The organism is Amycolatopsis sp. NPDC051061 (assembly GCF_040682935.1).
In the GTDB taxonomy this organism is placed as follows: Bacteria; Actinomycetota; Actinomycetes; order Mycobacteriales; family Pseudonocardiaceae; genus Amycolatopsis.
In genome coordinates, this window is sequence record NZ_JBFBBZ010000016.1 from 113,116 (window position 1) to 168,716 (window position 55,601).

Annotated in this window: 55 protein-coding genes and 1 riboswitch (2 of these 56 only partly in view); of the genes, 18 read left to right on the plus strand and 37 right to left on the minus strand. The window is 71.2% G+C overall.

The window, feature by feature from the left end; all coding sequences use genetic code 11:
• The 9 genes from AB0N03_RS22880 to AB0N03_RS22920 all read right to left on the minus strand — a co-directional run.
• A protein-coding gene (locus AB0N03_RS22880) for a thiolase family protein (RefSeq protein ID WP_364375081.1) crosses the window boundary here: on the minus strand, window positions 1–144 show its beginning. 1,038 nt of this gene lie to the left of the window's left edge; only the first 144 of its 1,182 coding nucleotides appear in the window; the start codon lies at window positions 142–144; its stop codon lies off the left edge, out of view.
• Window positions 141–893 (minus strand): CoA-transferase subunit beta, encoded by a 753-nt coding sequence (locus AB0N03_RS22885; protein ID WP_364375084.1) that lies wholly within the window; start codon window positions 891–893, stop codon window positions 141–143. The genes AB0N03_RS22880 and AB0N03_RS22885 overlap by 4 nt, the downstream gene beginning before the upstream one ends.
• Complete coding sequence (locus AB0N03_RS22890; RefSeq protein WP_364375087.1) at window positions 890–1,027, minus strand: hypothetical protein; 138 nt, start codon at window positions 1,025–1,027, stop codon at window positions 890–892. Before AB0N03_RS22890 ends, AB0N03_RS22885 begins: the two co-directional genes overlap by 4 nt.
• Window positions 1,024–1,833: a CoA-transferase gene (locus AB0N03_RS22895; protein WP_364375090.1), complete on the minus strand. Its 810-nt coding sequence runs from the start codon at window positions 1,831–1,833 to the stop codon at window positions 1,024–1,026. Before AB0N03_RS22895 ends, AB0N03_RS22890 begins: the two co-directional genes overlap by 4 nt.
• 168 nt (window positions 1,834–2,001) lie before the next feature.
• Window positions 2,002–3,303 (minus strand): glycoside hydrolase family 27 protein, encoded by a 1,302-nt coding sequence (locus AB0N03_RS22900; RefSeq protein ID WP_364375093.1) that lies wholly within the window; start codon window positions 3,301–3,303, stop codon window positions 2,002–2,004.
• 22 nt (window positions 3,304–3,325) lie between these two features.
• The gene (locus AB0N03_RS22905; protein WP_364375096.1) at window positions 3,326–4,159 is read right to left on the minus strand and encodes a carbohydrate ABC transporter permease; all 834 of its coding nucleotides are present in this window, start codon (window positions 4,157–4,159) and stop codon (window positions 3,326–3,328) included.
• Window positions 4,159–5,112, minus strand: a complete 954-nt coding sequence (locus tag AB0N03_RS22910; RefSeq protein WP_364375099.1) for a sugar ABC transporter permease — start codon at window positions 5,110–5,112, stop codon at window positions 4,159–4,161. Before AB0N03_RS22910 ends, AB0N03_RS22905 begins: the two co-directional genes overlap by 1 nt.
• Window positions 5,109–6,374 (minus strand): sugar ABC transporter substrate-binding protein, encoded by a 1,266-nt coding sequence (locus AB0N03_RS22915; protein WP_364375101.1) that lies wholly within the window; start codon window positions 6,372–6,374, stop codon window positions 5,109–5,111. The genes AB0N03_RS22910 and AB0N03_RS22915 overlap by 4 nt, the downstream gene beginning before the upstream one ends.
• Before the next feature lie 20 nt (window positions 6,375–6,394).
• Window positions 6,395–7,585: an ROK family protein gene (locus AB0N03_RS22920; RefSeq protein ID WP_364375104.1), complete on the minus strand. Its 1,191-nt coding sequence runs from the start codon at window positions 7,583–7,585 to the stop codon at window positions 6,395–6,397.
• 76 nt (window positions 7,586–7,661) lie between these two features.
• On the opposite strand from AB0N03_RS22920, the gene AB0N03_RS22925 reads away from it, so the two are divergent.
• The 4 genes from AB0N03_RS22925 to AB0N03_RS22940 all read left to right on the plus strand — a co-directional run bounded on the left by AB0N03_RS22925 (window position 7,662) and on the right by AB0N03_RS22940 (window position 12,830).
• Window positions 7,662–9,749: an alpha-galactosidase gene (locus AB0N03_RS22925; protein WP_364375107.1), complete on the plus strand. Its 2,088-nt coding sequence runs from the start codon at window positions 7,662–7,664 to the stop codon at window positions 9,747–9,749.
• Between the two features lie 106 nt (window positions 9,750–9,855).
• Window positions 9,856–10,743 (plus strand): SGNH/GDSL hydrolase family protein, encoded by an 888-nt coding sequence (locus AB0N03_RS22930; protein WP_364375110.1) that lies wholly within the window; start codon window positions 9,856–9,858, stop codon window positions 10,741–10,743.
• Between the two features lie 30 nt (window positions 10,744–10,773).
• Window positions 10,774–11,712 (plus strand): D-glycerate dehydrogenase, encoded by a 939-nt coding sequence (locus AB0N03_RS22935; RefSeq protein WP_364375113.1) that lies wholly within the window; start codon window positions 10,774–10,776, stop codon window positions 11,710–11,712.
• On the plus strand, window positions 11,709–12,830 hold the full coding sequence (locus AB0N03_RS22940; protein ID WP_364375116.1) for a glycerate kinase: 1,122 nt from the start codon (window positions 11,709–11,711) through the stop codon (window positions 12,828–12,830). Before AB0N03_RS22935 ends, AB0N03_RS22940 begins: the two co-directional genes overlap by 4 nt.
• A 44-nt stretch (window positions 12,831–12,874) precedes the next feature.
• On the opposite strand, the gene AB0N03_RS22945 is transcribed toward AB0N03_RS22940, so the two are convergent.
• Both AB0N03_RS22945 and AB0N03_RS22950 read right to left on the minus strand, forming a co-directional pair.
• On the minus strand, window positions 12,875–13,168 hold the full coding sequence (locus AB0N03_RS22945; RefSeq protein ID WP_360674847.1) for an iron-sulfur cluster biosynthesis family protein: 294 nt from the start codon (window positions 13,166–13,168) through the stop codon (window positions 12,875–12,877).
• Window positions 13,169–13,251: 83 nt separating this feature from the next.
• Window positions 13,252–13,647, minus strand: a complete 396-nt coding sequence (locus AB0N03_RS22950) for a hypothetical protein (protein WP_364375120.1) — start codon at window positions 13,645–13,647, stop codon at window positions 13,252–13,254.
• 141 nt (window positions 13,648–13,788) lie between these two features.
• On the opposite strand from AB0N03_RS22950, the gene AB0N03_RS22955 reads away from it, so the two are divergent.
• The 4 genes from AB0N03_RS22955 to shbA all read left to right on the plus strand — a co-directional run bounded on the left by AB0N03_RS22955 (window position 13,789) and on the right by shbA (window position 16,136).
• Window positions 13,789–14,268, plus strand: coding sequence for a GtrA family protein (locus AB0N03_RS22955; protein ID WP_364375123.1), 480 nt, complete (start codon window positions 13,789–13,791; stop codon window positions 14,266–14,268).
• An 11-nt stretch (window positions 14,269–14,279) separates the two neighbouring features.
• Window positions 14,280–14,633 (plus strand): DUF202 domain-containing protein, encoded by a 354-nt coding sequence (locus AB0N03_RS22960; protein ID WP_364375126.1) that lies wholly within the window; start codon window positions 14,280–14,282, stop codon window positions 14,631–14,633.
• A 295-nt stretch (window positions 14,634–14,928) separates the two neighbouring features.
• The gene (locus AB0N03_RS22965) at window positions 14,929–15,225 is read left to right on the plus strand and encodes a DUF202 domain-containing protein (protein ID WP_364375128.1); all 297 of its coding nucleotides are present in this window, start codon (window positions 14,929–14,931) and stop codon (window positions 15,223–15,225) included.
• A 254-nt stretch (window positions 15,226–15,479) separates the two neighbouring features.
• The gene (gene shbA / locus AB0N03_RS22970) at window positions 15,480–16,136 is read left to right on the plus strand and encodes an RNA polymerase sigma factor ShbA (protein ID WP_364375131.1); all 657 of its coding nucleotides are present in this window, start codon (window positions 15,480–15,482) and stop codon (window positions 16,134–16,136) included.
• Between the two features lie 31 nt (window positions 16,137–16,167).
• Here the strand turns inward: shbA and AB0N03_RS22975 are convergent, their stop codons facing one another.
• The 3 genes from AB0N03_RS22975 to AB0N03_RS22985 are packed head-to-tail and all read right to left on the minus strand — an operon-like array spanning window position 16,168 to window position 18,346.
• Window positions 16,168–17,025: an amidohydrolase family protein gene (locus AB0N03_RS22975; RefSeq protein WP_364375134.1), complete on the minus strand. Its 858-nt coding sequence runs from the start codon at window positions 17,023–17,025 to the stop codon at window positions 16,168–16,170.
• Window positions 17,022–17,990 carry an aldo/keto reductase gene (locus AB0N03_RS22980; RefSeq protein ID WP_364375137.1) on the minus strand — a complete coding sequence of 323 codons (969 nt, stop codon included), beginning with the start codon at window positions 17,988–17,990 and terminating at the stop codon, window positions 17,022–17,024. The genes AB0N03_RS22975 and AB0N03_RS22980 overlap by 4 nt, the downstream gene beginning before the upstream one ends.
• A gap of 5 nt (window positions 17,991–17,995) precedes the next feature.
• A complete protein-coding gene (locus AB0N03_RS22985) occupies window positions 17,996–18,346 on the minus strand; it encodes an L-rhamnose mutarotase (RefSeq protein WP_364375140.1) in 351 nt (116 codons plus the stop codon).
• 81 nt (window positions 18,347–18,427) lie between these two features.
• Between AB0N03_RS22985 and AB0N03_RS22990 the strand changes: the two genes are divergently transcribed.
• Entirely contained in the window at window positions 18,428–19,159 is a 732-nt protein-coding gene (locus AB0N03_RS22990) for a FadR/GntR family transcriptional regulator (protein ID WP_364375143.1), read from the plus strand.
• A 45-nt stretch (window positions 19,160–19,204) separates the two neighbouring features.
• Here AB0N03_RS22990 and AB0N03_RS22995 read toward each other — a convergent pair whose 3' ends face one another.
• Genes AB0N03_RS22995 through AB0N03_RS23020 form a run of 6 tightly spaced genes read right to left on the minus strand, consistent with a single transcriptional unit; the run spans window position 19,205 to window position 25,719 of the window.
• Window positions 19,205–20,218, minus strand: a complete 1,014-nt coding sequence (locus AB0N03_RS22995; RefSeq protein WP_364375146.1) for an ABC transporter permease — start codon at window positions 20,216–20,218, stop codon at window positions 19,205–19,207.
• A complete protein-coding gene (locus tag AB0N03_RS23000) occupies window positions 20,215–21,738 on the minus strand; it encodes a sugar ABC transporter ATP-binding protein (protein ID WP_364375149.1) in 1,524 nt (507 codons plus the stop codon). The genes AB0N03_RS22995 and AB0N03_RS23000 overlap by 4 nt, the downstream gene beginning before the upstream one ends.
• Window positions 21,735–22,766, minus strand: a complete 1,032-nt coding sequence (locus AB0N03_RS23005) for a sugar ABC transporter substrate-binding protein (protein WP_364375349.1) — start codon at window positions 22,764–22,766, stop codon at window positions 21,735–21,737. The genes AB0N03_RS23000 and AB0N03_RS23005 overlap by 4 nt, the downstream gene beginning before the upstream one ends.
• Before the next feature lie 49 nt (window positions 22,767–22,815).
• Window positions 22,816–23,568: an SDR family oxidoreductase gene (locus AB0N03_RS23010; protein ID WP_364375152.1), complete on the minus strand. Its 753-nt coding sequence runs from the start codon at window positions 23,566–23,568 to the stop codon at window positions 22,816–22,818.
• The gene (locus tag AB0N03_RS23015) at window positions 23,561–24,865 is read right to left on the minus strand and encodes an enolase C-terminal domain-like protein (RefSeq protein ID WP_364375155.1); all 1,305 of its coding nucleotides are present in this window, start codon (window positions 24,863–24,865) and stop codon (window positions 23,561–23,563) included. The genes AB0N03_RS23010 and AB0N03_RS23015 overlap by 8 nt, the downstream gene beginning before the upstream one ends.
• A 2-nt stretch (window positions 24,866–24,867) precedes the next feature.
• Window positions 24,868–25,719, minus strand: a complete 852-nt coding sequence (locus tag AB0N03_RS23020) for a fumarylacetoacetate hydrolase family protein (protein ID WP_364375157.1) — start codon at window positions 25,717–25,719, stop codon at window positions 24,868–24,870.
• A 203-nt stretch (window positions 25,720–25,922) separates the two neighbouring features.
• Between AB0N03_RS23020 and AB0N03_RS23025 the strand changes: the two genes are divergently transcribed.
• Window positions 25,923–27,122 (plus strand): multidrug effflux MFS transporter, encoded by a 1,200-nt coding sequence (locus AB0N03_RS23025; protein WP_364375160.1) that lies wholly within the window; start codon window positions 25,923–25,925, stop codon window positions 27,120–27,122.
• On the opposite strand, the gene AB0N03_RS23030 is transcribed toward AB0N03_RS23025, so the two are convergent.
• Window positions 27,119–27,376, minus strand: coding sequence for a hypothetical protein (locus AB0N03_RS23030; protein WP_364375163.1), 258 nt, complete (start codon window positions 27,374–27,376; stop codon window positions 27,119–27,121). The genes AB0N03_RS23025 and AB0N03_RS23030 overlap by 4 nt on opposite strands.
• A 55-nt stretch (window positions 27,377–27,431) precedes the next feature.
• On the opposite strand from AB0N03_RS23030, the gene AB0N03_RS23035 reads away from it, so the two are divergent.
• Window positions 27,432–28,157 (plus strand): MerR family transcriptional regulator, encoded by a 726-nt coding sequence (locus AB0N03_RS23035; protein ID WP_364375166.1) that lies wholly within the window; start codon window positions 27,432–27,434, stop codon window positions 28,155–28,157.
• Here AB0N03_RS23035 and AB0N03_RS23040 read toward each other — a convergent pair.
• Entirely contained in the window at window positions 28,150–29,373 is a 1,224-nt protein-coding gene (locus AB0N03_RS23040) for an FAD-dependent oxidoreductase (protein ID WP_364375169.1), read from the minus strand. The two genes, AB0N03_RS23035 and AB0N03_RS23040, sit on opposite strands and share 8 nt — an antisense overlap.
• Window positions 29,374–29,577: 204 nt before the next feature.
• Between AB0N03_RS23040 and AB0N03_RS23045 the strand changes: the two genes are divergently transcribed.
• The 3 genes from AB0N03_RS23045 to AB0N03_RS23055 all read left to right on the plus strand — a co-directional run bounded on the left by AB0N03_RS23045 (window position 29,578) and on the right by AB0N03_RS23055 (window position 33,995).
• Window positions 29,578–29,781: a hypothetical protein gene (locus AB0N03_RS23045; protein ID WP_364375172.1), complete on the plus strand. Its 204-nt coding sequence runs from the start codon at window positions 29,578–29,580 to the stop codon at window positions 29,779–29,781.
• A 74-nt stretch (window positions 29,782–29,855) separates the two neighbouring features.
• Window positions 29,856–31,814 (plus strand): SDR family oxidoreductase, encoded by a 1,959-nt coding sequence (locus tag AB0N03_RS23050; RefSeq protein ID WP_364375174.1) that lies wholly within the window; start codon window positions 29,856–29,858, stop codon window positions 31,812–31,814.
• Between the two features lie 384 nt (window positions 31,815–32,198).
• Window positions 32,199–33,995: a hypothetical protein gene (locus AB0N03_RS23055; protein ID WP_364375177.1), complete on the plus strand. Its 1,797-nt coding sequence runs from the start codon at window positions 32,199–32,201 to the stop codon at window positions 33,993–33,995.
• Here AB0N03_RS23055 and AB0N03_RS23060 read toward each other — a convergent pair.
• Window positions 33,992–35,116 (minus strand): NAD(P)/FAD-dependent oxidoreductase, encoded by a 1,125-nt coding sequence (locus tag AB0N03_RS23060; protein ID WP_364375180.1) that lies wholly within the window; start codon window positions 35,114–35,116, stop codon window positions 33,992–33,994. The two genes, AB0N03_RS23055 and AB0N03_RS23060, sit on opposite strands and share 4 nt — an antisense overlap.
• 95 nt (window positions 35,117–35,211) lie before the next feature.
• Window positions 35,212–36,534, minus strand: a complete 1,323-nt coding sequence (locus AB0N03_RS23065; protein WP_364375183.1) for a PLP-dependent aminotransferase family protein — start codon at window positions 36,532–36,534, stop codon at window positions 35,212–35,214.
• Between the two features lie 68 nt (window positions 36,535–36,602).
• On the opposite strand from AB0N03_RS23065, the gene AB0N03_RS23070 reads away from it, so the two are divergent.
• Window positions 36,603–37,259 carry an O-methyltransferase gene (locus AB0N03_RS23070; protein ID WP_364375186.1) on the plus strand — a complete coding sequence of 219 codons (657 nt, stop codon included), beginning with the start codon at window positions 36,603–36,605 and terminating at the stop codon, window positions 37,257–37,259.
• Window position 37,260: 1 nt separating this feature from the next.
• Here AB0N03_RS23070 and AB0N03_RS23075 read toward each other — a convergent pair whose 3' ends face one another.
• Together AB0N03_RS23075 and AB0N03_RS23080 are read right to left on the minus strand one after the other, a co-directional pair.
• Window positions 37,261–39,099, minus strand: coding sequence for a transglycosylase domain-containing protein (locus AB0N03_RS23075; RefSeq protein WP_364375351.1), 1,839 nt, complete (start codon window positions 39,097–39,099; stop codon window positions 37,261–37,263).
• 427 nt (window positions 39,100–39,526) lie between these two features.
• A complete protein-coding gene (locus AB0N03_RS23080; protein ID WP_364375189.1) occupies window positions 39,527–40,252 on the minus strand; it encodes an FCD domain-containing protein in 726 nt (241 codons plus the stop codon).
• A gap of 189 nt (window positions 40,253–40,441) precedes the next feature.
• Between AB0N03_RS23080 and AB0N03_RS23085 the strand changes: the two genes are divergently transcribed.
• Window positions 40,442–40,624 (plus strand): hypothetical protein, encoded by a 183-nt coding sequence (locus AB0N03_RS23085; protein ID WP_364375192.1) that lies wholly within the window; start codon window positions 40,442–40,444, stop codon window positions 40,622–40,624.
• Window positions 40,625–40,662: 38 nt separating this feature from the next.
• On the opposite strand, the gene AB0N03_RS23090 is transcribed toward AB0N03_RS23085, so the two are convergent.
• The 7 genes from AB0N03_RS23090 to AB0N03_RS23120 all read right to left on the minus strand — a co-directional run bounded on the left by AB0N03_RS23090 (window position 40,663) and on the right by AB0N03_RS23120 (window position 50,349).
• A complete protein-coding gene (locus tag AB0N03_RS23090) occupies window positions 40,663–42,030 on the minus strand; it encodes an L-serine ammonia-lyase (RefSeq protein WP_364375195.1) in 1,368 nt (455 codons plus the stop codon).
• A gap of 14 nt (window positions 42,031–42,044) precedes the next feature.
• Window positions 42,045–43,046 carry a lipoyl synthase gene (lipA, locus tag AB0N03_RS23095; protein WP_364375198.1) on the minus strand — a complete coding sequence of 334 codons (1,002 nt, stop codon included), beginning with the start codon at window positions 43,044–43,046 and terminating at the stop codon, window positions 42,045–42,047.
• Complete coding sequence (gene glyA, locus AB0N03_RS23100) at window positions 43,043–44,317, minus strand: serine hydroxymethyltransferase (protein WP_364375200.1); 1,275 nt, start codon at window positions 44,315–44,317, stop codon at window positions 43,043–43,045. Before glyA ends, lipA begins: the two co-directional genes overlap by 4 nt.
• Window positions 44,317–44,694: a glycine cleavage system protein GcvH gene (gene gcvH / locus AB0N03_RS23105; RefSeq protein WP_364375203.1), complete on the minus strand. Its 378-nt coding sequence runs from the start codon at window positions 44,692–44,694 to the stop codon at window positions 44,317–44,319. The genes glyA and gcvH overlap by 1 nt, the downstream gene beginning before the upstream one ends.
• 14 nt (window positions 44,695–44,708) lie before the next feature.
• Window positions 44,709–45,809, minus strand: a complete 1,101-nt coding sequence (gene gcvT, locus AB0N03_RS23110; RefSeq protein ID WP_364375206.1) for a glycine cleavage system aminomethyltransferase GcvT — start codon at window positions 45,807–45,809, stop codon at window positions 44,709–44,711.
• Window positions 45,810–45,828: 19 nt separating this feature from the next.
• Window positions 45,829–48,717, minus strand: a complete 2,889-nt coding sequence (gene gcvP, locus AB0N03_RS23115; protein ID WP_364375209.1) for an aminomethyl-transferring glycine dehydrogenase — start codon at window positions 48,715–48,717, stop codon at window positions 45,829–45,831.
• A riboswitch (glycine riboswitch) is annotated at window positions 48,701–48,799 on the minus strand. (Overlaps the previous gene by 17 nt.)
• A 251-nt stretch (window positions 48,800–49,050) precedes the next feature.
• On the minus strand, window positions 49,051–50,349 hold the full coding sequence (locus AB0N03_RS23120; RefSeq protein WP_364375212.1) for a helix-turn-helix transcriptional regulator: 1,299 nt from the start codon (window positions 50,347–50,349) through the stop codon (window positions 49,051–49,053).
• Between the two features lie 72 nt (window positions 50,350–50,421).
• On the opposite strand from AB0N03_RS23120, the gene AB0N03_RS23125 reads away from it, so the two are divergent.
• Window positions 50,422–50,619, plus strand: a complete 198-nt coding sequence (locus tag AB0N03_RS23125) for a hypothetical protein (protein WP_364375215.1) — start codon at window positions 50,422–50,424, stop codon at window positions 50,617–50,619.
• Here the strand turns inward: AB0N03_RS23125 and AB0N03_RS23130 are convergent.
• The 4 genes from AB0N03_RS23130 to AB0N03_RS23145 are packed head-to-tail and all read right to left on the minus strand — an operon-like array spanning window position 50,616 to window position 54,784.
• Complete coding sequence (locus AB0N03_RS23130) at window positions 50,616–51,383, minus strand: 3-oxoacyl-ACP reductase (RefSeq protein ID WP_364375218.1); 768 nt, start codon at window positions 51,381–51,383, stop codon at window positions 50,616–50,618. The two genes, AB0N03_RS23125 and AB0N03_RS23130, sit on opposite strands and share 4 nt — an antisense overlap.
• On the minus strand, window positions 51,383–52,750 hold the full coding sequence (locus AB0N03_RS23135) for an aldehyde dehydrogenase family protein (protein WP_364375221.1): 1,368 nt from the start codon (window positions 52,748–52,750) through the stop codon (window positions 51,383–51,385). The genes AB0N03_RS23130 and AB0N03_RS23135 overlap by 1 nt, the downstream gene beginning before the upstream one ends.
• Complete coding sequence (locus tag AB0N03_RS23140; protein WP_364375224.1) at window positions 52,747–53,457, minus strand: gamma-glutamyl-gamma-aminobutyrate hydrolase family protein; 711 nt, start codon at window positions 53,455–53,457, stop codon at window positions 52,747–52,749. The genes AB0N03_RS23135 and AB0N03_RS23140 overlap by 4 nt, the downstream gene beginning before the upstream one ends.
• Entirely contained in the window at window positions 53,438–54,784 is a 1,347-nt protein-coding gene (locus AB0N03_RS23145) for a glutamine synthetase family protein (protein WP_364375354.1), read from the minus strand. Before AB0N03_RS23145 ends, AB0N03_RS23140 begins: the two co-directional genes overlap by 20 nt.
• 570 nt (window positions 54,785–55,354) lie before the next feature.
• On the opposite strand from AB0N03_RS23145, the gene AB0N03_RS23150 reads away from it, so the two are divergent.
• A protein-coding gene (locus AB0N03_RS23150) for a general stress protein (RefSeq protein WP_364375227.1) crosses the window boundary here: on the plus strand, window positions 55,355–55,601 show its start. It continues 278 nt past the right edge of the window; the window shows 247 of its 525 coding nt (coding positions 1–247); its start codon is at window positions 55,355–55,357; the stop codon falls past the right edge of the window.

Sequence of the window (55,601 nt, forward strand, 5' to 3'; positions counted from 1 at the left end):
CACTGTGGACGGATCGAGGTCGGTACGCCGCTGGAGGGCCTTGAGGACCCCGGCGGCCAGGTCGTCCGGGCGGACGCCGGCCAGTGCGCCGCCGTAGCGGCCGAACGGGGTGCGGATCGCGTCGAGGACGTAGACGTCGGTCATGCCTTCTCCAGCTCTCGGAGCACGGTCAGCTCCTGTTCGGTCGGGGCGGGGGTGACCTTGAGGTCGTCGGCGACCTTCAGTTTCCACCCCGTCGCCTTGATCGCCTGGTCCAGCTCCACGCCCGGGTGCAGCTCGGTGAGGGTCAGCTCGGCCGTCTCCGGGTCGGGGCGCATCAGGCCGAGATCGGTGACGACCAGCGTCGGGCCCTGGCCCGGGAGGCCGAGCTTTTCGCGGTCGCCCTTGCCGGAGCCGTGGCCGAACGAGGTCACGAAGTCGACCTTCTCCACGAAGGCGCGGGGGCTCTGGCGCAGCACGATGAACACCTCGCCGCACGACGCCGCGATCTCCGGGGCGCCGCCCGCGCCCGGGAGGCGGACCTTCGGGTCGTGGTAGTCCGAGCCGATCACCGTCGTGTTGATGTTGCCGAACTTGTCCAGCTGGGCGGCGCCGAGGAAGCCGACGTCGATGCGGCCCGGCTGGAGCCAGTAGTTGAACACCTCCGGGACGCTGACCACGGCGTCGGCGGTGTCGGCCAGTTCGCCGTCGCCGATCGACAGCGGGAGGCGGGACGGCTTGGCGCCCAGGCAGCCGGATTCGTAGATCAGCGTGAGGTTCGGGGCGTGCGCGCGGCGGGCGAGGTTCGCCGCCTTGCTCGGGAGGCCGATGCCGACGAAGCAGGACATGCCGTCACCGAGGGCGCGGGCCGCCGCGACGCTCATCATCTCGTCGGCGGTGTAGTCGGTGCTCATGCCGGGACCTCCGCGGTCTTGCGGGCGTTGCCGGTGGTGGAGTCGAGCGCGGTGCTGCGGACCCGGCCGGGGGCCGCCGCCCCGGGGAAGGAGGCGGCGACCGGCCCGGCAGGCGCGTGCCGGGGGCGCCTCATGCCTTCACCCCGGTCAGCTCGTTCAGCCACTTCGTGAACTCCTCGCGGTCACGGCCCACTTCGTCCCACGCCTGGTACGCCGAGTTGTCGCGCTCGTAGTACCCGGCCGCGTACGACGGCTTCGCGCCGCCCGGGACCTCGGCCACCGCCGTGACCACCCAGGCCGGGAGGATCACCGCGCCCACCCGGGGCTCCAGCTCGTCGACGATTTCCTCCACCGTCACCAGAGAGCGCTTCGCCGCCAGGACCGCTTCCTTCTGGACGCCGGTGATGCCCCACATCTGGACGTTGCCCTGACGGTCGGCGCGCTGGGCGTGGACGATCGTGACGTCCGGGTTCAGCGCCGGGACCGCCGTGAGCCGCTCGCCGGTGAACGGGCACGTGATCGGCTTGATCGTCTCGGTCTGCGCGGGCAGGTCCGTGCCCGTGTAGCCGCGCAGCACCGCGAACGGCAGGCCGGACGCGCCGGCGACGTACCGGTTCGCCATGCCCGCGTGACTGTGTTCCTCGATCTCCAGCGGCACCGGCCAGTCGTGCTGGACCGCGTCACGGAAGCGGTGCAGCGAGCCGACGCCGGGGTTGCCGCCCCACGAGAAGATCAGCTTGCTCGCGCAGCCCGCGCCGATCAGCTGGTCGTACACGATGTCGGGGGTCATCCGCACCAGCGTGAGACCCCGCCGGCCCTGCCGGATGATCTCCTGCCCGGCCGCGACCGGGATGAGGTGCGTGAAGCCCTCGAGCGCGACGGTGTCGCCGTCGTGCACCAGCCGGCCGACGGCCTCCTCCAGTGACAGCAGCTCTGCCATCTCACTCTCCCGCATTCGTTCGCATGACGCACACTCGTTCTGCAACCGAACATAGCACGACGCCCGGGGGTCCGACCAGACGTCTTCCACCCAATGGATGACGCAGGCACGACGAAGGGGACTTTCCTCGCGTGCGCAGCGAGAAAAGTCCCCCTTCGAGAGAAAACGTCAGCCGATCCGCACCAGGCGAGAGCCGTGCGGCGGCACTGAAGAAGCCGTCCACGAGCCCCGGAACCGCCCGAGGTCCTTTCGCGCGACGAGGTCACGCACCGAGCGCGCCCCGGCAAGGTCCACCGTGATGTCCGCGGGCGTGGAACCCAGGTTGTAGACGGCCGCGTACACCCGGCCGTCCGGCGCGCGCTTCGTCCACACCTGGTGGTCGCCGCCGGTCACCTGAGTCGCGTAAGTACCCGACTGGTCGACCGCGATGACCTCGGGGTTCGTCAGGATCGACACCGCGGAGGCGTCCAGGAAGTAGATGTCTCCGCCGACGTACAGCGGCGAGGACGCCATGGACCAGAACGTCATCACGCTCTGCCGCTCGACGTCGGAGATCCCGTCCTGGATGCCGGACCCCGTGTTGTTGCTGATCGGCATCGAATCCAGGTCCGGCCGGTACTGCGGACCGAAAAGACCCTGCCAGCCGGGCAGGTCCGCCCACCGCGCCTTCACCGAGCTGTCCCAGCTGGACACCGTGTCGCAGTAGCACTCCATGTCGGTGTCGACCCGGACGCCGTTGACGTACGGCGCCAGGGCCGGGCCGATGGACCGCGGCACCGGCCACGCGCTCGCGGTCAGCCACATCGGCCGCCGTGAGTGATCGATGGCGGCCGACCACGCCTTGAGGTCCGCGACGTTGTCCGCGGTCGTCCCGTCGACCTTGAGGAAGTCGACGCCCCAGGAAGCGAAGCGGGCCACGATCGAGTCGTAGTACTTCTGCGCGCACGGGTTCGTGAAGTCGACCTTCCAGTTCCCGCCCCAGCCGTTGGACGGCGTCAGCGGCCGGTACGCGATGTCCTGGGCGTGGCACGAGGTCCCGGCGATCGGCGCGTTCTTGTCGTAGACCTCCTTCTCGAGCCCGGTCACGGCATACAGACCGAGCTTCAGGCCGAGCCCGTGCACGGAGGAGGCCAAAGCCGGGATACCGGACGGAAAGCGGCCCGGATCAGGCGTCGGAATCCCGTTGACGTCGGTGTGGAACACCCACGACAGGTCCGCGTTCCAGCCCGAATCGATGTTGACGTAGGTGTAGCCCGCAGATTTGAGCTTCGACGCCATGGCCGAAGCCGCGTCGCGGATGTGCCCTTCGTTCAGCCACGAAGTGCCGTAACCCGCGCGAGTGGACGACTCGAGGCTCCAGCTGCTCCAGCCCATGAACGGCTTGACGAACGGCGTCCGCGCGTCGGCCGACGGCACCAAAAAGACGGAAATACCCAGGACAGCGAGGAAAACGGATAGGAAGCGCTTCAATGAACACTCCTCGGTAGGGGACCTACTCCTTGAGCCCGCTCGCCGCGATCCCGCTGACGATGAACCGCTGGGCGACCAGGAACATCGCGACCAGCGGCGCGATGGTGACCAGAGCACCGGCGAACAGCGCCGGCAGGTTGACCGACTGGGCGGTCAGGAACGTCGAGAGCGCGATCTGCGCGGTCCACGACGACGGGTCCTGCCCGATCACCAGCGGCCACAGGAACGCGTTCCAGCTTTCGATGAACATCAGCGCGCCGAGCGACGCGATCATGCTCCCCGAGTTCGGCAGCACGAGCCGCCGGTAGACGCCGAGGTAGCCGAGCCCGTCGAGCCGGCCCGCTTCCTCGAGTTCGACGGGGAACCGCAGGTAGAAGTTGCGGAACAGGATCACGGTGAACGCGCTGAACAGGTTCGGCGCGATGATCCCCCACTCCGTGTTGACCCCGCCCATCGAGCCGACGACGACGAACGTCGGCACGAACGTCACCGACTGCGGGATCATCAGCGTGACCAGCACGTACGTGAACACCGCGCGCCGCCCGGGCACGTTGATCCGGGCCAGTGCGTACCCGGCCATCGAACCGAACAGCGTGCCGACCGGCGCCGTGCTGATCGCGACCAGGAACGAGTTCCACAACGAGTGCGCCATCGGCACCGACGCGTCGGCGAACAGGTCGCCGAAGTTGACCCACGAGAGCGGGTCCGGCAGCCACGACCAGTCCGGCGAGGTGACCTGCTGCCGCGTCATCAGCGCGTTGCGCAGCATGATGTAGAAGGGCAGCAGGAAGATCACCGACAGCACCGTGGCGAGGACGTACTTCGGCGCTTTCCGAGGGGCGGCGAGGACGGCCATCAGTCCTTCTTCCCGAAGCCGACGAACCGGCCCTGCAGCAGGGTGATCACGACGATGAGCACGGTCAGCAGGAAGGCGCCCGCCGAGCCGACGCCGTAGTTCTGGTCGCCGAGCGCGGAGTCGTAGAGGTAGACCAGCGGCGGCTTCACCGGCGCCGTCGCGGTGCCCGAAAGCCCGGTGCCGAACAGGTTGTAGAACTCGTCGAAGGCCTGGAACGCGGCGATCAGGATCAGCAGCAGCACCGCCACCGACGTGTTCCGCAGCTGCGGCAGCGTGAGGTAGCGGAAGGCCTGCCACTTCGTCGTGCCGTCCAGCTCGCCGGCCTCGTAGAGCGACGGCGAGATCGCCTGCAGCCCGGCCAGGAACAGGATCATGTACAGCCCGACCTGCAGCCACAGCCGAAGCGTCACCACCGCGACCCAGTACACCGGCGGGCTCGTCTCCGACAGCCACGGCACCGGGTCGGCGCCGAACAGCCCGCCGAGGACGTTCGCGACGCCCGAAGGCAGGCCGTTGAACAGCGCCATCTTCCACACCAGCGCCGCGACGACGTACGACACCGCCGCGGGGATGAGGAAGATCGTCCGGAAGAACGCCTTGCCCCGCTTGATGCTGTTGATCAGCACCGCGAGGCCGAGCGACGCGACGAACGTGATCGGCACGATGAACACGGTGAAGAGCGCGATCGTCGACAGCGACGTCAGGAAGGCGTCGTCACCGAGCAGGAACGCGTAGTTGTCGAAGCCGATCCAGTGCCCGATGGAGATGGTGCCGCGGGCGTCGTTGAAGCTGAGCAGGAAGCTCCACGCGATCGCGACGTACTTGAACAGCCCCAGCCCGATCACCACGGGCCCGGTCAGCACGGCGAACGCGCCGATCGCCCGCCAGTCCCGGCGACGGCGACGCTTCTTCGCCGCCACCGTGACCGTCGGAGCCTCCATCAAGGCGGTCATGCCAGCTGCTTGTCGACTTCGGCCTGGGCCTTCTTCGCCGCGTCCCCGAGCTCGGCGGCCGGGTCCGCCCCGTTCGCGATCTTCGTCGCGGCTTGCAGGAACAGCGTCGCCGAGGCCTTGTTCCACAGCCCCGAGTAGGACTTGCCGTTCTGCTGCGAGATCGTCACGGCGTCCTTCGCCGCCCCGCTGGAGAACTCGGTCGTCTGCGCGGCGACCGGCTTGCGGGCCGGGATGTGGAAGCCGTACTTGACGCACCAGTCCTTCTGCAGGTCGGCGTTCTTGATCCACAGCCAGTCGATGAACTTCTTGACGGCATCCAAGTTCTGAGACTTCGCGTTCGCCAGCTGGTACCAGCCGCCGACGCGGGCGACCGGCTTGCCGGCGTCGCCGAACTTCGGCCACGCGACGACGCCGAAGTCGTCTCCGAGCGCCTTCTTGATGTCCGGCAGCGACCACAGGCCGCCCCACTGCATCGCCGTGGCGCTGTTGGCGAACGCGCCGGGGTCGGACCAGTCGGTCGGGTAGCCCTGGAGCAGGCCGCCGGTGTCGTGCAGCTGCTTGAGCCCGGCGATCGCGGCGACGGCCTCGGGCGAGGCGAAGGCGACCTTCTTGCCGCTGCTGTCGAAGAAGTCGCCGCCGGACGACCAGAGCAGCAGCGTCGCGGCCTCGCCGACGCCGTCGGTGCCGACGTAGAGGCCCTTCTGCTTGCCCGTGGTGAGCTTCCGGGTCGCGTCGAGCAGCTCGGCAAACGTCCGCGGCGGCTGCACGCCCGCGGCCTGCAGCGCGCTCTTGCGGTAGTACAGCATCATGACGTCGTCGATCATCTTGACGCCGTAGACCTTGCCGTCGACCGTCACCGTGTCCAGCGCGGCCGGGCTGAAGTCGGCTTTCGCCGGCGCGATGACGTCGTCGAGCGGCGCGAGCAGGCCGTTCTTGACGTTCTGGTACCGGAAGTCGCCGAGCTCGAACAGGTCGGGCGCCTGCGCGGTGAGCATCGCCGAGTTGAGCTTGGTCTCGTAGTCGCCGGCGATCCAGCTGACGTGGATCGCGATGTCCGGGTTGGCCTTGGTGAACTCCTGCGCGTAGCGCTGGACGGCCTGCTGCGTCCCGGATTCGCCGTACGCGTGGTACCACTGCTGCAACGTGACCTTCGCCCCCGTTGTGGCGCCCGCGTTCTTGTTCAGCGGGTCCGAGGTGCAGCCCGCGAGGGCCGCTCCCCCGGCGAACAGCACGGAACCGACCAGGAAGCTTCTACGGTTCATGGGGCTCACGGGACTTCTCCTTAAACGCTCTCGGCGACGAAAAGGCTTTGGATGGCGACGGCGGCCGCGCCCCGCGCCCACTCCTCGAACGGCAGCGGCCGGATCACCAGGCCGCACCGGGCGGCACTGCCGAACGCCTGGACCGCGAAGGTCCGGCGGATCTGGTCCTCGAACAGGTCGTAGGTGGCGACGCCTTCCCCCGAGACGACGACTCGTTCCGGGCCGAACAGGTTGACCAGCGCGGCCAGCCCCAGCCCGATCGCGTGCCCGGCGGCGGCGAACACCTCGCGCAACGGCTCGTCACCGCCGCGAGCCCGCGTCACGGCGTCGGCCATGGTCAACCCGGGTTCTCCCGTGATGAGCCGGGCCCGGGTCAGGATCGCCTCGGTGGACGCGATCGCCTCGACGCAGCCCCGGCCGCCGCAGTGGCACAGCGGGCCGCCGTCGGCGACCGGCACGTGCCCGATCTCGCCGGCGACGCCGTGCGCGCCGCGGACCAGCGCGCCGTCGACGACCAGCGCGCTGCCGATCCCGGTACCCACGGTGACCAGCGCGAACGACGACGCGCCGACGCCCTCGCCGAACCACTGCTCGGCCACGGTCAGCGCCTTGACGTCGTTCTCCAGCGTCACGGTCAGCCCGGTCGCGCCTTCCAGCAGGGACGCCAAGGGGACGTCCCGCCAGCCGAGGAACGGCGAGTACCGGACGACGCCGGACGCGCGGTCGACGTCGCCGGACACCGCGACGCCCAGGCAATAGGCGCGCTCGCGGAGGTTGCTGGTGCCGTCCGGGGTCGGGCCGGCCAGCAGCTCGCCGACCAGGTCGGCCAGCGCCCGGACGACGTGGCCGGTGTCGTGGCTCGTCAGCGCGTGGTGGGCGCTGGCGCGGACGTCGGCGCGCAGGTCGGTGACCACGCCGATCAGGTCGTCGCCGGTGATCTTGACGCCGACGAAGTATTCGCGGTCGGGGCGGATCGCGAGCGGGTTGGCGGGGCGCCCGGCGCCGGGGCCGGTCCGCCCTTCGGAGGCGAGCTCTTCGAGGTAGCCGGCTTCGATGAAGGGCCGGGCCGCCTTGGTGACCGCGGCCGACGACAGACCCGTGCGCCGGGCGACGTCGACGCGGGAAACCGGCCCCTCGGTCAGGACCGTGGTGAACACGGTCGCTGCCGCGGGACTGGTGATCGGCGCCCTTGCCGGTGCACTGCGAGGCATGGCCGGAAGGGTAGGCAGGATTAATTAACTTCGTCAAGAATTTATTTTTCGGCTGGTCATGCCTACGCTCGGGATCATGTCGCTCGTCGAACACGACCCCGCGCACCGGCTCTGGCTGCTGCGCACCCCCGAGAGCTCGTACGCCTTCCGGCTCGACGCCGACGACCGGCCGCGGCACGTCCACTGGGGTCCGCCCCTGACGCTCTCCCAGGCCACGCAGGTCGCCGCGCGCCGCAACCCGGCCGACAGCAGCTTCGACGAGCCGGGTGACGAGCGACAGGAACTGCCGGCCGAAGGGGGCGCCTTCTTCGGCGTCGCGGCACTGGCCGTGCGGTACGAGGACGGGACGTCGGCGCTCGAGTGGCGGTACGCCGGGCACACCAGCACCGAGGACTCCCTGGTCGTGCGCCTCGCGGACCGGCATTTCCCGCTGGAGCTTTCGCTGCACTACCGCCTCCGCGGCGACGTCGTCGAGCGCTGGACGTCGTTGCGCAACACCGGCGAAGCTCCGATTTCCCTGCTGCGCACGGATTCCGCGTCCTGGACGCTCCCCCGGCGCGATGGCGCGCGGCTCACCCGGACGTCCGGCGCGTGGAGCGCCGAGTACGGCGTGCTGCGCGAAGTGTTGCCGGTCGGCGAAACCACGCTCACCAGCCGTCGGGGGGTGTCCAGCCACCAGGTCAACCCGTGGGTGATGCTCGACGCGGGCGACGCGACCGAGACGTCCGGCGAGGTGTGGTCGACCGCGCTGGCGTGGAGCGGGAGCTGGCGGATCACCGTCGAACACACGCACACCGGCCGCGTCACGTGGACCGGCGGGTTCGGCCACGAGCACGTCACCTGGCGGCTGCCACGCGGCGAAACCTGGGAGACGCCGGTGTTCGCCGGGCTCTACGCGGCCGACGGCTTCGGCGGCACGAGCCGGCGGTGGCACGCCTACGTCCGCGAGTTCGTCCAGCCGCACCCCGAGGAACTGCGGCCGATCGTCTACAACTCCTGGGAGGCCACCGGCTGGGACGTCGACGAGCGGACCGAAACCTCGCTGGCCGAGGCGGCCGCGAAGCTCGGCGCGGAACTGTTCGTCATGGACGACGGCTGGTTCGGCGCCCGCACCGGCGACACCGCCGGGCTCGGCGACTGGACCGCCAACGACCAGCGCTTCCCGGCCGGCTTGCGGCCCCTGGTCGACGCGGTGCACGCGCACGGGATGAAGTTCGGCCTGTGGGTCGAGCCGGAGATGGTCAACCCGGACAGCGACCTCTACCGCGCGCACCCGGACTGGGTGCTGCACATGGCGAACCGGTCACGGACCACGCTGCGGAACCAGCTCGTGCTGAACTTCGCGCGTCCCGACGTCGCGGACTGGGCGCACAAGTGGCTCGACCGGCTCGTGGGCGAGCACGGGATCGACTACCTCAAGTGGGACATGAACCGCGCGTTCACCGAGGCGGGCTGGCCGTCGGGCGACGATCCCGGACGGCTGTGGGTCGACCACGTCCGCGCGGTGTACGCGATCTTCGACCGGCTGCGGGCCGACCACCCGGGCCTGCGGATCCAGGGCTGCGCGGGCGGCGGCGGGCGCACCGACCTCGGGATCCTCGCGCGCACCGACGAGATCTGGGCGTCCGACAACACCGACGCGGCCGACCGGATCGCCATCCAGCACGGCTACGGCCAGCTCTACCCCGCCGGCACGATGTCGGCCTGGGTCACCGACAGCCCGAACCCGACCACCGGCCGCGAGGCGCCGCTGAGCTTCCGGTTCCACGTCGCGATGGCCGGGGTGCTCGGCCTGGGCGGCGACCTGCCGCGCTGGAGCGCCGCCGAACTCGACGAAGCGGCGTCGCTCGTCGCGCTGTACAAGGAAATCCGGCCGGTGGTGCAGCACGGGGAGCTCTACCGGCTGGCCGACCCGGCGAAGTCGGCACTGACGGCGGTGCAGTACGTGCTGGACGGCGAGGTGGTCGTGTTCTTCTGGCGGCGGCCGGCGGAGTTCGCGCGGCCGGTCACGCCGCCGCGACTGGCCGGGTTGGATCCGTCCTCGCGGTACCGCGACCGGGACGGCGTCGTGCACGACGGCGCGGTGCTGCTGAGCCACGGACTCGAGGTCGACCTGCCGGGGAGCGGGTACGCGAGCGCCGTCGTGCGGTTGACCAGGGTCTGATTACCCACGCCGATCGGCGTGACCGGGGCGGGTGACCTCGATTGACTTTCCACCGGCGGCGAGCTGAGTGTGAAAGTCCTTCACCACGCTCGCCAACGGAGGCAGCATGCGCAAGCGCCTGTCCGCTCTGCTCGTCGTGCCCGCGCTCGCCATGCTCGCCTTCGCCGCTCCGGCGTCGGCGAGTGCGGGCTACCACGAATACGTCGCCCTGGGTGACTCGTGGACCGCCGACGTCTTCGTCACCTTCCCGCCCACCACCGAGTTCACCCCGCTCGACTGCGCGCAGTCCACTTCGGACTACCCGCACGAGGTGGCGGGCGCGCTGGGCGTCGAGACCTTCCGCGACGCGAGCTGCGGCGGCGCCGCGACGCCCGACTTCACGCAGCCGCAGAAGCTGCCGCTGGGCGGGACGAACCCGCCGCAGTTCGACCGGCTCACGCCCACCACGGACCTGGTGACCGTCGGCATCGGCGGCAACGACATCGGGCTCGCCTCGGCCGTGACCAAGTGCCTCACCCTCCTGCCGGTGAGCACGTGCAAGGCCAAGTTCACCGCGGGCGGCGTCGACCAGCTGGAAAACGCTGTCGCGGCGTCCGAGCCGAAGGTCGCGAACGCGCTTCAGCAGATCCACGAGCGCTCGCCGCAGGCGCGGGTCCTGCTGGTGAACTACCTCGCCGGGCTGCCCGCGAGCGGGAAGGGGTGCTGGCCGGTGATCCCCATCGCCGACGGCGACGTCGCCTACCTGCAGGCCAAGTTCCTCCAGATGAACGCCATGCTCGCGCGGGTCGCCGCGGCCGACGACGCCGAACTCGTCGACACCTACACCCCGACCGTCGGGCACGACGCGTGCCAGGCGCCCACCGTGCGCTACGCCGAAGGCCTGATCCCGATCTCGACGAGCAACCCGCTGCTGCTCGCGTTCCCCTTCCACCCCAACGGCGCCGGGGCCGCGGCCCAGTCGGAGATCGTCCTGGACGCGGTTCGGCACGGCTGACTCGCCGGTGCCGTGAACTAGGCTGTCGGGGTGCCCAAGATCGCGGTGACCCGATGGATTCCCGACGACGCGGTGAAGGTCCTGGCCGAGGCGGGCGAGGTGGCCGTGTCCGACCTGGACCGGCCGCTCACCCCCGCGGAGCTGCACGAGTTCGTGGCCGGCGCGGACGCGGTGGTCGGCATGCTGCACGACCGGCTCGACGGCGCGCTGGCCGACGCCGCCGGGCCCGGGCTGAAGGTGGTCGCGAACGTCGCCGTCGGCTACGACAACGTCGACGTCCCCGCGCTGGCCGGACGCGGGATCGTCGTCACGAACACCCCGGGCGTGCTCACCGACGCCACCGCCGACCTCGCCTTCGGTCTGCTGCTGGCGCTCACGCGGCGGATCGGCGAGGGCGAACGGCTGCTGCGCTCGCGCACGCCGTGGTCGTTCCACCTCGGCTTCCTGCTCGGGTCGGGTTTGCAGGGCAAGACGCTCGGGATCGTCGGCTTCGGCCAGATCGGCCGCGCGATGGCGAAACGGGCCGAAGCGTTCGGGATGTCGATCGTCTACTCGGGACGGACGAACCGCGGTGACGGCTTCGTGTCGTTCGAGGAGCTGTTGGCGCGCTCGGACGTCGTTTCGCTGCACTGCCCGCTGACCCCCGAGACCCGGCACCTCATCGACGCGACCGCGTTGCGCGCCATGAAACCCGGCGCCTACCTGGTGAACACCACGCGCGGCCCGGTCGTCGACGAAGCCGCGCTGGCCGACGCCCTCGAAGCCGGGGAGATCGCGGGCGCCGCGCTGGACGTGTTCGAGAAGGAGCCCGAGGTCGAACCGCGGCTGCTCGGCCGCGACGACGTCGTGCTGAGCCCGCACCTCGGGTCCGCCACGGTCGAGACCCGCACCGCGATGGCCGTGCTGGCGGCCCGCAACGTCGCGGCGGTGCTCGCCGGGCGTCCCCCGCTGACGGAGGTGAAGCCGTGACCCGTGTCGTCATCGCGCCCGACAAGTTCAAGGGCAGTCTCACCGCGGTCGAGGCCGCGGAGGCCATCGCGCTCGGGGTGCGCGACGCGATGCCGGACGCCGAAATCGTCACCTGTCCCGTCGCCGACGGCGGCGAAGGCACCCTCGACGTCCTCGAAGCGGCGGGCGCGCGAATCGTCCGGCTGACGGTCCGCGGACCGCTCGAGGAGCCGGTCAAGGCTTCTTACGCGGTGCTGGACGGCACCGCCTACGTCGAATCGGCGCGCGCGTGCGGGATCGAGTTCGTCGAACCCAGCCCGGAAACCGCGCTGGGCGCGCACACCTGGGGCGTCGGGGAGCTGCTCGCGGACGCGCTGATGCACGGCGCTCGCCGGCTGGTCCTGACGGTCGGCGGCACAGCGAGCACCGACGGCGGCGCCGGGATGCTGGGCGCGCTCGGCGCCGGCGTGCTGGACGCGTTCGGCGCGCCGGTCGGCCTGGGCGGCGGCACGCTTTCGCGGGTGGCGTCGACCGAGCTGACACCGGCGCGAGAGCGCCTCGACGGCGTGCGCGTCGCGGTCGCCACCGACGTCACGAACCCGTTGCTGGGCCCGGAAGGCGCAGCCGCGGTGTTCGGGCCGCAGAAGGGCGCGGGGCCGTCGGAGGTGGCACTGCTCGACGAAGCGCTGGGCCGGTGGGCGCACGCGCTGCAGGTGGGTGGCGCTCCGGACGTCTCGCGGATCCCGGGCGCGGGTGCCGGCGGCGGGGTCGCCGCGGGCGCGATCGCTCTCGGTGGCGTCGTCGAATCCGGGTTCGACCTCATCGCGGGGCTGACGGGCGTCGACCAAGCCCTCGACGGCGCCGATCTCGTCATCACCGGTGAGGGTTCGCTCGACGAGCAGAGCCTGCACGGCAAGGCACCGGCCGGGATCGCGGACCGGGCGCGGGCGCGGGGCGTGCCGTTGCTGGCACTGGCGGGCCGGATCCAGCTCGATGCCGCCGGGCTGGCTCGGCTGGGAGTGGTGGGGAGCAGCGCGTTGACCGACCACGCGCCGTCCCTCGACCACGCGCGGGCGCACGCGGCGGAACTGCTGCGGGCGCGCGCCGCGGAACTCGTCCGCGAGTGGGCCGCCCGCTAGCGAACGGACCTTCCGCGCCAAGGCGAAAGGCCCGTCCGCCGCGGTCAGCTCGTGTGCTGGGGCAAGACGGCGAAGGCGACTCCGCCGGCTTCGTCCTCCTGGACGTCGAGCACCTTGTCGTCGAGCAACGCGGCGGCCTGCGGTTCCAGGAAGACCTTCGGGCCTTCTTCGACACCCAGCACGCTGTCGCCCTCCGCGGGTTCGGGGGCGACGGACAGCGCCAGCTGGGCGCTCTCGCCGTCCGCGTTCTGGACCGCCAGGCGGAGCCCGGCTTCGCCCTCCCCCTGGCTGGTCAGCGCGGTGATCGCCTCGGCGGCGGCTTCGGTCACGGTCAGCATCTTCGGCCTTCCCTTCGTCGCGGTCCGATGCACTGTGGTGCCCCACGCTAGGGGTGTCCGTTCGGGCGTGCAGTCTGAGCGGATCAGCCCTGCCGCGCCTCGCGGATGGCGTCCGCCACGGAGCCGCCCGCGTAGTCCGCTTGTTCGCGCGGATCAGGGTCGGCGTGGCGGTGCGGGATCTCGTCGTCCGGCGTCACCTGCTCGAAGTCCGCCGGCGCGTCCTCGACGGTCTCGTCGAGCTCGTCGGCCGGGGTCGCCGCGAGCGGACGCTCCGGGACCGGCTCCGGCTCGGTGTCCGGCACCTCTTCGGCGAGGCGCTGGTCCATCGGCTCGCCTTCGCGCGCTTCTCTGGGCGTGGTGCCGAAGCGGTCGGCGGCGCTCCAGTGTTCGGGCGGCTCGATGCCCTCTTCGAGGGGGTCCACGCGCAGCTCGTCCTCGTCCAGCGCTTCGCTGGGTTCCAAGCCTTCCGGTTCAGTCACTGGTCTCTCCCGGCAGTAGTCATCGCCGGAGACCTACCCGGCGCGTCGGGGGCTTCAAACCCGGGCGGTGTCATCGGGATCACATTTCTTCAACTGGTTTAACATATTCACAAGTTTGTGAACGCAGAGTAGGTTCGGATCATGGCCACCACCAGGTGCGCACCGGGACACCGGCTGCTCGCCACCGATCCGGAACGGCACCACGAGCTCGGCACGCATGCCGCGTGGTACGTCGTGGCCGGCGTCGTGACGACGGGCGTGCAAGCCGTTCTGTTCCTCCTGCTGCGCGACGAGCTCGGCTCCCAGGTGGCGAACCTGATCGCGATCGCGCTGACGACGATCGGGAACACCGAGTTCCACCGCCGCGTCACGTTCGCCGGGCGGCCCAGCAACGCCGGGAAGCGGCACCTGCAGGACCTGCTGACGTTCGCCTTCTACGCCGGGTACGGCTCGGCCGTGCTGGCGATCCTGGACGCCGTCGTCGACCGGCCGACGTCGTGGGAGGAGACCGGCACGCTGTTGCTGGCCAGCCTGGTCGGCGGGTTCGTGCGGTTCGCGGTGCTGCGCTGGTGGGTGTTCGCACACCGCGCCGAAGGGGCCACGGCCGCACACACCGGCTAGCGTCTGGAGGCGTGGCCTCGGACGACATCACGCCCCACGAGGGCGGCAGTGAACCGGATTACCGCTTCACCCTGGCCAACGAGCGGACGTTCCTCGCGTGGCTCCGCACGGCGCTGGGGTTGCTGGCCGGCGGGGTCGCGGTGCACCAGCTGGTGCCGGCCCCGGCGACGGCCGGCGCGGTGCTCGCCGGGTTGTGCGTGGTACTGGCGGCGGCGCTGGCCGCGACGGCCTATCCGCGGTGGCGGCGGGTCCAGATCGCGATGCGGGCCGGGGAGCCATTGCCGCGGAGCTTGATGATCGTGGCGCTGACGGGGGGCCTGCTGGCGCTGACCCTGGCGGCAGCGGTGTTCCTGGTGGTGTCGTGAGCGAAGCGGCCCAGTCGATCCGGACCGAGCGGATCACCCGGACCGCACGGGTTCGGACGGCGTCGGCCGGGAGGATCCGGCAACCCTTGAACCCCACCTTCGCCGGACCGAGCCCGCACACTCCGCGACGGACCGCACAGGCCGCTAGGCCGTCCGAGCACCCCCGCCAGACGTCTCCGGCAGCCGTTCAAGCCATTCGGCCCAACCCCGCCCGGCCCCCAGTCGTCGCCCGAATACCGCGCCTTCGCGATTATCGCGACGTCAGAAGTACCGTCATCACTCAGCGGGCCACCCCGTGACCACCCCCGATGGCGCCCAAGCCGAGCGCACCGGGCTCGCTTGGCGGCGGACCGCTCTCGCCTCCGCCGCCTGCACCGTACTTCTCCTGCACTCCGCCGCCCAGCGCCATTGGGGTGTCTCCCTGGTCCCCGTGCTGCTCGCCGCCGTCACATCCGCGCTGCTCGCAGCCGTGGCGACGCGGCGCGAACGGGCGTTGCGCACCGCCAGGCCGGTGGCGATGAGCTCCGCGCTGCCCGCGATCGCGTCGCTCGCCGTGACCATGACTGCCGCTTCCGTGGCCATCCTCCACTGACGGGTGAACTCGGCACATCCTGAAACAGATTAATCGCAATGTGCGGGGCCTGGTCGCGGGAACATCACGGTCACTGCTGCTAACGGGGTATTGGTCGTTGAAATCTGGACTGATTGGCCGGGAGGTGCTTACGATTACCCAGCGTCGCACGGAACGCAGGCAAGGCCGGGTCTCCCGGAGTATCTGCGATCACAACGTCACAGAGAGTTGATCCCCCGGCAGCGACGGTCGAGGGTCGGCCGGGGAGACGACTCATGACAGCACCGACGAGGACCAGTCAGCAATCCGACGGCAGCGATCGCGATTATCGCACTCTGGAGTCATCTCCGAGGCCGAGCGGACGGCTCACCAAGGAGGACCTCGACCCGCTCGTCAAGGACGCGGGCGAGGGCAATCCCGCCGCCATCCACAGCCTGCTCCAGATGATCGAGCCGGTCGTGGTGCGGTACTGCCGGGCGCGGATGGGCGGCCGCGACCTCTCCTACCTCTCGGCCGACGACGTCGCGCAGGAGGTCTGCCTCGCGGTGTTGAAGGCCCTTCCGGATTATCAGGACCGCGGCGGCTCCTTCCTCTACCTCGTCCACGCGATCGCGGCCAACAAGGTCGCCGACGCCTACCGGGCCGTCGCCCGCGACCGCTCCGAGCCCGTCCCCGAGCTCCCGGAGCGCCCGCTGGTCTCCGGCAACGAGCCCGAGACCCACGCGCTGCACCTCGACCTCGGCGCTCGTCTCGGCCGGCTGCTCGCCTCGCTGCCGCGCGTGCAGCAGGAGATCCTGACCCTGCGCATCGCGGTCGGCTTCTCGGCGCAGGAGACCGCCGAAGCGCTCGGCATCTCCGCGGGCAACGTGCGCGTGACGCAGCACCGCGCGCTGACCCGGCTGCGCGGCATGATCCACGACGACGAGTTCTGAGCCACCCCAGCGGCGGGCGGGGAAACCTCTTTTACCCCCTGGAAGAGGTCTCCCCGCCCGCATCCAAGCCGTAGACGCGGCGGGCGTTGTGCTCGAACACGCCCAGCCGCTCGGCGTCGGAAAGCCCGCCGGTCAGCGCGATCGCCGCGTCCAGGACCAGCTCGTAGGACGCCGCCAGCTCGCACACCGGCCAGTCCGATCCGAACACGACTCGCGACGGGCTGAACGCGTCGAGCACGTGGTCGACGTACCGGCGCAGGTGCCCGACCTCCCAGCCCGTCCAGTCCGCCTCCGTGACCAGGCCGGAGAGCTTGCACACGACGTTGTCCCGCGCGGCCAGCGCCGCCACCCCGGACGCCCAGGGCTCCCACTCCCCCGCCGCGATCGGCGGTTTCGCCGCGTGGTCCAGCACCAGCCGCAGCTCCGGCAGCCGCAACGCCAGTTCGGTGGCCGCGGGCAGCTGCGCCGGGCGCACCAGCAGGTCGTACGCCAGGCCCGCCGACGCCACCGTGCTCAGCCCGGCCACCACCGAGGGGCGCAGCAGCCAGTCGTCGTCGGGCTCGCTCTCGACCTGGTGCCGGATCCCGACCAGCGGACCCTCCTCGCGAAGGGCGGCCAGCCGGTCCACGAGGTCCGGGGCCGCCAGGTCCACCCAGCCGACGACGCCCGCGATGACCGGTTCCGCCGACGCCGTCGCGAGGAACTCCGAAGTCTCCTCGACCGACGACACCGTCTGGACCAGCACCGTCGCGTGGACGCCGGCCGCCTTGGTGACCGCGCGCAGGTCGTCCACCGGGTACGGCCGCCGGATCGGGTCGAGCGCCTCCCCCGCCATCCACGGGTACTCGCGCCGAGACGGGTCCCACAGGTGGTGGTGGGCGTCGATCATGAGACTCCTTCGGCGATGACGACGTCGGCGCGCAGCAGGCCCGCGTCGACCAGCTCGGTCCACAGCTCGGGCGGCACGACGGCCCGAGCGCGTCGCGCGTTGACGCTGACCTGCGAAGGATCATGCGCGCCGACGACGACCGACGCCACCGCGGGATGCGCCATCGGCAGCGCCAGCGCCGCTTCCGGCAGCTCGACGCCGTGCCGCGCGCAGACGGCCGCGATCCGCGCGGCCCGTTCGACCAGCTCCGGCGGGGCTTCGGCGTAGTCGTAGAGGCGGCCCGGCTCGGCGGTCGCCAGGATGCCGCCGTTGAACGCGCCGCCGGCCACGACGGTGACACCGCGGTCGAGGCAGAGCGGCAGCAGTTCGTCGAGCGCCGGCTGGTCGAGCAGCGTGTAGCGCCCCGCCACCAGCAGCACGTCGAGGTCGGTCCGGCGGACGAACTCGGTGAGCATCGGCGCCTGGTTCATCCCGGCGCCGAACGCGCCGATCACGCCCTGGTCCCGCAGCTCGCGCAACGCGGGGAAGGCGCCGCGCAGGGCTTCCTCGAAGTGGTCGTCGGGATCGTGGACGTAGACGATGTCGACGCGGTCGAGCCCCAGCCGCGTCAGGCTGTCCTCGAAGGAGCGCAGGACGCCGTCGCGGCTGAAGTCCCACCGGCGCTTGTACGCGGCCGGGACGGCGAAGCCCTGGTCGTCGTGCGCGCCCGCGCCGTCCGGATTGGGCTCCAGTACGCGGCCGACCTTCGTCGAGAGCACGTACTCGTCGCGCGGATACGACCTCAGGGCCGCGCCGAGGCGGGTCTCCGACAGGCCGAGGCCGTAGTGCGGCGCGGTGTCGAAGTACCGGACGCCCTCGTCCCACGCGCGGCGCACGGTCTCGGCCGCGGTCTCGTCGCTGATCGCGTGGTAGAGGTTGCCCAGCTGCGCGCAGCCGAGGCCCAGCGGGGACAGGGAGGGTTGCAACGCCGTCACTCCTTCACCGGCAGTTCCCAGACCAGCCCGATGCCGGTGTCGTCGCCGGAGTAGTCGTCTTCGACGGCCAGCAGCTCGGCCATCCGGGCCTGCCACGGGAGGTTCGCGGGGTGGTCCCGCAACGCCGCCCGCATCGCCGCGTAGTCGTCGACTTCGACGACGTGAAACAGGTCGAGTCCGTTACGCCAGATCCGCCAGGTGCGAACGCCGGCCTCCCGGAGAGCGACGTCCAGCTCGGGCGGGATGACCGCGTGGACGGACTCGTACTCGGCCTCCTTGCCCGGCTTCAGCCGAGTATGGAGCGCCACTCTTTTGGAGACACTGTGCGGTGCGGGTCCGTGGGTCATCACCACTCCTTCGCCGGGACATGGCACGCTGGGGAGGAACACCGAAACATCCGAGGTCTGTTGCAGGGAAGGGCGGACACGATGCCCGTCACCGATGTCGCGATCGACAAGATCAAGGACATGATCATCTCCGGCGAGCTGGCGCCGGGCGACCGGCTGCCGAAGGAGGCCGAGCTGGCCCAGCGGCTCGGGCTCTCGCGCAGCTCCCTGCGGGAGGCCGTCAAGGCGTTGTGCCTGATCCGGGTGCTCGACGTCCGCCAGGGCGACGGCACGTACGTCACCAGCCTCGAGCCGAACCTGCTGCTCGACGCGATGACGTTCGTGGTCGACTTCCACCGCGACGACACCGTGCTCGACTTCCTCGCCGTGCGGCGGATCCTCGAGCCGGCCGCGACCGCGCTGGCCGCGTTGCACATGAGCGACGACGACATCACCGAGCTGGGCCAGCTGCTCGGGGAGCTGGAGGACTCGCCGACCGTCGAGGCGCTGGTCGCCAACGACCTGCAGTTCCACCGCAAGATCGCCGACGGCTCCGGCAACCCCGTGCTCTGCTCGCTGCTCGACAGCCTCTCCGGGCCGACGGCGCGCGCCCGGATCTGGCGCGGCCTCACCCAGGAGGGCGCGGTCGCGAAGACCCGGGAGCAGCACTCGGCGATCTACGACGCGATCGCGGCGCGCGAGCCGGAACTGGCGCGCTCCTGGGCGACCGTGCACGTCGCGGGCGTGGAGCAGTGGCTGCGCAACGCCCTCGGCACCGCGGACGACCCGACAGTGCCCGACTCGGACGCCGAGCCGGCCGCGGAAGCCTCCTGACACGCTCTTTCTCCTCGCAGTGGTCCGACGATCACAGCGCGTGCGTCAGGTTTGGGGCTTTCCACCCGCGTACCGGGCGATGATCAGCGCGACCAGGATGATGGCGCCGTAGATCGCGCCCTGCCACTCCGCCGTCACGTGCGCGTAGTTGAGCAGGCTCGACACCGACGACAGCAGCAGGACGCCGGTGAGGGCACCGACCAGGGTGCCCTTGCCGCCGTCGAGCGAGACGCCGCCGATCACCGCGGCCGCGAACACCTGCAGGATCAGCCCGGAGCCCTGGTTCGCGCCCAGAGCGCCGACGTAGCCCGTGTACGCGAGCCCGCCGATCGCCGCGAGGATCCCGGCGACGACGAACACCGCCCACGCGATCCGGTCGACGCGGACACCGGCGGCTCGCGCGGCTTCGCGGTTGCCGCCGATCGCGTACAGCGCGCGGCCGACGCGGTGGTAGCGCAGCACCCAGCCGGCGACCGCGAACAGCACCGCGGCGAGCCAGACCGACATCGGCAGCCCGAGGAACGTCGTCGTCGCGAGGTCCGTGAACGAGTCGGGCAGGTTGAACAGCGTCTTGCCCTTGGTCGACCCGACCTGGACACCGCGCAGCACGGTCAGCATCGCCAGCGTCACGATGAAGGCGTTCAGCTTCAGCTTCACGATCAGGAAGCCGTTGACGAACCCGACGAGCGCGCCGCACAGCGGGATCACCAGCAGGCCGATCGCGGCGGGCAGCTCCATGCCGAAGCCGGCCGACGCCGCCGGGATGACCACCATCGCGCCGAGCGCGGGCGCCAGGCCCATCGTCGATTCGAGCGACAGGTCGAACTTCCCGGTGATCAGCACCAGCGACTCGCCGAGCACGACCAGCGACAGCGCCGCCGACGCGGTCAGGATGCTGACGATGTTGCTCCAGCCGACGAAGGTGTCGTCGACCAGGCCGCCGATGACGAACACCACGATGAGCGCGGGCAGCAGGGCGAGTTCACGCAGCCAGCCGGCTTTCCGGCGCCGTGGTGGCGCGGGCAGCTCCGTCTGCGGAGAGGTCATCACGTCGGTCACGAAAGCTCGACTCCTTCGATGTCGGCCACGAGGTCGCCGTCGGACCACCCGGCCTGGTGTTCGGCGACCACGGCCCCGGCGCGCAGCACCAGGACCCGGTCGCTCAGGCGCAGGTCGTCGAGCTCGTCGCTGACGATCAGCACCGCCTTGCCCTCGGCGCGCACCCGGTCGACGACCGCGAGCAGCGCCTCCTTCGACTTCACGTCCACCCCGGCGGTCGGGTTGATCAGCACGACCACCCGCGGGTCGCCGATCAGGGCCCGGGCCAGCACGACTTTCTGCTGGTTGCCGCCGGACAGGTCGGACACCGGCTGCTCGGCCCCCGCGGCCACGATGTCGTAGTCCCGCAAAGCCTGGGACGCCTTGGCGTGCCGGGCGGACGGTGACGCGATCCCGCCGCGGCCCAGCTTGCCCAGAATGGACAAGGTGGCGTTGTCGGCGATCGAGTGCTCCAGCACCAGGCCTTCGTGGTGCCGGTCGCGGGGCACGCACCCGATCCCCGCCCGCAGCGCCGCCGGGATGTCGCCCGGCCGCAGCGGCGAGCCGTCGACGCGGATCGTGCCCGCCGACGGCGTCCGCAGGCCGTAGACCGTCTCGGCGACCTGGTGCTTCCCGCTGGCGTTGCTGCCCGCGAACCCGACGACCTCGCCCCGGCGCAGCCGGAAGGAAACGTCGCGGAAGCCGTCGCCGGAGAGCCCGTCGACCGCCAGGATCTCCGCGGCGTCGGCTTCCAGTGACTCCCGGGAAGCGGCGTCGCGGACCGACAGGCCGCCGGGTTCGCCGGTCATCGCGTCGACCAGCTCGGCCCGGCCGACCTCCGACACCGGCGCGGTGAGCACGTGCTTCGCATCGCGCAGGACCGTGACGGCCTGGCAGACCTCGTACACCTCGTGCAGGTGGTGCGAGATGAACAGGAACGTCACCCCGCCCGCCTGCATCTGGCGCATCCGCTCGAAGAGCCGCTCGATGGCCTGGCTGTCCAGCTGCGCGGTCGGCTCGTCGAGGACGATGAACCGGGCGCCGTAGGACAGGGCGCGGGCGATCTCGACGAACTGCCGGTCCTCGACCGACAGCTCGCCGGCCGGGGTGTCGACGTCGACGTGCACGTCCCACGAGTCGAGCAGCTCGCGGGCCTTGCGCCGCAGCGACTTCCAGCCGATGGCGAACCCGCCGCCCGCCTGCCGGTTGAGGAACAGGTTCTCGGCGACCGTGAGCTGCGGGACGACCATCGCGTGCTGGTACACGCAGGCGACGCGCGCCTTCCAGTCGTCCTGCCTGGTCAGGGGCGGGGCCGGCGCGCCGCCGAACTCGACGTGCCCGGTGTCCGTCGCGGACAGCCCGGTGAGGATGGTGACGAGCGTCGACTTGCCGGCCCCGTTGCGCCCGACGAGCGCGTGCGACTCGCCGGGGTGCACGGTGAGACTGACGTCGTGCAGCGCCACGGTCGGGCCGTAGCGCTTTCCGACTCCTACGGCGCTGACCACCGGGACGGCGGATTCGCCGGCGGGCAGCGCGGTCACAGGTTGTTCCCCCAAAGGGCCTTGTCGTCCACGTTGGCCTTGGTGATGACGGGCGCGGGCAGCTGGTCCTCGAGGATGCCGGGGCTGATCTCGACGATGGTGCTGCCGTGGTCGGTCGGGCCCGGCTTGAACGTCTCGCCGGCCATGGCCTTCTTCAGCCAGTAGAGGCCGTACTTCGCGTAGGCGTCGGCCGGCTGCGACACCGTGGCGTCGAGTTCGCCGGCGCGGATCGCGGCCAGCTCCTGCGGGATGCCGTCGTTGGACACGAGCACGATGTGCTTCGGGTCGCCGACCGGGAAGGAGAGGTTCTTGCGCTTGAGCGCCTGCTGGGTCGGGGCGAGGTAGACGCCGCCGGCCTGCATGTAGACGCCCTTGATGTCCGGGTTCGCCGTCAGCATGCTGTCCAGGCCGGAAGACGCCTTGTCGGCCTTCCACTCGGCCGGGATGTCCAGCACCTGGATGCCGGGGTACTTCTGCGCCATGCAGGCCTTGAAGGCCTCCGAACGGTCGCGGCCGTTGACCGACGCGAGGTCACCCTGGATCTGGACGACCTTGCCGGACTTGACCTTCTCGCCGATCGCGTCGCAGGCCTTGGTGCCGTAGGCCTTGTTGTCGGCCCGCACCACCATCGCGACCTTGCCGCTCTCGGGAGCGACGTCGACCGCGACCACCGGCACGCCCTTGTTCTCGGCCTGCTTGAGCCCGGCGACGATGGCGGCCGAGTCGAGCGGCGTCACGACCAGGCCCTTGACGCCCTGGTTGAGGAAGGTGCCGATGTCGGTGATCAGCTTCGCCGGGTCGCTGTCCGCGTTGACGGTCGGGAGGACGTCGACGCCCTCGGACTTCGCCATCTGCGGCACGTAGTTGTTGTAGGCCTGCCAGAACGGCGAGGTCAGCAGCGGCAGCGTCGCCCCGACCTTGCCGCCGGCGCCGCCACCCGCACTGGGCGCGGCCACATTGTCCTTAGTGGACCCGCAGGCGGCCAGCACGAGGCCGCAGACAGCAGCCGTGGTGGCCACCTGGATCACCCTGTTACGCACCGCATCCTCCTTGATGACAGCGGAAATCAAGTCTTGGTTACTGCTGGACCGGGCCACGGGGGCGCAGGCCGTACATCCCACCGTCGACCGCGAGGGCGGTACCGGTGGTCGACGCGGACAGCGGGCTCGCCAGGTAGGCGATCGCGTTCGCGACCTCGTCGGCGGTGACCAGCCGGCCCATCGGCTGGCGCGCCGCGAGGGCCGCGCGTTCGGCCGCCGGGTCGTCGGCGGCGTCGAGCAGGCGGCCCACCCAGGGGGTGTCCGCCGTCCCGGGGCACACGCAGTTGACGCGGATCCGGTCCGGCAGGTGGTCGGTCGCCATGGCCAGGGTCAGCGAGAGCACCGCGCCCTTGGTGGTCGAGTAGAGCGCGCGGTTGGGCAGGCCGGCCCAGGCCGCGATCGAGCAGGTGTTCACGATCACCGCGGACGGCGAGTTCTTGAGGTGCGGCAGCGCGGCCCGCGCGAGCCGGACCATGCCGACGACGTTGACGTCGAACACGCGGTGCCACTCGTCGTCGTCGTTGGCCGTGACGTCGCCTTGCGCACCGATCCCGGCGTTGTTGACGAGGATGTCGAGGCGCCCGAAGCGTTCCACGACGGCGTCGATCGCCGACGTCACCTCGCCGTCCGAACTCACGTCGCAGCGGAAGCCGGCGAACGGCGTGCCCTCCGGCTTGAGGTCGAGGACCGCCACCTGCGCGCCGCGTTCGGCAAGCAGGGTGGCAGCGGCGAGGCCGATCCCCGAGGCGCCTCCGGTGACGGCGGCCACCAGGCCCTCGAATTCACTCACTTGCGGTCTCCGTCCACTCGGGACCGTCCGGGAAGCGGAACCGGCGCAACGTGGCGTCGTGCATGCGCGCGGAGAACCCGGGGGCGGTCGGGGCGAGGTACCGGCCGCGCTCGACGACGGCCGGGTCGGTGAAGTGCTCGTGCAGGTGGTCGACCCACTCGATGGAGCGGTCCGCGTCGGTGCCGGACACCGCCACGAAGTCGAACATCGAGAGGTGCCGGACGAGCTCGCAGAGCCCGACCCCGCCGGCGTGCGGGCACACCGGGACGCCGAACTTGGCGGCCAGCAGCAGGATCGCCAGGTTCTCGTTGAACCCGCCGACGCGGGCCGCGTCCAGCTGCAGCACCGAGATCGCGTTCGCCTGCAGCAGCTGCTTGAAGACCACCCGGTTCTGGACGTGCTCGCCGGTGGCGACGCGGATGGGGGCCAGCGCCTTCGCGATGGCCGCGTGGCCGAGGATGTCGTCCGGCGAGGTCGGTTCTTCGATCCAGTACGGGTCGTACGGCGCCAGCTCGGTCATCCAGTCGACCGCGGCCTGGACATCCCAGCGCTGGTTGGCGTCGACGGCGATCCGGATGCCGTCACCGACGGTCTCGCGGGCGAGCTTCATGCGGCGGACGTCGTCCTCGAGGTTGCCGCCGACCTTGAGCTTGATCATCTCGAAGCCGTCGGCGACGGCCTGTTCGGCCAGCCGGACCAGCTTCGCGTCGGCGTACCCGAGCCAGCCGGGCGACGTGCTGTAGGCGCGGTAGCCGTGCTCTTCGAGCTGCTTCGTCCGTTCGGCGCGGCCGGGTTCCGCGCGCCGCAGGATGTCCAGGGCTTCGGCCTCGGTGAGCGCGTCGCTCAGGTAGCGGAAGTCGACCAAGGACACGAGTTCCTCGGGCGTCATCCGCGCCGCGAACTGCCAGACCGGCAGCCTGGCGCGGCGCGCGGCGAGGTCCCAGGCGGCGTTGACCACCGCGCCGACGGCCATGTGCGCGACCCCCTTTTCCGGGCCCAGCCAGCGGAACTGCGAGTCGCCGACGAGCGTGCGCGACAGGTCGCCGAGCGCGGCCGCGTCCTCCGGGACGTCCCGGCCGACGACGTGCGGCGCGAGCGCGCGGATCGCGGCGGCCTGGACGTCGTTGCCGCGCCCGATGGTGAACGCGAGCCCGTAGCCGTCCGGGCCGCCGTCGGTGTGGAGGACGACGTAGGCGGCGGAGTAGTCCGGGTCGGGGTTCATGGCGTCCGAGCCGTCCAGCTCCCGCGACGTCGGGAACCGGACGTCGAGGACCTCCATGCCGATGATCTTCGCCATGCTCAGGCCTGCCTCGCGGTCTGGCGCTGCCGGCCGAGACCGTCGATCTCCAGCTCGATGACGTCGCCGTCGCGCAGGTAGGGCTTGGGATCCGGCTGCCCGAGCGCGACGCCCTCCGGGGTGCCGGTGTTGATCAGGTCGCCCGGCCGCAGCACCATGACCTGGCTGAGGTGGTGGATGATCTCGGCCACGGAGAAGATCATGTCCTTGGTGCTCGAATCCTGCTTCTTCTCGCCGTTGATCCACAGGCGGAGACCGAGGTCCTGCGGGTCCAGCACCTCGGCCGCGGGCACCAGCGCCGGGCCGAGCGGGTTGAAGTTCTCGCAGGACTTGCCCTTGTCCCACTGGGCGGTGCGGAACTGCAGCGCACGCTCGGAAACGTCGTTGGAGACGACGTAGCCGGCGACGTGCTCGAGGGCTTCGCCGACGTTGTCGAGGTAGCGCGCGGTCTTGCCGATGACGACGCCGAGCTCGACCTCCCAGTCGGTGCTGACCGACCCGCGCGGGATGAGGACGTCGTCGCCGGGGCCGACCACGACGTCCGGCGCCTTCATGAAGACAACGGGCTCGGTCGGCGGCGTCGCGCCGGTTTCTTCGGCGTGGCGGCGGTAGTTCATGCCGATGCAGACGACCTTGCCGGGCTGGGCGATGGGCGATCCGGCGCGCAGGCCGTCGACGTCCGCCTTCGGCAGTTCGCCGGCGGCGAGCGCGGCGGCCACGCGGGCGACGCCGCCGGTGGCGAGGAAACCGCCGTCGATGTCGGCGGTCAGGCCGCCCAGCTCGTAGGTCGTGCCGTCGTCGGCACGCACGAACGGACGCTCACTTCCCGGCTCCCCGAGACGCACAAGCTGCACGGATTTTCCCTTCACCCGCTCGACCAGACATCCGATGTATATCGCAGTCAGGGTCGTCGATCCAGAGCCGCCACGCAATCGACCGGAAATTGATCCGATCAGTACCGGTTCAGTGCTAGTTTGAGCACGGGGTGTCACGGCTCACAGCCGGAATAGCGCAGGTCACCGCGTCGCTGGTCGGAGTCAGGGACCCGAGGAGGCGCATGACCGGCACGGCGGAACGTACCGCGACGAGCAGGCGGGCGCAGCTGAAGTTCGTCCTCGTCCTCGGTGGTCTCTCGGCGTTCGGGCCACTGTCGATCGACATGTACCTGCCCGCGCTGCCGCGGATGGCCGAGGACCTCCACGCGGCGGACACGACGGTCCAGCTGACCCTCAGCGCGTTCATCGTCGGCCTGGCCCTAGGCCAGCTCGTGCTCGGACCGCTGTCCGACGCGCTGGGACGCCGTCGCCCGCTGCTGGTGGGCTTGGTGCTGTACGTCGTGGGTTCGGTGTTGTGCGCGGTGAGCCCCGACGCGTGGCTGCTGGTCGCGGCGCGCGGCGTGCAGTCCCTCGGCGCGGCGGCCGGCATCGTGATCGCCCGGGCCACGGTGCGCGACCTGTTCTCCGGCACCGCGATGACGAAGTTCTTCTCGACGCTGATGCTGGTGAGCGGGCTGGCCCCGATCCTGGCGCCGCTGATCGGCGGGCAGCTGCTGAACTGGACGTCGTGGCGCGGGGTGTTCGTGGTGCTGACGGCGTTCGGCGCGCTGCTGCTGGCCGTGGTGGTGTTCTTCTTCCCGGAGCCGTCTTCTTCGCGGTCGCCGGCGCGGCTCGGCCAGGTGATGCGGACCTACGGGCGGCTGGCCCTGGACCGTTCGTTCGCGGGGTATGCGCTGGCGTCCGGACTGCTGTTCGCGTCGATGTTCGCCTACATCTCGGGCTCGTCGTTCGCGTTGCAGGGGGTGTACGGGCTCAGCCCGCAGGCGTACAGCGTGGTGTTCGGCGTGAACGGCGTCGGGATCGTGCTGGCGGGCCAGCTCAACGGGCGGCTCGTGGGGCGGGTGTCCGAGCGGGCGCTGCTCCGGTCCGGGCTGCTGCTCGGGGTCTTCGGCGGGGCTTTCGTGTTGCTTTCCGCCTGGGCACGGCTGCCGTTGCCGGTGCTGCTGGTGGCGTTGTTCCTGCTGGTGTCGAGCATCGGTTTGGTCATGCCGAACGCCAGCTCGCTGGCGCTGGCATCGCACGCTCGGTCCGCGGGCGCGGCGTCGGCGTTGCTGGGGGTGCTGCAGTTCGTGGTGGGCGCGGTGGCGACGCCGCTGGTCGGGCTGGGCGGACCGGGGACCGCGGTGCCGATGGCCGCGACGATGGCCGGGTTCGCTTCGCTGGCCCTGATCGCGTTTCTGGTCCTGACGCGCCGCGCCTAGGGTTTCGCCAGCAGCCGTTCGAGTTCCTCGCCGGCACCGTCGTAGCCCGCGTCCGCGATGCGCTGCAGCTCCAGCAGGTCTTTCGCCGCGACCGCGCGCCGGGTGAGCAGGACCCCGGCGCGTTCGCAGCCTTCGTCCAGCAGCTCGCTCAGCTCCTCGACGTCCCCGCGGGCGTCCGCGAGGTCGGCGAGCCGGTCGAGCGCCGTTTCGTTGCCCTCGTCGGCCAGCGCGCGCAGGGTCTCGTAGTCCGCCATGCCGGCCATCCTGCAACCTTGCCCCAGGGGCAAGGTCAAGTGCGACGATGGCCGGGTGCTCACCATCGGACAGCTCGCCGGGTACGTCGGGGTGACGGCCAAGACGATCCGCGTCTACCACGCGAAGGGCCTCCTCCCGGAGCCGCCGCGCGACGCGTCCGGCTACCGGCGCTACAGCGCGGCCGACGCCGTCGAGCTGATCAAGATCCGCACGCTGGCCGAGGCCGGGGTACCCCTGGCGCGCATCCGCGAGCTTCGCTCCGGCGGCGGGCTCCGTTCCGCGCTCCAGCAGATCGACGACGACCTGTCCGCTCGGATCGACAGCCTCCGCGCCACCCGCGAACGGCTCCGGCAGCTGGCCGACGGCCGGCTGTCCGCGCTGCCCGCCGACGTCGTGGACCACCTGTCCGGCTTGGCCGCCCTGGGGTTCAGCGAGCGCTGGGTGGCGCTGCAGAACGACTTGTGGCTGCTGGTGTTCGCCACCGAGCCGTCGACGGCTCGGGCGTCTTTCCAGGACCAAGCCGCGATCCTGACCGATCCGGCGCTGCTGTCGGTAGTTCTCGAGTACGACCGGCTGCACGACGTGCCTCCGGACGACCGGCGCGTCGACGCGCTCGCCGAGAGGATCGTCTCGGCGACTCGCGACCGCTACGGGACGGATTTACCCGAGTACGACCGAGGTTCGGCGATCCCGGCGTTGGTGCAGGGAGCGGTGAACGCGTCGTCGCCGGCGTGGCGGCGGCTCGACACCTTGCTCCGGAAGCGGCTGGGCGTCAGCTGAGCGACGCCAGATCCGCCGTCTTGAGCTGCTCCGCCGTCACCTTCGCGCGCCCGTCCACGAGCGCTCCCAGCGCATCCCCGTCGTCCCACATGTTCACGTTCATCGCCGCCGACACCTCGCCGTCGCGCAGCCAGAACGCCGTGAACTCGCGGGACGCCAGGTCTCCCCGCACCACCAGCTCGTCCACCGCCGGGTCCGCCAGCCCCCGATACTCGCACCCCAGGTCGTACTGGTCCGTGAAGAAGTACGGCGATCGGAGGAAGGGCTCGTTCTCCCCCAGCAGGTTCTGCGCCACGTGCGCGCCCTGGTCCTTCGCGTTCGCCCAGTGCTCCACGCGGATCCGGCGCCCGTAGCGCGGGTGGAAGTGGGCCGCGATGTCACCCACCGCGTACACGTCCGGGGCCGCCGTGCGCAGGCCCGCGTCCACGCACACCCCGCCGTCGTCGGCCAGCTCCAGGCCCGCCGCGTGGGCCAGCTCCACCCGGGGTGCCGCGCCGACCGCGATCAGGACCACGTCCGCCGTCAGCTCTTCGCCGCCGGTCAGCCGGACGCCGCGGACGCCGTCCGGGCCGCCCGTGATCTCGGCGACCTGCTCGCCCAAGCGGTAGTGCACGCCGTTCGAGACGTGCAGGTCCCGGAACACCCCGCCGACCGTCTCGCCGACGACGTTCGCCAGGGGCACCGGAACCGGGTCCACGACCGTCACGTCGGCGTGGTGCGTGCGGGCCGCCGCGGCGGCTTCCGACCCGAGCCAGCCGGCGCCGACGATCACCACGCGCTCCGCCTCGGCGAACGCCGACCGCAGCTTGAGCGAGTCGTCGAGGCTGCGCAGCGTGTACAGCCCGGGCAGGTCGCCGCCGGGCACCGGGAGCGTGCGCGGGCGCGAACCGGTCGCCAGCACGAGCCGGTCGTAGCGGTGCTCGCCGCCCGCGTCGTCCAGCACCAGCCGCGCGCCCAGCTCGAGCCGGGTCGCCGTGACGCCGGGGCTGAACCGGATGTCGTGCTCCGCGTAGTACTTCTCTTCGTGCACCCAGTCGGGCTCGTCGGCGGTGCCGAGCAGCACGCCCTTCGACAACGGCGGCAGCTCGTACGGCCGGTGCGGGTCGGCGCCCATCAGCAGGACTTCGCCGGTGTAGCCGCGTTCGCGCACCGCGGCCGCGGCCGACGCGCCGCCCAGGCCCGCACCGACGATGACGATCTTCCGTGGCTCCGGCATCAGTGACCTCCACGTCGACGAGTCGGTGCGGACGGTACTCCCGAACGGCCCCCGCCACGACCGGGGGATACGCCGGAAATCCGCGAAGCGCAAGAGAAAACCCGCGAGTAGGCAGATCGGGTGAACCGGCGTCATAGCGCCTCCGCGCCCGGCTCCCACCCTCGCACGGAGCACGACCACGAGGATTAACGGAGGGCGGCGACCATGAGTCGGGGCGAATGGTCGGTGGGCTGCCGGGATCTGGCCGGCCGGCGCAGGGACGTGACGGTGTTCGTCAGTCAGGACAAGGTGGTGCTGGTCGCGCCGCCGGGCGAGGCCGCGGTACTCGGTCCGCTCGACGTCGGACGGCTGCGCGCCGCCCTGCGCGACGCCGTCGTCGCGACGGCGGACGAGACGGCCGACCCGTGAGCCGGAGACACTGACAACTACCGTTCCTACTTTTCAGTAGGTTAGAGTCGGCCCGACGACGGAAGGGACCGGCCATGACGACCTACTTCGTGACGGGCGCGACGGGCTTCATCGGGAAACGCCTGGTCGCCCGCCTGCTGCGGCGGCCGGAGACGTCCGCCGTGTACGCACTGGTCCGCGAGACCTCCCGTGAGCGGCTGTCGGCCGCGGACAAGCTGCACCCCGTGGTCGGCGACCTCGCCGAACCGCGGCTCGGCGTCGACCCCGCCGAGCTGGGGCACCTCGACCACGTCGTCCACCTCGCCGCGATCTACGACCTCACCGCCGGCGAGGACGCCAACCGGCGCGCCAACGTCGAGGGCACCCGGCACCTGCTCGCCTTCGCCGCCGCGGCCGGCGCGGGACTGGTGCACCACGTGTCTTCGATCGCCGTCGCGGGCGACCACGCCGGGCGGTTCACCGAGGCCGACTTCGACCTCGGCCAGCACTTCGGCTCGCCGTACCACGCGACGAAGTTCCAGGCCGAGAAGCTCGTCCGCGAGCAGTCCCTGCCCTTCCGCGTCTACCGCCCCTCGGCCGTCGTCGGCGACTCGCGCACCGGCGAGATGGACAAGGTCGACGGCCCGTACTACTTCCTCCCGGCCATCTCGCGGCTGGCGGCGCTGCCCGCGCGGCTCCCGCTCGCCGCCCCCGGCCTCGGCGCGACGAACCTGGTGCCCGTCGACTACGTCGTCGAGGCGATGGAGCACCTGATGCACCGGGACGCGCCGTCCGGGGCGACCTACCACCTGGCCGCCGCGCGGCCGCAATCGCTCAACTCCGTCTACAACGCCTTCGCGCGCGCCGCCGGTGGGCCGACGGTCCGGGCCGTGCTGCCGGCGCGGCCGTCCGAAGTGGTGCGACGCGTCGGCACCCGGCTGGCGCACGCCGCCGCGGCCGGCGTCGACCGCGTGCCCGGTGGCCGGGCCGCCCGCGCCGCCGTCCTGGAGGAGCTGGGCATCCCCTTGGACGTGCTGCCGCACCTCAGCACGGACGTCGTCTTCGACACCGCCCGCACGACGACCGCGTTGTTCGGCAGCGGCATCGAGCTGCCGGAGCTGCGGGACTACGCGGCGCCGCTCTACCGGTACTGGGCGGCCCACCTCGACCCCGACCGCGCCCGGCGTCAGCACGGCCTGGCCGGGCGGACGGTGCTGATCACCGGCGCGTCGTCGGGGATCGGCCGGGCGTCGGCGCTCGCCGTGGCGCGTAAGGGCGCGAAGGTGATCCTCGTGGCCCGTCGCGCTTCGGAGCTGGAAGAGGTGCGGGACGAGATCACCGCGGCCGGCGGCGTCGCGAGCGCGTACCCCTGCGACCTCACCGACGGCGACGCCGTCGACGCGCTGGTCAAGGACGTGCTCGGCGAGCACGACGCGATCGACATGCTGGTGAACAACGCCGGGCGGTCGATCCGGCGCTCGGTCACGCTGTCCACGGAACGCTTCCACGACTACGAGCGCACGATGGCCATCAACTACTTCGGGCCGGTGCGGCTGATCCTCGGCTTCCTGCCGTCGATGGCCGAACGGCGGTTCGGCCACGTCGTCAACGTGACGACCATGGGCCTGCAGACCGACACCCCGCGCTTCGCGGCCTACCTGGCGTCGAAGGCGGCGCTGGAGGAGTTCGGGCTGACGGCCGGGCGCGAGACGCTCTCGGACGGCGTCACGTTCACGTCCGTGCGGATGCCCCTGGTCCGGACGCCGATGATCGCGCCGACCGGCTACCGCGGCATCCCGTCGAGCAGCCCGGAGCGCGCGGCCGCGCTGGTGGTCAAGGCGCTGGAGGAGCGTCCGGAAATCCTCAGCCTGCCCGAAGGCCGGGCCGCCGAGCTGGCGACGCTCACCGCGCCGCGGCTCGCCCGGTTCGCCGCGCACCTCGCCTACCGGGCGGCGCCGGAGTCCGCGCCCGAGGCCCGCGGCCTGCCCCGCCGGCCCGCGCCGGCGGCGGTCGCGGCGGCGGTGACCCGCTTGTTCTGGCGCCGTCGTGCTTGATCTCCTCGAATTCCGCCGAAACCCTGGAACTCCGACGACGGTACTTCTACCCTCGCGCGAGTCCCGTACATCGGTACGGGCGTGAACTGGGGAGTTCGGAATGCCGGAAATCAGCAGCACTGGGGAACGATCCGCCGTGGCCGACGAAACGGCCGCCATCGGCACCGCCAGGACCACGGCCGGCTGAGCAAAGCGCCCCAAGGCGGCCTTGGGTGCGCTCAACGCACCGAAGGCCACCTTGGGTGCGTCCAACGCACCGAAGGCCACCTTGGGGCGCTCCTGCGTGCGGACCGGCCGGGCCCGGTGGTGCGGTCCGAGCCGGTGACCGGCCCGGCCGCTACCATCGCTTCCCGGGCGTGATCGGGGAGCGGAAGGCGGGCAGGCGTGGACGTGGCGAGTCCTGCGCGCGCCGCCGCGTCGCCGGAGCCCGAGCCTGACTCCTCGGATGCGGAACCCGCCCGGCCGCTGCTGCGCTGGGGCATCCACGTCGGCTGGGTCGTGCTGCTCGCCCTGGCCACCGAACTGCGTGTCGGGCGCTTCGGGTTCCACCCCTCCGACCAGGGTTTCATCCTCGCCCAAGCCTGGCGCGTCCTCCACGGCGAAGTCCCGCACGCCGACATCATCTCCGCCCGCCCGCTCGGGTCCGCGGTGCTGCACGTCGCCGACTACGCCCTCCCGATGCCGCTGTTCTTCGGGTCGAGCTTCCTCTCGATGATCGAGATCATCGTCGCCACCATCGCCTTCGCCACGCTCGTCACCCGCCGCCGGGTGCTCGCGTGGGGCCCGGGCATGACCGCGATGGTCGCGGCGGCGTCGCTGATCAACCTCAACGCCTTCCCGCTGATGGCCTGGCACACCGTCGACGGCATCGCGCTCACCGCGTGCGGCGCGTGGGCGCTCGATGCCGGCCTGCGCGGAGATCGCGCGCTCGCCCGGCGCGGCGGGCTGGTGCTGCTCGGCTGCGCCGTGTTCGTCAAGCAGAGCTTCGCGCTCGCCGCGGTGATCGGCGTCCTGTGGCTGCTGCTGCACCCGGCCACCCGCTCGGGGACGCGACGCGTGCTCCGGCTGCTCCTCGACCTCCTCGCGCTCGGCGCGCCCGGGCTGGCGTACGTCGCGTGGGTGAGCCTCGGCGGCGGCTTCGCCGAGATGGTCGAGCAGCTGACCGGCGGCGTGCCCGCGTACGGCGAACGGCTGCTCGGGCTCTGGCTCGAGGACCCCGAAGTCCTGACGCAGGCGCCGTTCCGCGAGCTGAGCTTCTTCGCCGCGATCGCCGTCGTGCTGCTGGCCGTCCGGCTGCCCGGCGACCGGCTCGGCGCGGCCGGACGGGCCGCGTCCTGGGTGCTCGTGCTCGCCGGTGCGGCGGCGGTCGTCTGGACGGTCGTCGACGGCCGGTTCACCGGCTCCTCGCGCTGGGCGGACGTGCTGTGGTGGATCGTCGCGGTCAGCGTGCCGGTCAACGCGGCCGTGCGGCGGCGGGTGCCGTGGGCCGGGCTGCTCGTGCTCGCCACCGGGTTCATGACCAGCCTGTCGTGGGGCAACGACACGCCGACGTTGCTCACCGGCACCCTCGCGCTGACGGCGTTGCTGCTGCTGAGCCACGTCGTCCCGCCGCGGCCGCGGCTGGCGCGGCGCTGGGTGACCGCGACGGCCGGCCTGACCGCGGTCGCCGTGTGCGGCTGGGTCGTCGTCGCGCGCCACGACCAGGCGGCCTACCTCGACCTCGGGCACGACCGGCTGACCGCGGACCTCGGGGACGTCAGCCCGGCGATGGCCGGCATCCGCACCAACCCCTCGACGTTCACCTACGTCCGGCAGATCCGCGAGTGCCTCGACCGCTTCCCGGCCGGGAAGACGGCGGTCCTGCCGGACAACGCGTTCGCCTACCCCGCGTTCCGCCTGCACAACCCGTTCCCGCTGGAGTGGCCGCTGCCGCTGGAGATCGTCGGCGACGCACCCCAGCGGATGCTCGCCGAAGCCGACGACCTGAACCGCGAGGGCGGCTACCTGGTGCTGTTCCAGACGGTGCCGACGCGGCTGCTGGCGACCGGCGGCCCGGTGCCGGCGGCGGTCCCGGCCGACACGCCGGTGTTCACCTACCTGGGCCTGGAAAAGGCGCTCCAGGACCGGCTCGCGGGCCGCGTGGTCACCTGCGGCAGCTTCGTCGGGAAGTACGCGCCTTAGCCCTGCTCGCCCCGGACCAGCTCGAGCAGGCTCTCCGGGACGTCGTCGCCGAACAGGCTCTCGAGGAGGACGGCGTCGTCGACGGGGGTCGCGCTGCGGACGAACATGGCCTCCTCGTAGGCGGCGATGGCGGCCTCGACGTCGCCGGGGTGCGCGGCGAGCGCCTGACCGAGCTCCGCGCCGTCGAGCATGGCCAGGTTCGCGCCTTCGCCGTTCGGGGCGGTGAGGTGCGCGGCGTCGCCGACGAGGGTCACGCCCGGCACGCGCGCCCACCGGATCCCGACCGGCAGCGTGTAGTGCGGGCGCAGGACCGGGCCGGTGTCGGCGTCGGTGATCAGCGCCGTGAGCTCCGGGGCCCAGCCGTCGAACTCCGCCGCGATCCGCGCGGCGGCCGCGGCCGGGTCGGTGAAGTCGATGGCGGCGAACCACTCCAGCGGCCGGGCGAGCGCCACGTAGGTGTGCACCGTGTCGCCGCTTTCCCGGTGGGCGTTGATCCCGTCGTCCGGCGAGCCGCCGTGCGCGACCATCGACCCGCCGCCGACCGCCGCCGCGGTGGCGGGGTGCTTCGCGACGGCGTCGAACAGGTAGGTCTCGACGAACGCCGTGCCCTCGTACTCCGGGGTGGCGCCGGTGAGCAGCGGCCGGACCTTCGACCAGGCGCCGTCGGCCCCGACCAGCAGGCTCGTGACGACCGTGCCGCCATCGGCGAAGGTCACTTCGTGGCAACCGTCATCGAGCGTGCGGACGCCCTCGACCTTGTGGTCCCACCGGACGGTGCCCTCCGGGAGGGAGTCGAGCAGCAGCTGCCGCAGCTCGCCGCGCTGCACCTCGGGACGGCCGCCGGTCCCGTCGTCGACCTTCTCGAACAGCAGGTTCCCGTCCCGGTCGAGGATCCGCATCGCCTGGCGGCCGTCCAGGACGAGACCGCGGAACTCGTCCGCCAGGCCGGCGGCTTCGACGGCGAGCTGCCCGTTGTAGTCGTGGATGTCGAGCATCCCGCCCTGCATGCGCGCCATCGGGGAGGACTCGGCCTCGTACACCGTGACGGGGATGCCGTGGACGTGCAGGACCCGGGCCAGGGTGAGGCCGCCGAGCCCGGCGCCGATGATCGTGACGTTCATGGATGCTCCTTCGGTTCGTTTCGCGACAACCGAAGAGTGACGCGGGCTTCTGGCGCGGGCCGCACACCGCGCTGGCACGCCGCTGGCACCCGCTGTCAGTCGGCCAGCAGGTCGTCCGGGCTGCCGTTCGCCAGCGCCGCCAGGACATCGAGGGCCGCGGCCAGCGTCGCCACCGGTGGGGCCGACACCGCGATGCGCACGGCGTTCGGCGCGTGCCCCGGCAGCACCGCGAACGCCGCCGCCGGGGACAGGGCGATCCCGCGCCGGGCCGCCGCCGCGACGAATGTCTCCGCCCGCCACTGCTCCGGCAGCTCCCACCAGCGGTGGTACGACGCGGCGTCGCCCCGCAATCCCGGCAGTTTCTCCTCCACCACCGATGCCCGTGCGGCGGCGTCACGGCGTTTCGCGGCCTCGACGTCGGCGAGGGTGCCGGTGACGATCCACTGCGTCGCCGCTTCGACGGCGAAGCGCGACGCGGCCCAGGCGCCCGACCGGACCGACGACGCCAGCCGCGCGGTCCAGGCCGGCGGTGCCACCAGGAATCCCGCCGTCAGGCCGGGTGCGACGCGCTTGGACAGGCTGTCGACGAAGACCGTCCGCTCCGGCGCGTACGCGGCGAAGGGCCGGACGTCGTCGCGCAGGAACGTGTAGATCCCGTCCTCGATGACGGGCAGGTCAAGCCGGGCGACGACGGCGGCCAGCTCTTCGCGGCGCCGCGCGGGCATGGTCGTGCCGAGTGGGTTGTGCAGGGTCGGCTGGACGTACAGCGCGCGCACCGGCCCGGCCGCGGCCAGGGCTTCCGGGACCAGGCCGTGCTCGTCGGTCTCGATCGGCACGAGTTCCACGCCGAGCCTGGCCGCGACGGCCTTCACGACGGGATAGGTGAGCGACTCGACCGCGAGCCGCTCCCCCACCGGCACGAACGCGGCGATGGCGGCCGCGATGGCCTGGCGGCCGTTGCCGGTGAACAGGATCGTCGCGGGGTCCGGGCGCCAGTCGCCGCGGGTGAGGAGGGTGGCCGCGGCTTCCCGGGCGGCCGGCGTGCCCGCGGCCCCGATCGGGTGCAGGGCCGCGGTCAGGACGTCTTCGCGCAGCAACGGTTCGAGCGCTTTCGCGAGCCGTGCGCTCTGGTCGGGCAGGACGGCGAAGTTGAGTTCGAGGTCGACGCGGGCGTCCCCGGGTTCGGCGAGCGCGGGTTCGGGCGGCGGCTTCGCGGCCCGCACGAACGTGCCGCGCCCGACCTCGCCGACGGCCAGGCCCCGGCGGACGAGCTCGCCGTAGACGCGGGCGGCGGTGGAGTTCGCGAGACCGCGTTGCCGCGCGAACCGGCGTTGGGGCGGAAGGCGATCGCCGGGACGGAGGCGGCCGGCCTCGATGTCGGCGGCGAGGGCGTCCGCGACGACGCGGTAGTCGTCCATGTCCACCTTCCCGCCTTCGATCGCTCCTGAGCATGATCCCAGCCCGCTAGATTGGCGGTGGAGGTGCCATGACCGACCAGACCTGGGCCGAAGTCGACGACTACCTCGCGGCGGCGCTGCTCTCCCCCGATCCGGTGCTCGACGACGCGCTCGCCGACTCGGCCGCCGCCGGGTTGCCGCGCATCGCCGTCGCGCCCAACCAGGGCAAGCTGCTGAACCTGCTGGCCCGCCAGGCCGGCGCCCGCTCGATCCTGGAGATCGGCACGCTCGGCGGGTACAGCACGATCTGGCTGGCCCGCGCGCTGCCGGCCGGCGGCAAGCTGGTGACCTGCGAATACGAGCCCAAGCACGCCGAAGTCGCGAAGGCCAACCTGGCGCGAGCGGGCTTCGGCGAGGACGTCGTCGACATCAAGGTCGGCGCCGCGCTCGACACGCTGCCGACGCTCATCGGTCCGTTCGACTTCATCTTCGTCGACGCGGACAAGAACAACTCCGGGAACTACGTGCGCGCCGCGCTGGAGCTTTCGCGGCCGGGCACGACGATCGTCGTCGACAACGTCGTCCGGCAGGGCCGCGTGACCGACGCGGCGAGCACCGACCCGGACGTCGGGGGCGTGCGGGAGATGTTCGACCTCCTCGCCACCGAGCCGCGGCTGGACGCGACCGCCGTCCAGACCGTGGGCGCCAAGGGGCACGACGGGTTCGTGCTCGCCTTGGTCCGCTGACTCAGCGCGGCGGCCGCTCCACCGGCGGCGGGGCCACGGCGATCTTCCGGGCCGGCCTGCCCTGGTGCGCCGCCGCCATGAACCCGCGCCAGATGTCGGCCGGGACGACGTCGCCGGTGAGCTTCGCGCCGTACGCGTCGACCAGCCGGCGGTCGTCGTCGGAGCCGATCCAAACCGCGGTCGCCAGCTGCGGGGTGTAGCCGACGGCCCAGGCGTCCTGGTTGTCCGGGCTGCTGCCGTGCTCGGCCTCGCCGGTGCGCAGCGCGGTTCCGCTGCCGTCGACCAGGGTGCCGGTGACGTCCCGGGCGACGCGGTGGCTTTCGTCTTCGTCGTCGTCGAACGCGGGACGCGTCGTGTCGGTGTGCTCCCAGATGACCGCGCCGCTCTCGTCGCGCACCTTGGCCACCAGGTGCGGGGTCGTGCGGAGGCCGTCGTTCGCGAAGGTCGCGTAGGCGCCGGCCAGGTCGAGCGGCCGCAGCGGGTACCGGCCGATCGCGATGCCCGGCCCGATGAGGAAGCCGTCCTTCTCCCGCATCGTCGGCGTGCCGTCGACGGTCTCGGGGATGCCGAGCTGCCGCGCGGCGTCGCTCAGCGCGTCCGGGCCGAGCTTCTTCGCCAGGGCGACGAACGGGCCGTCGGCGTGCGCCTGCATCGCCGTGCGCGGGGTGCACTTCGGGCCGCAGACGTCCGGGTACTTGAACTTCTCGCCGAGGAACTCCTGCTCCTCGGGCGCGGGGACCGGCACGTCCGGGCCGTAGCCGCGGCGCAGCGCGGCGGCGAGCGTGAACGGGTAGAACGCCGAGCCCGCCGCGTGCGGGGTGCTCGCGTAGTCGCGGACGCCCTGATCGCCGCCCTGGTAGACGCGGACGGCACCGGTCTTCGGGTCGACGGCGACCACCGCGCCGCGGAACTCCTTCGGCTCGGACTTCAGCCTGTCCTGCAACGCCTTCTTCGCGGCGTCCTGCATGCCGTGGTCCAGCGTGGTCTCGACGGTCATGTTGCCCTGCTGGAGCCGGCCGAGCGGGAAGCCGTCCTGTTCGAGCTCGGCGAGGACCTGCTGCTTGATGTGGAACTCGTCGTAGGTGACGCGGCCCGCGCGGGTCTCCGAGGGCGCTTGGATTTCGGTGCCGGGGTAAGCCATCGGTTCGCTCGGCTTCACGTAGCCGCGGGCCACGAGCTTGTCGTGCACGTACTGCCAGCGCCGCGCGGCGTGGGCGTCGCCGGACGCGGCCGGGTCGTGCACCGACGGCGACTGGATCATCCCGGCCAGGAAGGCCGCTTCGCTCCACGTCATCGAGTCGTCGAGCTTCTTGCCGAAGTAGGCGTTCATCGCGGCGGCCGGCCCGAAGGTGCCACGGCCGAAGGAGATGATGTTGACGTAGCTCTCGAAGATCTGTTCCTTGCTCTGTTCCTGGGTGATTTTCGTGGACAGGACGAGTTCGGCGAACTTGCGCCCGATCGTGGCGTCGTCGTCGCCGGTGGACTTCTTGATGTACTGCTGCGTGATGCCGGACCCGCCGCCGACGCCGGTCAGGAATGCGCGGCCAATGCCGGTCGGATCGAAGCCCTGGTTGTCCCAGAAGGTCGGGTCTTCGGTGGCGATGATGGCGTCGCGCAGCTTCGCGGGCACCTGCGAGTAGGGCACGAACGTCCGGTCGCCGTCGGCCGGGATGACCTTGAGCAGCGTCGAGCCGTCCGAGTACTTCAGGACGACGGTCTTGTCGAGCCCGGCGAGGACCTCTTGGGGGCTGCGGACGTCGAGCACGAGGTAGGCGACCCAGAAGGCGATCAGCGGGACACCGACCAGCAGCCCGAAGCTCCAGTACCCGATCCGCCGGATCCGCCGCCACCGCCGGCGGCGCGGGGTGTCCGGCTTTTCCGGCTTTTCCGGTTTTTCCTCGGGGTTTTCGTCGGGGTCTTCCTGGGTCGCCAATGTCACGAATGGATGACGGCCGAACGGGTGAGAAGGTTCTGTGGAGAACTAACGAGGTTGTTCGAATCCTGTCAAGACGGGGCCAGGCCGGTTTGCGGACGGTCGGGCTTCCGCGGGGGGTCGTTGGCCGGCCGCGGCTCCGGGGCGGGGCGTCATGAAAGGGTCGTTCATGACGTCACCAACCCCCCGTCAAACGTCGCGAATGACTCATTCGAGACCTCCGGCGCCCCCAATGACTCATTCGCGACACCCGACTCCGCGCGCGGCGGTGCTTTGCCGGAGCACTGGCGTCCAACGTGGTGAACGAGTCGTTCACCACGCCCGTTCGGCGGGGTCAGGCCAGGAACGCACGCAAGAGGGATGCCGTGCCTTCGATGTGCTCCGCCATGGCCTGGCGGGCCGCGGGGGCGTCGCCGGCCAGGATCGCGTCGACGATCGCCTCGTGCTGGGCGTTCGAGTGCTCGAGGTTGGGCGGGAGCAGCGGGATCCGGTCGAGCAGCTGGTTGACGCGGGTGCGAGCGTCGGCCATCGCCGTGGTCAGGGAGCCGGACGCCGTCACCTCCGCGATCGCGAGGTGCAGGCGGGAGTCCTTGCGGCGGTAGTCGTCGAGGTCCGCGCTCGCGGCTTCGGCGAGCGTGCCGGTGAGGTGCCGGCGGTCGGCGGGGCTGAGCGAGCGGGCGGCGGCCATCTCCGCGGCGCCCGTCTCGAGGACGTACCGGAGGCACAGCGCATCCTCGAACGCGACGGCGTCGACCTTGCCTTCGGGTGACCGTTCCGGCGGTCCGGGGAGGGTGTCGTTCACGAAAGTGCCGCCGTAGCGGCCCCGCCGTGACTCGACGTAACCGGCGTCGGAGAGGGCTCGGATGGCTTCGCGGAGCGTGACGCGGCTGACCCCGAGACGCTCGGCGAGTTCGCGCTCCGACGGCAGCCGTTCCCCCGCGCCGACCACGCCGAGGCGGATGGCCTGCAGCAGCCGCTCGACGGTCTCCTCGAAGGCGTTGCCCGCGCGGACCGGCCGGAACAGCGCTTCACCGGCATTCACCACCGAGGTCGGTTCCATCCCGCGAGTTTAGGCCGCGGCGCGGGGCCCATCCCCGCCGCGGCGCACCTTCGGAGTGGCCACGGACGGTCGCTGTCGGTGACAATGGTGTTCGCGGGCGGAAAAACCGGTGGAACCGGATGGCCACGGTCGGCGACGATGGAGCCACTGACACCGAACGACGCAGGGGGCGATCCGGTGCACTTTTTGATGGCCGAGGATCTGGTTCACGAGCGCGAGAACGAGCTGCGCCACGGCGTCCGCGACCGCCCACCGGGCCGCGCGACGCCGAGCCGCAGACCGGGAACGCGGCGACAGCAGCTCGGCTGGCACCTGGTCGAGGTGGGGTTGAAGCTGGCGGTGGAGCCGGAGGACGAGGCCGGCCGCACCTGACGCCGGCGCGGCACTTTCCCGTGAAAGCGCCGCCGACGTCAGCACTCGATGACGTTCACCGCCAGCCCACCGCGGGCCGTCTCCTTGTACTTCACGCTCATGTCCGCGCCCGTCTCGCGCATCGTCTTGATCGCCTTGTCCAGCGTCACCACGTGACTGCCGTCGCCGCGCATCGCCATCCGGGCCGCGTGGATCGCCTTCGATGCCCCCACCGCGTTGCGCTCGATGCACGGGATCTGGACCAGTCCGCCCACCGGGTCGCACGTCAGGCCCAGGTGGTGCTCCACGCCGATCTCCGCCGCGTTCTCCACCTGCGCCGGCGACCCGCCGAGCACCTCCGTCAGTCCCGCCGCCGCCATCGCCGAGGCCGAGCCGACCTCGCCCTGACAGCCGACCTCCGCACCCGAGATCGAGCCCGTCTGCTTGAGGATCGAGCCGATCGCGCCCGCCGTCAGCATGAACTTGACGATTCCGTCGTCCGTCGAGTGCCGGATGAACCGCTGGTAGTAGTGCAGGACCGCTGGGATGATGCCGGCCGCGCCGTTGGTCGGGGCCGTGACCACGCGCCCGCCCGCGGCGTTCTCCTCGTTCACCGCCAGCGCGTACAGGCTCACCCAGTCCATCGCGTACAGCGGGTCGTCCAAACCGTCCTCGGCGAGCAGCTTCTCGTGCAGCGCGCGAGCCCGCCGCGGCACCTTCAAACCGCCCGGCAGCACCCCTTCGTGCGTGCAGCCGTTGCGGACGCACTCCGCCATGACCGCCCAGATCGCCAGCAGCCCGTCCCTGACTTCGGAAGCGGTACGCCAAGACAGCTCGTTGGCCAGCATGATCTCGCTGATCGGCAAGCCCGTCGCGGCGCAGTGCCCGAGCAGGTCCGCGCCGGTGCGGAACGGGTACGGCACCGGCGTCGAGTCCTCGACGAACACCGCGTCCGTCTCGTACGACTCGTCGCGGACGAAACCGCCGCCGACCGAGTAGTACGTGCGCTCACGCAGCAGCGTGCCCGAAGCGTCGAACGCGCGGAACACCATGCCGTTCGGGTGCGCCGGCAAGGATTTGCGGCGGTGCATCGTGAGGTCGGCGTCCTCGTCGAACGCGATCTCGTGCGTACCGGCCAAGAGCAGCCTGCCGGACTCGCGGATCTCCGCGACGCGGACCGGCACCGTGTCGGTGTCGATCTCGTCGGGACGCTCACCCGAAAGCCCGAGCAGGACGGCTTTGTCGCTGCCGTGGCCGAACCCGGTCGCGCCGAGCGAGCCGAACAGCTCGGCCTGGACGCGGGACGTCCGCGCGAGGTCGTCGCCGAGTCCGTCCACAAAGGTCAGTGCCGCCCGCATCGGCCCGACGGTGTGGGAGCTCGACGGGCCGATGCCGATGGAAAACAGGTCGAAGACGCTGATCGCCATTGATCCGCCCCTTCCTATCGCGCCAGCAGGGAGCTGGCTTCTTGCGCGGCCGGGCCCTGGTCGGCGAGGTGCCGCAGGTTCTCCGGCAGCTCCTCCCCACGGTAGCCCTTGGTCTGCGCGTAGAGCCGTCCCGCGCGGTACGACGAGCGCACCAACGGCCCCGCCATCACACCCGCGAAGCCCATCGCCTCCGCAGCCTGAGAGTGCACGACGAACTCCTCCGGCTTCACCCACCGATCCACCGGGTGATGCCGCGACGACGGACGCAAGTACTGCGTGATCGTCAAAATCTCGCACCCCGCGTCCACCAGATCCTGCATCGCCGGAGCCACCTCCTCCGGCGTCTCACCCATACCCAGGATCAGGTTCGACTTCGTCACCAAACCCGCTTCACGAGCAGCAGTGATGACCTCCAGCGAACGCGCGTACCGGAACCCAGGACGGATCCGCTTGAAAATCCGCGGCACCGTCTCCACGTTGTGCGCCAACACCTCCGGCCGCGACCCGAACACCTCAGCCAACTGCGCAGGATCAGCGTTGAAGTCCGGGATCAGCAACTCGACACCCGTGCCGGGGTTCAAAGCGTGGATCTGGCGGACGGTCTCGGCGTAGAGCCAGGCACCGCCATCCTCAAGATCATCCCGCGCGACGCCGGTGACCGTCGAGTACCGCAGACCCATGGCCTGAACCGACTCCGCGACCTTGCGAGGCTCGGTCCGGTCGAGGGCAGCCGGTTTCCCGGTATCGATCTGACAGAAGTCACACCGACGGGTGCACTGATCCCCACCGATGAGGAACGTGGCCTCCCGGTCCTCCCAGCATTCATAGATGTTGGGACAACCCGCCTCTTCACACACGGTGTGCAGACCCTCGCGACGCACGAGACCCTTGAGCTCGGTGAACTCCGGCCCCATCCGCACCCGCGTCTTGATCCACGGCGGCTTCTTCTCGATCGGCGTCTCAGCGTTGCGCACTTCCAGACGCAGCAGCTTCCGGCCCTCGGGCAGCGCGCTCATCGGGACAGGCCCGCGTACAACGGGTGCTTCGCGGCCAGCGCCTCGACGCGGTCACGCAGCTTCGAGCGCAGAGCGTCGTCGAAGTCCGGCTTCAGAGCCTCGGCGATGACGTCGGCGACCTCGGCGAAGTCGTCCGCCTGGAAACCGCGGGTGGCGAGCGCCGGCGTGCCGATGCGCAGGCCCGAGGTGATCATCGGCGGGCGCGGGTCGAACGGGACGGCGTTGCGGTTGACCGTGATGCCGACCTCGTGCAGCCGGTCCTCGGCCTGCTGACCGTCCAGAGTGGACTGGACGAGGTCGACCAGCACCAGGTGGACGTCGGTGCCGCCGGTCAGCACGCGCACACCGGCGTCAGCGCAGTCCGACTGGGACAGCCGCGATGCCAGGATGCGCGAGCCTTCGAGGGTGCGCTCCTGACGCTCGCGAAACTCCTCGCTCGCGGCGATCTTCAGCGCGACGGCCTTGGCCGCGATGACGTGCTCGAGCGGCCCGCCCTGCTGCCCGGGGAACACCGCCGAGTTGATCTTCTTCGCCAGCTCCTGGCGGCACAGGATGAGACCGCCGCGCGGGCCGCCGAGGGTCTTGTGCGTGGTCGTGGTGACGATGTCGGCGTGCGGCACCGGCGACGGGTGCAGCCCGGTCGCGACCAGCCCGGCGAAGTGGGCCATGTCGACCATCAGGCGGGCGTCGACGAGGTCGGCGATCCGGCGGAACTCGGCGAAGTCGAGCTGACGCGGGTAGGCGGACCAGCCGGCGATGATCAGCTTCGGCTTGTGCTCGACGGCCAGGCGCTCGATCTCGGCGAGGTCGACGATGCCGGTCTCTTTGTCGACGTGGTAGGCGACGACGTTGTAGAGCTTGCCCGAGAAGTTGATCTTCATCCCGTGCGTCAAGTGGCCGCCGTGCGCCAGGTCGAGCCCGAGGATCGTGTCGCCCGGCTTGAGCACGGCGAACATCGCGGCCGCGTTGGCCTGCGCGCCCGAGTGCGGCTGGACGTTGGCGTGCTCGGCGCCGAACAGCGCCTTCGCGCGGTCGATGGCGAGCTGCTCGACGACGTCGACGTGCTCGCAGCCGCCGTAGTAGCGCCGGCCGGGGTAGCCCTCGGCGTACTTGTTGGTCAGCACCGAACCCTGCGCCTCGAGCACGCCCACCGGCGCGAAGTTCTCGGAGGCGATCATCTCCAGGGTGGACTGCTGGCGCGTCAGCTCGTCCGCGACCGCCGCGGCGACCTCGGGGTCGACGTCGGCGAGGTGAGCGTCGAAAGTCGTCATCAGTTCTCCTGGGTGAGCTGGGCGTACGCGGCGGCGTCGAGCAGCTCCGGGACGTCGCCCGTGAGCCGCACCTTGAGCAGCCAGCCTTCCGTGTACGGGTCGGAGTTGATGACCTCGGGGGTGTCCGAAGTGGCGCCGTTCACCTCGACGACCTCGCCGGACACGGGCGCGTACAGCTCGCTGACCGACTTGGTCGACTCGACCTCGCCGAACACCTCGCCCGCGGTCACGGTCGCGCCGGCGTCAGGCAGCTGGACGAACACGATGTCACCGAGCGACTCGGCGGCGAAGGCGGTGATGCCGACGGTGGCGACGCCGTCCTCGACGTTCAGCCACTCGTGTTCCTTGGTGTACTTCAGGTTCTCGGGAATGCTCACGGTTCAGGAGTCCTTTACGCGCGGGAGTAGAAGGGCAGGGCGACGACCTCGACGGGCTCGATCCTGCCCCGGATGTCGACGGACAGCTCGGTGCCGGGCTCGGCGTACGCCCGATCGACGTACGCCATGGCGATCGGGTAACCCAGCGTGGGCGACAGCGCGCCGCTGGTGACTTCGCCGATCACAGTGCTGTCCACGCCGTCGGCCAGCAGTTTGTAGCCGTGCCGCGGAGCACGACGGCCGGCTCCACGCAGGCCGACCCGCACGCGCGGGACGTCGGCCTTGGACCGCTCTTCCAGCGCCGCGCGGCCGACGAAGTCGCCCGGCTTCTCGAACTTGACCACCCGGCCGAGCCCCGCCTCGAACGGGCTCTGCTCGAGGGTGAGTTCGTTGCCGTACAACGGCATCCCGGCTTCCAGCCGCAGCGTGTCGCGACACGCCAGACCCGCGGGGACGAGCCCGTGCGACTCGCCCGCTTCCATGAGCAGACGCCAGACCGCCGGCGCCTCGTCGGCCGGAACGAACAGCTCGAAGCCGTCTTCGCCGGTGTAGCCGGTGCGGGCGAGCAGGACCTCGTGACCCTTCACGACCGCCGGGACGCTGGCGTAGTACTTGAGCGCGCCCAGGTCGGCGTCGGTGACGGCGCCCAGGATCGCGACGGCGTTCGGGCCCTGGACGGCGATCAGCGCGGTCGTCTCCGACCGGTCGTCGACCACCGCGTCGAAGCCCTCGACCCGCTCGGCCAGCGCGTCGGCGACGACCTTCGCGTTGCCCGCGTTCGCGACGACCAGGTAGTGCTCGTCGGCCAGCCGGTAGACGACCAGGTCGTCGAGCACGCCGCCGGAAGCGTCGCAGATCATCGTGTACCGCGCCCGGCCCGGCTTGACCCCGGTGAGGTTGCCGACCAGCGCGAAGTCCAGGACGTCCGCCGCCTGCTTGCCCGTGACGTGGATTTCGGCCATGTGCGAGAGGTCGAACAGCCCGGCCGCCTCGCGGACGGCCTTGTGCTCGGCCAGCTCGCTGGCGTAGCGGACCGGCATGGACCAGCCGGCGAAGTCGGTGAACAGCGCACCGAGTCCCTTGTGGACTCCGTGCAAGGAGGTCTCTTTCGACACTGTGGCATTCAAGACGGGCTCAGCCTTCGTAAGCGTTGAGGGGCGGGCAGGAGCACACGAGGTTGCGGTCACCGCGGGCGCCGTCGATGCGCCGCACCGGCGGCCAGTACTTGTTCTTGCGCGACACCCCGGCCGGGTACACGGCCAGCTCGCGGTCGTAGGGCTTGTCCCACTCCCCGACCAGCGTCTCCGCGGTGTGCGGCGCCCCGCGCAGCGGCGACTCCTCCGCGCTCCAACGGCCACTCGCCACTTCGTCGATCTCGGCGCGGATGGCGATCATCGCGGCGATGAACCGGTCGATCTCGCCCAGGTCCTCGGACTCGGTCGGCTCGACCATCAGCGTGCCCGCGACCGGGAACGACATCGTCGGCGCGTGGAAGCCGTAGTCGATGAGCCGCTTCGCGACGTCGTCGACCGTCACGCCGGTTTCCTTGGTGATCTGCCGCAGGTCGAGGATGCACTCGTGCGCGACCAGTCCGTCCTGCCCGGTGTAGAGCACCGGGTAGTGCGGGGCCAGTCGCGAGGCGACGTAGTTGGCCGCCAGCACGGCGACCTTCGTCGCGGCGGTCAGGCCGGGCGCGCCCATCATCCGGACGTAGGCCCAGGAGATCGGCAGGATCGACGCCGAGCCGTAGGGCGCGCCGCTGATCGGGCCGACGCCGGTCTCGGGGCCGGCCTGCTCCAGCAGCGGGTGGTTCGGCAGGAACGGCGCGAGGTGCGCGCGCACCGCGACCGGGCCGACGCCGGGACCGCCACCGCCGTGCGGGATGCAGAAGGTCTTGTGCAGGTTCAGGTGCGAGACGTCGCCGCCGAACTCGCCCGGCTTGGCCAGGCCGAGCAGGGCGTTGAGGTTCGCGCCGTCGACGTACACCTGGCCGCCGCCGCCGTGGACGATCTCGGCCAGCTCGTCGATGCCGTGCTCGTACACGCCGTGCGTGGACGGGTAGGTGACCATGATCGCGGCGAGCGTGTCGCGGTGTGCGTCCACCTTGGACCGTAGGTCGGCGAGGTCGACGTTGCCCTCGTCGGTGCACTTGACGACGACCACGCGCATCCCGGCGAGCACCGCGGACGCGGCGTTGGTGCCGTGAGCGGACGACGGGATCAGGCAGACGTCGCGGCCTTCGTCGCCGTTCGAGCGGTGGTACGCGCGGATCGCGAGGAGCCCGGCCAGCTCGCCCTGGCTGCCCGCGTTCGGCTGCAGCGACACCTGGTCGTAGCCGGTGACCTCGGCCAGCCACTCGGCCAGCTGCGACACCAGCGTGTGGTACCCCGCAGCGTCTTCGGCCGGCGCGAACGGGTGGATGCCGGCGAACTCGCGCCAGCTGATCGGCTCCATCTCGGTGGTGGCGTTGAGCTTCATCGTGCAGGAGCCGAGCGGGATCATGCCGCGGTCGAGCGCGTAGTCCTGGTCGGAGAGGCGCCGCAGGTAGCGCAGCATCGCCGTCTCGGAGCGGTGGGTGCCGAAGACCTCGTGGCCCATGAAGCCGCTCTCGCGGGCCAAGCCGTTCGGCAGCGCGACGCCGTCTTGGACGGCCTCTTCGACCCCGAAAGCCTTCAGCACCTTCGCGGCGATCGCCGGGGTGCTGACCTCGTCGAAGGCGACGCGCACGTGGTCGGCGTCGACGTGGCCGAGGTTGATCCCGGCCTCGCGAGCCGCCGCGTGGACGTCCGCGGCCTGGCCCGGGACGTGCGCGACGACGGTGTCGAAGAAGGACTCGTGCACGACCTCGACGCCGGTCTTGCGCAGGGCGCCGGCGAATCCCGCGGCGAGCCCGTGGACGCGCTGGGCGATCTTCTTCAGGCCGTCCGGACCGTGGTAGACGGCGTACATCGCGGCCAGCACGGCGGGCAGGACCTGCGCGGTGCAGATGTTGGACGTCGCCTTCTCGCGGCGGATGTGCTGCTCACGGGTCTGCAGCGCCAGCCGATAGGCCGGGTTGCCGTCGGCGTCGACCGAGACGCCGACCAGGCGCCCGGGCAGCGAGCGCTCGAGCCCGGCGCGGACGGACATGAACCCGGCGTGCGGGCCGCCGTAGCCGAGCGGGACGCCGAAGCGCTGCGTCGACCCGGCGGCGACGTCGGCGCCGAACTCGCCGGGCGCGGTGATCAGCGTCAGGGAGAGAAGGTCGGCAGCGACGGTGAACAGCGCGCCCGCGGCCTTCGCCGACTCGGAAATCGCGTGGTAGAAGCCGCGGCCGCGCAGCACACCGGACGCGCCCGGGTACTGGACGACAACGCCGAAGAAGTCCTCCGGCAGGCCGGTGAGCAGGTCGCGGACCTCGACCTCGATGCCCAGCGCCTCAACGCGGGTCCGCACGACGGCGATGGTCTGCGGCAGGCACTCGGCGTCGAGCACGACCTTGTTCGACTTGGACTTGGACGCGCGGCGCATCAGCGTGACGGCCTCGGCGACGGCGGTCGACTCGTCCAGCAGCGACGCGTTCGCGGTGGCCAGGCCGGTCAGGTCGGCGACCATCGTCTGGAAGTTGAGCAGGGCTTCGAGCCGGCCCTGGGAGATTTCCGGCTGGTACGGCGTGTACGCGGTGTACCAGGCCGGGTTCTCGAGGACGTTGCGGCGGATCACGCCGGGGGTGACGGTGTCGGAGTAGCCGAGGCCGATCATCTGCGTCATCGGCCGGTTGCGCGCGGCGAGGGCGCGCAGCTCCGCGGTGGCGTCCTCTTCGGACGCGGCCGGGGGAAGCCGCAGGTCACGGGTGGCGCGGATGGCGCTGGGGACGGCCGCGCCGACGAGGGCGTCCAAGCTGCCGTAACCGCACTCGGCCAGCATCTTCGCGCGTTCGGCCTCGGACGGGCCGATGTGGCGGGCGTCGAACTGCGTAGAGGTGATGGGGAGCTCCTCGGGCCTGGGCACACAGCGGTGCGCTGGGAACTCCCCCTCTGTCATGGCACCTGAGAGTTTCACCGTGTGCGACACGGCTTTCACCTTGGGTGAGGCGCGGGTGCGCCTGCTTTCCAGAGTGGCCTCGCGCGAAGCGGTAACAGGTACCTGAGAGATTCTGGGGAGTTTGCTCCTTCGGTGCCCCACCACTTTCGTGAGGGCTCTCCCGCCTCGGCTCTACGGCCCGATCTGCAGTTGTGGCGGCTACCGTACCTGCCGCGTCCGAGGTCCGTCTACTTCACACGGCCAACGCCACAGTGATCCTCGACCCGGCCCCGAGCGCGCCCCCGTACGTCATGAAAGAGTCGTTCACCGCGTCCGACGAGCTGAAAGAGTCGTTCATGACGTTCCGGCGACCCGGCGCACGACGCTCCCGGCCAGCGCCGGCGGCCGCCGGACCCGGCCCGACGGCAAAACCAGGCGTTTCAACGGACCGCCCAGCGGCACCGGCGGGTGGCCCGCCCCCAGCAGCACCTGCTCCACGATCTGCTCGGCCAACCACGCGACGGAGTCGTTGAGCCGGTCCAGCGAAGGACGGTCGCCGTCGAAGACGTCCTCGTCGTCGAGCGTCACCTCGAAGTACGCGCAGCCGGGCGGGACCCCGGCCGCGACCGCCTCCTCGATCGCGCGAGCCCCGGCCAAGGCGTCCGAGAAACCCACTTCGAGCAGCGGCTCGCGGTAAATACGCGCTGCCCGCTCGCGCATGCGGGGGCCGTAGCGGACCACGACCGGGAGCCGTCCGGTCAGGTCGGGCACGGCCAAGCCGTGCAGCAGCATGATCGGCGGCACCGAGTGCACCAGCCGCGGCGCGGGCTCGGCCAGCTCGCGGGCGGTGATCCGGACGCGGTCGGCCATCGCGTCCGGCAGGCCGAAGTAGCGGAAGTCGACGTTGCCGAACCCGAGGCCGTCGGCGACCAGCGACGCCAGCAGCTCGCCGTACCCCCAGATCGGGGACAGCACCACGACCGGCGGCGCGGCGACCACCGGCGACGCCGCGGGCGGGCGCGTCGCCTCCTGCTCGGGCACCTGGATCACCAGCCGCGGCGGCTCGTGCCAGTCGTGCACCTCGGCGACCCGCCAGTACAGCCCGAGCGGCCGCCACAGCTCGCCGAGGACGTCGTGCTCGAGGATCCGGCGCACCTCGGCGTCGTCGTGGGGGAAGTCCCGCGGCGCCACGACGCCGACGTAGTGGTGGTAGGTGACGCGGACCTCGTCGCCGCGGGTCGCGGAGCGGATCCGCATCTCCCAGTCGATCGGCGACGCGGCGATGAGGTTGGCCACCTGCGTGCCGGGCGAGGAGTAGACGAGCGCCGTGGCCTGCCGGAGGAACTGCCCGGCCTGGTCGATGCCCTCTCGCAGCGCCTTCGCGGCCTGCGCGACGTGCACCGGGCTCGCGAGGCTGTCGGGCAGCACGCCGGCGACGCGCAGCAGCTCGGCCTCCCCGAGCCCGGTGACCTCCGCGAGCTGCGCCCAGTGGTCGAAGACGGTCACCTTCGGCGCGTGCCGGTGCTCGATCCAGCTGCGCAGGGTCGACGTCGGGACGCCGATGCGTCGGGCGGCCTCGTCCAGGGAAAGCCCCCGCGCCCGGATGCCGGTCCGGACCGCTTCCGCCCACTCGTCGGCGCGCCAGTGCGTCACCTCACAAAACTAACGAAACCCGCTAGCTTTGCGCAGGGACGAATCGCCCACCCGGCATCGACGCTGGTCACCATGACCACCACCGTCGTCGCCCTCACCCTGATCGTCGGCGTACTGACCTTCGCCGCCGGCGCCTTCCTCGCCTCCGAGATCGCCGTCCGCGTGCTGCGGCGCCGCGAAAAGCTCGTCTCCGAGGAGCGCAAGAAGCTCAACGCCGCCTGGAGCTACCTTCGGGAGGTCTACGGCGTCAAGAAACCGACCAAGCGTTAGAGCGGGGTGACGTACGCGCCGGAGATGCCGCCGTCGACCAGGAACTGCGACGCCGTGATGAAGCTGGCGTCGTCGCTGGCCAGGAACGCGACCGCGGCCGCGATCTCCGACGGCTCGGCGAACCGGCCGACCGGCACGTGCACCAGCCGCCGCGCCGCGCGTTCCGGGTCCTTCGCGAACAGCTCCTTGAGCAGCGGCGTGTTCACCGGCCCCGGGCACAGCGCGTTGACGCGGATGTTCTCCCGCGCGAACTGGATGCCCAGCTCGCGGCTCATCGCGAGCACCCCGCCCTTGGACGCGGTGTAGGAGATCTGCGACGTCGCCGCGCCCATCACCGCGACGAACGACGCCGTGTTGATGATCGAACCGCGGCCCTGGCGCTGCATGTGCGGCAGGACGGCCTTGCAGCAGTGGAACACCGACGTCAGGTTGACGCGCTGGACCCGCTCCCACGCGTCGATGCCGGTGGTGAGGATCGAGTCGTCTTCCGGGGGTGAGATGCCGGCGTTGTTGAACGCGACGTCGACCGAGCCGAACTGCTCGACCGTGCTGTGGAACAGGTTCTCGACCTGCTCGGCGTCGGTGACGTCGGTCTGGATGAAGGCGCCGCCGATCTCGTCGGCGACCGCCTTGCCCTCGGCCGGCGTCAGGTCCGCGATGACGACCTTCGCGCCTTCGCTCGCCAGGCGGCGGGCCGAGGCGAGGCCGATGCCGCTCGCGCCGCCGGTGATGACCGCGACGCGGCCTTCGAAACGCTGGACCATTACTCCTCCGTGCTGAGAAAGACGTTCTTGGTTTCAGTGAACGCCGCCGCGGCGTCGGGGCCCAGCTCGCGGCCGAGGCCGGACTGCTTGAACCCGCCGAACGGCGTCCAGTAGCGCACCGAAGAGTGCGAGTTCACCGACAGGTTGCCGGCTTCGACGCCGCGCGCGACCCGGAACGCGCGGCCGGCGTCACGGGTCCAGATCGACCCGGACAGGCCGTACTCGGTCGCGTTGGCCATGCGGATCGCGTCGGCCTCCTCGGCGAACGGCACGACGGCGACGACCGGGCCGAAGACCTCGTCCGCCACGGCCGGGTGCCGCAGGTCGGGCGGGGTGAGGACGGTCGGCGGGAACCAGTAGCCGGGGCCCGACGGCGCGCTGCCGCGGAACGCGACCGGGGCGTCGTCCGGCACGTAGGAGGCCACCTTCTCGCGGTGGGCGGCCGAGATCAGCGGGCCCATCTCGGTCTTCTCGTCGCCGGGGTCGCCGACGACGACGCCGTGCACCGCGGGCTCCAGGAGCTCCATGAACCGGTCGTACGCGCTCGCCTGCACCAGGATCAGCGATCGCGCGCAGCAGTCCTGGCCCGCGTTGTCGAAGACGCCGTAGGGCGCGGTCGCCGCGGCCTTCTCCAGGTCGGAGTCGGCGAAGACGATGTTCGCGTTCTTGCCGCCCAGCTCCAGCGTCACGCGCTTCACCTGCGCCGCGCAGCCGGCCATGATCTGCTTGCCGACCTCGGTCGAGCCGGTGAAGACGACCTTCCGCACGCCGGGATGGTCGACGAACCGTTGCCCCACCGCGGATCCCTTGCCGGGCAGCACCTGGAAGACGTCCTCCGGGATGCCTGCCTCGCGCGCCAGCTCGCCCAGCCGGACCGCGGTCAGCGGCGTCAGCTCGGCGGGCTTGAGGACCACGGTGTTCCCGGCGGCGAGCGCGGGCGCGAACCCCCAGCCGGCGATCGGCATCGGGAAGTTCCACGGCACGATCACGCCGACCACGCCGAGCGGTTCGTGGAAGGTGATGTTGACCCCGCCCGGCACCGGGATCTGCTGCCCGATCAGGCGTTCCGGGGCGGCGGAGTAGTAGTTGAGGACGTCACGGACGTTGCCCGCCTCCCAGCGGGCGTTGCCGATCGTGTGGCCGGAGTTGGCGACCTCGAGCCGCGCGAGGTTCTCGATGTCGGCCTCGACGGCGTCGGCGAAGCGGCGCAGGAGCCGCGCGCGGTCGCCGGGGGTGACGTCGCGCCACGCCGGGAACGCCGCCCGCGCGCGGGCGATCGCCGCGTCGGTCTCCTCCGCGCTGGTCAGCGGGACCGTCCGCACCACCTGCTCGGTGGCCGGGTTCCGGACGTCGAAACTGGTGGTCATGTCCTCTCCTTGCTCGCGTCGACGAGGGCCGCGAAGAGCCGCACGTCGTCGCTGTCCTGCTCGGGGTGCCACTGGACGCCCAGGGTGAACTCACCGGGCACCTCGGCGGCCTCGATCGTGCCGTCGGCGGCCCAGCCGACCGGCTCCAAGCCGGTGCCGAGCCGGTCGATCGCCTGGTGGTGGTAGCACAGGGTCTTTGTCTCGGAGCCCAGGATCGCCGCCGCCCGGCTGCCCTCGGCCAGCGTGACGGTGCCCCGGCCGAACGTCGCCGGCGCGGGCTGGTGCTCGGTGGATTCCTTCGCCTCCGGCAGGTGTTGAGTGAGCGTGCCGCCGAGCGCGACGCTCATCACCTGCAGGCCGCGGCACACGCCGAGCACCGGCTTGCCCGCCTTGCGCGCGGCTTCGAACAGGCCGAACTCGAAGGCGTCCCGGTTCGGCCGGGTGTAGGTCGCGGGGTGCGGCTCCTGGCCGTACCGCTCCGGTTCGACGTCGGCGCCGCCGGTCAACACCAGTCCGTCCACAGTAGACACGAGCTTGTCGTACGCGTCCGACACCGGGGGCAGCAGCACCGGGATGCCGCCCGCCGCGACGACGCAGTCGACGTAGACCCGGTGCAGCAGCACGGCTTCGGTCTCCCAGACCAGGAACTTCGCGGGTTCCAGGTAGCTGGTGAGGCCGATGACGGGCTTAAAGGCGCTCGAAGCCACGGACCCGCTCCCAGTCGGTGACGGCGGCGTTGTAGGCGTCGACCTCGATCTTCGCCGCGTTCAGGTAGTGCTCGACGCCCTCCTCGCCGAACGCTTCGCGCGCCAGCTCACTGCCCGCGAGGGCCGCGGCGGCTTCCGGCAGCGTGGTCGGCACGGTGCCCCGGTCGGACTGGTAGGCGTTGCCGACGAAGGGTTCTTCCAGCTCCAGCTCGTTTTCGATGCCGTGCAGGCCGGCCGCGATCAGCGCGGCGACGGCCAGGTACGGGTTGACGTCCCCGCCCGGCACGCGGTTCTCGACGCGCAGCGACTCGCCGTGGCCGACGACGCGCAGCGCGCAGGTGCGGTTGTCGGTGCCCCACGCGATCGCGGTCGGCGCGAAGCTGCCGGGTACGAACCGCTTGTAGGAGTTGACGTTCGGCGCGAGGAAGTACGTCAGCTCGTGCAACGCGGCGAGCTGGCCGGCGAGGAACTGCTCCATGAGCGTCGAGAAGCCGTGGTCGTGGTCGCCCGCCATGACGGCGCGGCCCTCGGTCGAGCGCAGGCTGATGTGGATGTGGCAGGAGTTGCCCTCGCGCTCGTTGTACTTCGCCATGAACGTGAGGCTCTTGCCCTCCTGCGACGCGATCTCCTTGGCGCCGTTCTTGTAGACGCTGTGGTTGTCGCAGGTGCTCAGCGCGTCCGTGAAGCGGAAGGCGATCTCCTGCTGGCCGGGGTTGCACTCGCCCTTGGCGGACTCCGGGTACAGCCCGGCGCCGGCCATGTCGTTGCGGATGCGGCGCAGCAGCGGCTCCAGCCGCGCGGTGCCGAGCATCGAGTAGTCGACGTTGTACTGGTTGGCGGGCTTGAGGCCGTGGTAGCGCTTGTCCCACGCGGCTTCGTAGGTGTCGTCGAAGACGATGAACTCCAGCTCGGTCCCGACGTAGGCGGCGAGCCCGCGCTCGGCGAGGCGGTCGAGCTGCCGGCGCAGGATCTGGCGCGGCGAGACGGCGACCGGCCCGCCTTGCACGCACTCGACGTCGGCCAGGACCAGCGCGGTGCCCTCGTGCCACGGGATCTCGCGCAGGGTTTCGAGGTCGGGCCGCAGCACGAAGTCGCCGTAGCCGCTCTCCCACGACGAGAGCGCGTAGCCGTCGACGGTGTTCATGTCGACGTCCACGGCGAGGAGGTAGTTGCACGCCTCGGTGGCGTGGCCGACGACCTCGTCCAGGAAGTACTCCGCCGAGCAGCGCTTGCCCTGGAGCCGGCCCTGCATGTCCGTGAGCGCGACGAGCACGGTGTCGATCGTGCCCGCGTCCACGCGCGCCCGGAGCTCGTCCAGCGTGAGCATGCCTCGTCTGCGTGCCATCAGCCGCCCCAAAGGTTTGATGCGAATCCTTTGCGGCTTCTTCCTACCCGGTGAGGTCCGACCGGTCAACCGGAACAAAGGTATTTTCTTGAGCCATTGGATCGGCGGTTCGCGGCGGGGACGTCAGGGCCCGGCAAAGTCACGGCCGCGCGCGGGGTCGGGTGTCGCGAATGGGTCATTGGGGGCGCCGGAGGTCCCGAATGAGTCATTCGCGACGTTTGGCAGGGTGGCGACGTCATGAACGACCCTTTCCTGGCGCCGGACGTCATGAACGACCCTTTCATGACATCCCGACCCGGCGAACGCGACTTTGCCGGGGCCTGTCGCCGGATGACGTGACAGAGTCGTTCACGTCAGGTCGGCGACCCGGTCGCGCACGTCCGCGGTAGCCTCCGGGCCCGCCTGGCACGCATGATCGGCGAGCCGCCCCACCCACCCGGGTCCGGCGCGGCGGATTGCGCGGTTTGCCCGGCTGAGAAGAGCCTGTGAATTCGGCGCGGCGGGAGGAATCCGGGGTACTCCCACGTTGTACGGGGCAGAGAGGTGAGATCGATGACCACAGCATTCACGCAGCAGAGCACGATCGGACAGCAGCAGGCGCGGCCCCGGCTGCCCACCCTGCCCACCGGCTGGCCGATCGGTTCCTACGAGTCCTACGAGCAGGCACAGCGCGCGGTCGACCACCTCGCGGGCGCGGAGTTCCCGGTCACCGACGTCACGATCGTCGGTGTCGAGCCGATGCTCGTCGAGCGGATCGCGGGCAAGATGTCCTGGGGCAAGGTGCTGGGCAGCGCGGCGA

Excerpts from the sequence above, each read along its gene's own strand:
- AB0N03_RS22885 (WP_364375084.1), bottom strand. The coding sequence starts at position 893 with ATGAGCACCGACTACACCGCCGACGAGATGATGAGCGTCGCGGCGGCC.
- AB0N03_RS22890 (WP_364375087.1), bottom strand. The coding sequence starts at position 1,027 with ATGAGGCGCCCCCGGCACGCGCCTGCCGGGCCGGTCGCCGCCTCCTTC.
- AB0N03_RS22895 (WP_364375090.1), bottom strand. The coding sequence starts at position 1,833 with ATGGCAGAGCTGCTGTCACTGGAGGAGGCCGTCGGCCGGCTGGTGCAC.
- AB0N03_RS22905 (WP_364375096.1), bottom strand. The coding sequence starts at position 4,159 with ATGGCCGTCCTCGCCGCCCCTCGGAAAGCGCCGAAGTACGTCCTCGCC.
- AB0N03_RS22910 (WP_364375099.1), bottom strand. The coding sequence starts at position 5,112 with ATGACCGCCTTGATGGAGGCTCCGACGGTCACGGTGGCGGCGAAGAAG.
- AB0N03_RS22915 (WP_364375101.1), bottom strand. The coding sequence starts at position 6,374 with ATGAACCGTAGAAGCTTCCTGGTCGGTTCCGTGCTGTTCGCCGGGGGA.
- AB0N03_RS22920 (WP_364375104.1), bottom strand. The coding sequence starts at position 7,585 with ATGCCTCGCAGTGCACCGGCAAGGGCGCCGATCACCAGTCCCGCGGCA.
- AB0N03_RS22925 (WP_364375107.1), top strand. The coding sequence starts at position 7,662 with ATGTCGCTCGTCGAACACGACCCCGCGCACCGGCTCTGGCTGCTGCGC.
- AB0N03_RS22930 (WP_364375110.1), top strand. The coding sequence starts at position 9,856 with ATGCGCAAGCGCCTGTCCGCTCTGCTCGTCGTGCCCGCGCTCGCCATG.
- AB0N03_RS22945 (WP_360674847.1), bottom strand. The coding sequence starts at position 13,168 with ATGCTGACCGTGACCGAAGCCGCCGCCGAGGCGATCACCGCGCTGACC.
- AB0N03_RS22955 (WP_364375123.1), top strand. The coding sequence starts at position 13,789 with ATGGCCACCACCAGGTGCGCACCGGGACACCGGCTGCTCGCCACCGAT.
- shbA (WP_364375131.1), top strand. The coding sequence starts at position 15,480 with ATGACAGCACCGACGAGGACCAGTCAGCAATCCGACGGCAGCGATCGC.
- AB0N03_RS22975 (WP_364375134.1), bottom strand. The coding sequence starts at position 17,025 with ATGATCGACGCCCACCACCACCTGTGGGACCCGTCTCGGCGCGAGTAC.
- AB0N03_RS22985 (WP_364375140.1), bottom strand. The coding sequence starts at position 18,346 with ATGACCCACGGACCCGCACCGCACAGTGTCTCCAAAAGAGTGGCGCTC.
- AB0N03_RS22990 (WP_364375143.1), top strand. The coding sequence starts at position 18,428 with ATGCCCGTCACCGATGTCGCGATCGACAAGATCAAGGACATGATCATC.
- AB0N03_RS23015 (WP_364375155.1), bottom strand. The coding sequence starts at position 24,865 with ATGGCGAAGATCATCGGCATGGAGGTCCTCGACGTCCGGTTCCCGACG.
- AB0N03_RS23025 (WP_364375160.1), top strand. The coding sequence starts at position 25,923 with ATGACCGGCACGGCGGAACGTACCGCGACGAGCAGGCGGGCGCAGCTG.
- AB0N03_RS23030 (WP_364375163.1), bottom strand. The coding sequence starts at position 27,376 with ATGGCGGACTACGAGACCCTGCGCGCGCTGGCCGACGAGGGCAACGAA.
- AB0N03_RS23040 (WP_364375169.1), bottom strand. The coding sequence starts at position 29,373 with ATGCCGGAGCCACGGAAGATCGTCATCGTCGGTGCGGGCCTGGGCGGC.
- AB0N03_RS23045 (WP_364375172.1), top strand. The coding sequence starts at position 29,578 with ATGAGTCGGGGCGAATGGTCGGTGGGCTGCCGGGATCTGGCCGGCCGG.
- AB0N03_RS23050 (WP_364375174.1), top strand. The coding sequence starts at position 29,856 with ATGACGACCTACTTCGTGACGGGCGCGACGGGCTTCATCGGGAAACGC.
- AB0N03_RS23060 (WP_364375180.1), bottom strand. The coding sequence starts at position 35,116 with ATGAACGTCACGATCATCGGCGCCGGGCTCGGCGGCCTCACCCTGGCC.
- AB0N03_RS23065 (WP_364375183.1), bottom strand. The coding sequence starts at position 36,534 with ATGGACGACTACCGCGTCGTCGCGGACGCCCTCGCCGCCGACATCGAG.
- AB0N03_RS23070 (WP_364375186.1), top strand. The coding sequence starts at position 36,603 with ATGACCGACCAGACCTGGGCCGAAGTCGACGACTACCTCGCGGCGGCG.
- AB0N03_RS23080 (WP_364375189.1), bottom strand. The coding sequence starts at position 40,252 with ATGGAACCGACCTCGGTGGTGAATGCCGGTGAAGCGCTGTTCCGGCCG.
- AB0N03_RS23085 (WP_364375192.1), top strand. The coding sequence starts at position 40,442 with ATGGCCGAGGATCTGGTTCACGAGCGCGAGAACGAGCTGCGCCACGGC.
- AB0N03_RS23090 (WP_364375195.1), bottom strand. The coding sequence starts at position 42,030 with ATGGCGATCAGCGTCTTCGACCTGTTTTCCATCGGCATCGGCCCGTCG.
- lipA (WP_364375198.1), bottom strand. The coding sequence starts at position 43,046 with ATGAGCGCGCTGCCCGAGGGCCGGAAGCTGCTGCGTCTGGAAGTGCGC.
- glyA (WP_364375200.1), bottom strand. The coding sequence starts at position 44,317 with ATGACGACTTTCGACGCTCACCTCGCCGACGTCGACCCCGAGGTCGCC.
- gcvP (WP_364375209.1), bottom strand. The coding sequence starts at position 48,717 with ATGACAGAGGGGGAGTTCCCAGCGCACCGCTGTGTGCCCAGGCCCGAG.
- AB0N03_RS23125 (WP_364375215.1), top strand. The coding sequence starts at position 50,422 with ATGACCACCACCGTCGTCGCCCTCACCCTGATCGTCGGCGTACTGACC.
- AB0N03_RS23130 (WP_364375218.1), bottom strand. The coding sequence starts at position 51,383 with ATGGTCCAGCGTTTCGAAGGCCGCGTCGCGGTCATCACCGGCGGCGCG.
- AB0N03_RS23135 (WP_364375221.1), bottom strand. The coding sequence starts at position 52,750 with ATGACCACCAGTTTCGACGTCCGGAACCCGGCCACCGAGCAGGTGGTG.
- AB0N03_RS23145 (WP_364375354.1), bottom strand. The coding sequence starts at position 54,784 with ATGCTCACGCTGGACGAGCTCCGGGCGCGCGTGGACGCGGGCACGATC.